The 55,491-nt window shown below is 68.9% G+C and carries 57 protein-coding genes (2 of these 57 cut by a window edge); 37 read left to right on the top strand and 20 right to left on the bottom strand.

The features are described from left to right. Together ACFVW6_RS05805 and ACFVW6_RS05800 are read left to right on the top strand one after the other, a co-directional pair. Positions 1-358, top strand: partial view of a helix-turn-helix domain-containing protein gene (locus ACFVW6_RS05805; protein WP_378823352.1) — the 3' portion only. Its footprint begins 380 nt before the window's first position; the window shows 358 of its 738 coding nt (coding positions 381-738); its start codon lies off the left edge, out of view; its stop codon occupies positions 356-358. A 64-nt stretch (positions 359-422) separates the two neighbouring features. Further along, positions 423-1,154 (top strand): helix-turn-helix domain-containing protein, encoded by a 732-nt coding sequence (locus tag ACFVW6_RS05800; protein WP_378823353.1) that lies wholly within the window; start codon positions 423-425, stop codon positions 1,152-1,154. Between the two features lie 3 nt (positions 1,155-1,157). Here the strand turns inward: ACFVW6_RS05800 and ACFVW6_RS05795 are convergent, their stop codons facing one another. Beyond that, positions 1,158-2,603, bottom strand: a complete 1,446-nt coding sequence (locus tag ACFVW6_RS05795) for an MFS transporter (RefSeq protein ID WP_378823355.1) — start codon at positions 2,601-2,603, stop codon at positions 1,158-1,160. Between the two features lie 52 nt (positions 2,604-2,655). On the opposite strand from ACFVW6_RS05795, the gene ACFVW6_RS05790 reads away from it, so the two are divergent. Both ACFVW6_RS05790 and ACFVW6_RS05785 read left to right on the top strand, forming a co-directional pair. Continuing rightward, positions 2,656-3,141, top strand: a complete 486-nt coding sequence (locus ACFVW6_RS05790; protein ID WP_357343121.1) for a MarR family winged helix-turn-helix transcriptional regulator — start codon at positions 2,656-2,658, stop codon at positions 3,139-3,141. 19 nt (positions 3,142-3,160) lie between these two features. After that, positions 3,161-3,484, top strand: coding sequence for a hypothetical protein (locus ACFVW6_RS05785; protein ID WP_355276427.1), 324 nt, complete (start codon positions 3,161-3,163; stop codon positions 3,482-3,484). A 5-nt stretch (positions 3,485-3,489) separates the two neighbouring features. Here ACFVW6_RS05785 and ACFVW6_RS05780 read toward each other — a convergent pair whose 3' ends face one another. Beyond that, the gene (locus ACFVW6_RS05780) at positions 3,490-3,780 is read right to left on the bottom strand and encodes a hypothetical protein (protein ID WP_355276429.1); all 291 of its coding nucleotides are present in this window, start codon (positions 3,778-3,780) and stop codon (positions 3,490-3,492) included. A 270-nt stretch (positions 3,781-4,050) separates the two neighbouring features. Beyond that, complete coding sequence (locus tag ACFVW6_RS05775) at positions 4,051-5,112, bottom strand: DoxX family membrane protein (RefSeq protein WP_378823358.1); 1,062 nt, start codon at positions 5,110-5,112, stop codon at positions 4,051-4,053. A 118-nt stretch (positions 5,113-5,230) separates the two neighbouring features. Here ACFVW6_RS05775 and ACFVW6_RS05770 point away from each other — a divergent pair, with 118 nt between their 5' ends. Beyond that, positions 5,231-5,842: a methyltransferase domain-containing protein gene (locus tag ACFVW6_RS05770; RefSeq protein ID WP_378823359.1), complete on the top strand. Its 612-nt coding sequence runs from the start codon at positions 5,231-5,233 to the stop codon at positions 5,840-5,842. Here ACFVW6_RS05770 and ACFVW6_RS05765 read toward each other — a convergent pair. Both ACFVW6_RS05765 and ACFVW6_RS05760 read right to left on the bottom strand, forming a co-directional pair. Next, the gene (locus ACFVW6_RS05765) at positions 5,825-6,754 is read right to left on the bottom strand and encodes an AraC family transcriptional regulator (RefSeq protein ID WP_378823361.1); all 930 of its coding nucleotides are present in this window, start codon (positions 6,752-6,754) and stop codon (positions 5,825-5,827) included. The genes ACFVW6_RS05770 and ACFVW6_RS05765 overlap by 18 nt on opposite strands. A gap of 88 nt (positions 6,755-6,842) precedes the next feature. Next, positions 6,843-6,980 (bottom strand): hypothetical protein, encoded by a 138-nt coding sequence (locus ACFVW6_RS05760; protein WP_357343111.1) that lies wholly within the window; start codon positions 6,978-6,980, stop codon positions 6,843-6,845. Positions 6,981-7,001: 21 nt separating this feature from the next. Here ACFVW6_RS05760 and ACFVW6_RS05755 point away from each other — a divergent pair, with 21 nt between their 5' ends. Next, on the top strand, positions 7,002-7,547 hold the full coding sequence (locus tag ACFVW6_RS05755) for a MarR family winged helix-turn-helix transcriptional regulator (RefSeq protein ID WP_378823363.1): 546 nt from the start codon (positions 7,002-7,004) through the stop codon (positions 7,545-7,547). Between the two features lie 18 nt (positions 7,548-7,565). Here the strand turns inward: ACFVW6_RS05755 and ACFVW6_RS05750 are convergent, their stop codons facing one another. Continuing rightward, on the bottom strand, positions 7,566-8,159 hold the full coding sequence (locus tag ACFVW6_RS05750; protein WP_378823364.1) for a TetR/AcrR family transcriptional regulator: 594 nt from the start codon (positions 8,157-8,159) through the stop codon (positions 7,566-7,568). A gap of 79 nt (positions 8,160-8,238) precedes the next feature. Between ACFVW6_RS05750 and ACFVW6_RS05745 the strand changes: the two genes are divergently transcribed. Next, complete coding sequence (locus ACFVW6_RS05745; protein ID WP_378823366.1) at positions 8,239-8,664, top strand: 4-oxalocrotonate tautomerase family protein; 426 nt, start codon at positions 8,239-8,241, stop codon at positions 8,662-8,664. A gap of 350 nt (positions 8,665-9,014) precedes the next feature. Here ACFVW6_RS05745 and ACFVW6_RS05740 read toward each other — a convergent pair whose 3' ends face one another. Together ACFVW6_RS05740 and ACFVW6_RS05735 are read right to left on the bottom strand one after the other, a co-directional pair. Then, a complete protein-coding gene (locus ACFVW6_RS05740) occupies positions 9,015-9,962 on the bottom strand; it encodes an alpha/beta hydrolase (RefSeq protein WP_355276446.1) in 948 nt (315 codons plus the stop codon). Positions 9,963-10,082: 120 nt separating this feature from the next. Then, positions 10,083-10,937, bottom strand: coding sequence for a phytanoyl-CoA dioxygenase family protein (locus tag ACFVW6_RS05735; RefSeq protein WP_378823369.1), 855 nt, complete (start codon positions 10,935-10,937; stop codon positions 10,083-10,085). 44 nt (positions 10,938-10,981) lie between these two features. Between ACFVW6_RS05735 and ACFVW6_RS05730 the strand changes: the two genes are divergently transcribed. From ACFVW6_RS05730 to ACFVW6_RS05715, 4 genes are all read left to right on the top strand, one after another. After that, positions 10,982-11,578: a TetR/AcrR family transcriptional regulator gene (locus tag ACFVW6_RS05730; RefSeq protein ID WP_378823370.1), complete on the top strand. Its 597-nt coding sequence runs from the start codon at positions 10,982-10,984 to the stop codon at positions 11,576-11,578. After that, positions 11,575-11,895 carry a hypothetical protein gene (locus tag ACFVW6_RS05725; protein ID WP_378823372.1) on the top strand — a complete coding sequence of 107 codons (321 nt, stop codon included), beginning with the start codon at positions 11,575-11,577 and terminating at the stop codon, positions 11,893-11,895. Before ACFVW6_RS05730 ends, ACFVW6_RS05725 begins: the two co-directional genes overlap by 4 nt. A gap of 132 nt (positions 11,896-12,027) precedes the next feature. After that, positions 12,028-13,011, top strand: coding sequence for a type IV toxin-antitoxin system AbiEi family antitoxin (locus ACFVW6_RS05720; RefSeq protein WP_378823374.1), 984 nt, complete (start codon positions 12,028-12,030; stop codon positions 13,009-13,011). Beyond that, positions 13,004-13,825 carry a hypothetical protein gene (locus ACFVW6_RS05715; protein WP_378823375.1) on the top strand — a complete coding sequence of 274 codons (822 nt, stop codon included), beginning with the start codon at positions 13,004-13,006 and terminating at the stop codon, positions 13,823-13,825. Before ACFVW6_RS05720 ends, ACFVW6_RS05715 begins: the two co-directional genes overlap by 8 nt. A 101-nt stretch (positions 13,826-13,926) precedes the next feature. On the opposite strand, the gene ychF is transcribed toward ACFVW6_RS05715, so the two are convergent. Then, positions 13,927-15,006 (bottom strand): redox-regulated ATPase YchF, encoded by a 1,080-nt coding sequence (gene ychF, locus ACFVW6_RS05710; protein ID WP_378823377.1) that lies wholly within the window; start codon positions 15,004-15,006, stop codon positions 13,927-13,929. Positions 15,007-15,086: 80 nt separating this feature from the next. Then, the gene (locus tag ACFVW6_RS05705; RefSeq protein WP_378823379.1) at positions 15,087-15,998 is read right to left on the bottom strand and encodes a zinc-binding alcohol dehydrogenase family protein; all 912 of its coding nucleotides are present in this window, start codon (positions 15,996-15,998) and stop codon (positions 15,087-15,089) included. A 219-nt stretch (positions 15,999-16,217) separates the two neighbouring features. On the opposite strand from ACFVW6_RS05705, the gene ACFVW6_RS05700 reads away from it, so the two are divergent. From ACFVW6_RS05700 to ACFVW6_RS05660, 9 genes are all read left to right on the top strand, one after another. After that, entirely contained in the window at positions 16,218-17,060 is an 843-nt protein-coding gene (locus ACFVW6_RS05700; protein ID WP_378823381.1) for a helix-turn-helix domain-containing protein, read from the top strand. A gap of 4 nt (positions 17,061-17,064) precedes the next feature. Then, positions 17,065-17,475 (top strand): VOC family protein, encoded by a 411-nt coding sequence (locus ACFVW6_RS05695; RefSeq protein WP_378823383.1) that lies wholly within the window; start codon positions 17,065-17,067, stop codon positions 17,473-17,475. A 124-nt stretch (positions 17,476-17,599) separates the two neighbouring features. Further along, complete coding sequence (locus ACFVW6_RS05690) at positions 17,600-19,852, top strand: carbon starvation CstA family protein (RefSeq protein WP_378823385.1); 2,253 nt, start codon at positions 17,600-17,602, stop codon at positions 19,850-19,852. 110 nt (positions 19,853-19,962) lie between these two features. Next, on the top strand, positions 19,963-20,133 hold the full coding sequence (locus tag ACFVW6_RS05685) for a YbdD/YjiX family protein (RefSeq protein WP_378825559.1): 171 nt from the start codon (positions 19,963-19,965) through the stop codon (positions 20,131-20,133). 58 nt (positions 20,134-20,191) lie between these two features. Next, the gene (locus ACFVW6_RS05680; protein WP_378823387.1) at positions 20,192-20,842 is read left to right on the top strand and encodes a DUF2975 domain-containing protein; all 651 of its coding nucleotides are present in this window, start codon (positions 20,192-20,194) and stop codon (positions 20,840-20,842) included. Next, the gene (locus ACFVW6_RS05675) at positions 20,842-21,084 is read left to right on the top strand and encodes a helix-turn-helix transcriptional regulator (protein WP_355276472.1); all 243 of its coding nucleotides are present in this window, start codon (positions 20,842-20,844) and stop codon (positions 21,082-21,084) included. The genes ACFVW6_RS05680 and ACFVW6_RS05675 overlap by 1 nt, the downstream gene beginning before the upstream one ends. Positions 21,085-21,125: 41 nt before the next feature. Then, positions 21,126-22,667, top strand: a complete 1,542-nt coding sequence (locus ACFVW6_RS05670; protein WP_378823388.1) for an Ada metal-binding domain-containing protein — start codon at positions 21,126-21,128, stop codon at positions 22,665-22,667. Next, positions 22,664-23,176 (top strand): methylated-DNA--[protein]-cysteine S-methyltransferase, encoded by a 513-nt coding sequence (locus tag ACFVW6_RS05665; RefSeq protein WP_378823389.1) that lies wholly within the window; start codon positions 22,664-22,666, stop codon positions 23,174-23,176. The genes ACFVW6_RS05670 and ACFVW6_RS05665 overlap by 4 nt, the downstream gene beginning before the upstream one ends. Before the next feature lie 67 nt (positions 23,177-23,243). Further along, complete coding sequence (locus tag ACFVW6_RS05660) at positions 23,244-23,885, top strand: YitT family protein (protein WP_378823391.1); 642 nt, start codon at positions 23,244-23,246, stop codon at positions 23,883-23,885. Between the two features lie 68 nt (positions 23,886-23,953). Here the strand turns inward: ACFVW6_RS05660 and ACFVW6_RS05655 are convergent, their stop codons facing one another. Beyond that, a complete protein-coding gene (locus tag ACFVW6_RS05655; protein WP_378823393.1) occupies positions 23,954-27,673 on the bottom strand; it encodes an AAA family ATPase in 3,720 nt (1,239 codons plus the stop codon). A gap of 22 nt (positions 27,674-27,695) precedes the next feature. Further along, positions 27,696-28,892, bottom strand: a complete 1,197-nt coding sequence (locus tag ACFVW6_RS05650) for an exonuclease SbcCD subunit D (RefSeq protein ID WP_378823395.1) — start codon at positions 28,890-28,892, stop codon at positions 27,696-27,698. Positions 28,893-29,026: 134 nt separating this feature from the next. On the opposite strand from ACFVW6_RS05650, the gene ACFVW6_RS05645 reads away from it, so the two are divergent. Continuing rightward, a complete protein-coding gene (locus ACFVW6_RS05645) occupies positions 29,027-30,175 on the top strand; it encodes a DNA recombination protein RmuC (protein ID WP_378823396.1) in 1,149 nt (382 codons plus the stop codon). Between the two features lie 51 nt (positions 30,176-30,226). Then, the gene (locus tag ACFVW6_RS05640; RefSeq protein ID WP_378823398.1) at positions 30,227-31,054 is read left to right on the top strand and encodes a DUF6542 domain-containing protein; all 828 of its coding nucleotides are present in this window, start codon (positions 30,227-30,229) and stop codon (positions 31,052-31,054) included. Positions 31,055-31,113: 59 nt separating this feature from the next. On the opposite strand, the gene ACFVW6_RS05635 is transcribed toward ACFVW6_RS05640, so the two are convergent. Then, a complete protein-coding gene (locus ACFVW6_RS05635) occupies positions 31,114-32,133 on the bottom strand; it encodes a 4-hydroxy-3-methylbut-2-enyl diphosphate reductase (protein ID WP_378823400.1) in 1,020 nt (339 codons plus the stop codon). Between the two features lie 114 nt (positions 32,134-32,247). On the opposite strand from ACFVW6_RS05635, the gene ACFVW6_RS05630 reads away from it, so the two are divergent. The 4 genes from ACFVW6_RS05630 (at position 32,248) to ACFVW6_RS05615 (ending at position 36,010) form a co-directional block, all read left to right on the top strand. Beyond that, positions 32,248-32,850 (top strand): lipid droplet-associated protein, encoded by a 603-nt coding sequence (locus ACFVW6_RS05630; RefSeq protein WP_365007795.1) that lies wholly within the window; start codon positions 32,248-32,250, stop codon positions 32,848-32,850. A 90-nt stretch (positions 32,851-32,940) separates the two neighbouring features. Continuing rightward, positions 32,941-34,242 (top strand): exodeoxyribonuclease VII large subunit, encoded by a 1,302-nt coding sequence (gene xseA, locus ACFVW6_RS05625; RefSeq protein WP_355276492.1) that lies wholly within the window; start codon positions 32,941-32,943, stop codon positions 34,240-34,242. A gap of 2 nt (positions 34,243-34,244) precedes the next feature. After that, positions 34,245-34,490, top strand: a complete 246-nt coding sequence (locus ACFVW6_RS05620) for an exodeoxyribonuclease VII small subunit (RefSeq protein ID WP_378823402.1) — start codon at positions 34,245-34,247, stop codon at positions 34,488-34,490. 83 nt (positions 34,491-34,573) lie between these two features. Then, positions 34,574-36,010: an FAD-binding oxidoreductase gene (locus tag ACFVW6_RS05615; RefSeq protein ID WP_378823403.1), complete on the top strand. Its 1,437-nt coding sequence runs from the start codon at positions 34,574-34,576 to the stop codon at positions 36,008-36,010. A gap of 1 nt (position 36,011) precedes the next feature. Here ACFVW6_RS05615 and ACFVW6_RS05610 read toward each other — a convergent pair whose 3' ends face one another. Next, a complete protein-coding gene (locus ACFVW6_RS05610; RefSeq protein ID WP_357343062.1) occupies positions 36,012-36,578 on the bottom strand; it encodes a DUF4245 domain-containing protein in 567 nt (188 codons plus the stop codon). A gap of 124 nt (positions 36,579-36,702) precedes the next feature. On the opposite strand from ACFVW6_RS05610, the gene glpX reads away from it, so the two are divergent. The 5 genes from glpX to ACFVW6_RS05585 all read left to right on the top strand — a co-directional run bounded on the left by glpX (position 36,703) and on the right by ACFVW6_RS05585 (position 44,750). Continuing rightward, positions 36,703-37,746 (top strand): class II fructose-bisphosphatase, encoded by a 1,044-nt coding sequence (gene glpX, locus ACFVW6_RS05605; protein WP_019048976.1) that lies wholly within the window; start codon positions 36,703-36,705, stop codon positions 37,744-37,746. 41 nt (positions 37,747-37,787) lie between these two features. Continuing rightward, positions 37,788-38,255: a hypothetical protein gene (locus ACFVW6_RS05600; RefSeq protein ID WP_378823405.1), complete on the top strand. Its 468-nt coding sequence runs from the start codon at positions 37,788-37,790 to the stop codon at positions 38,253-38,255. Then, a complete protein-coding gene (locus ACFVW6_RS05595; protein ID WP_378823408.1) occupies positions 38,255-38,854 on the top strand; it encodes a hypothetical protein in 600 nt (199 codons plus the stop codon). Before ACFVW6_RS05600 ends, ACFVW6_RS05595 begins: the two co-directional genes overlap by 1 nt. A gap of 3 nt (positions 38,855-38,857) precedes the next feature. Next, the gene (locus ACFVW6_RS05590) at positions 38,858-44,287 is read left to right on the top strand and encodes a putative T7SS-secreted protein (RefSeq protein ID WP_378823410.1); all 5,430 of its coding nucleotides are present in this window, start codon (positions 38,858-38,860) and stop codon (positions 44,285-44,287) included. Positions 44,288-44,393: 106 nt separating this feature from the next. Further along, positions 44,394-44,750 carry a hypothetical protein gene (locus ACFVW6_RS05585; RefSeq protein WP_378823411.1) on the top strand — a complete coding sequence of 119 codons (357 nt, stop codon included), beginning with the start codon at positions 44,394-44,396 and terminating at the stop codon, positions 44,748-44,750. 459 nt (positions 44,751-45,209) lie between these two features. Here the strand turns inward: ACFVW6_RS05585 and ACFVW6_RS05580 are convergent, their stop codons facing one another. After that, positions 45,210-46,346 carry a Fic family protein gene (locus tag ACFVW6_RS05580; RefSeq protein WP_378823413.1) on the bottom strand — a complete coding sequence of 379 codons (1,137 nt, stop codon included), beginning with the start codon at positions 46,344-46,346 and terminating at the stop codon, positions 45,210-45,212. Between the two features lie 115 nt (positions 46,347-46,461). Here ACFVW6_RS05580 and ACFVW6_RS05575 point away from each other — a divergent pair, with 115 nt between their 5' ends. The 3 genes from ACFVW6_RS05575 (at position 46,462) to ACFVW6_RS05565 (ending at position 48,605) form a co-directional block, all read left to right on the top strand. Continuing rightward, positions 46,462-46,728: a type II toxin-antitoxin system prevent-host-death family antitoxin gene (locus ACFVW6_RS05575; RefSeq protein WP_355276509.1), complete on the top strand. Its 267-nt coding sequence runs from the start codon at positions 46,462-46,464 to the stop codon at positions 46,726-46,728. Then, positions 46,716-47,120 carry a type II toxin-antitoxin system VapC family toxin gene (locus tag ACFVW6_RS05570; RefSeq protein ID WP_355276511.1) on the top strand — a complete coding sequence of 135 codons (405 nt, stop codon included), beginning with the start codon at positions 46,716-46,718 and terminating at the stop codon, positions 47,118-47,120. Before ACFVW6_RS05575 ends, ACFVW6_RS05570 begins: the two co-directional genes overlap by 13 nt. An 81-nt stretch (positions 47,121-47,201) precedes the next feature. Next, the gene (locus ACFVW6_RS05565; RefSeq protein ID WP_378823416.1) at positions 47,202-48,605 is read left to right on the top strand and encodes a class II fumarate hydratase; all 1,404 of its coding nucleotides are present in this window, start codon (positions 47,202-47,204) and stop codon (positions 48,603-48,605) included. A 50-nt stretch (positions 48,606-48,655) separates the two neighbouring features. Here the strand turns inward: ACFVW6_RS05565 and ACFVW6_RS05560 are convergent, their stop codons facing one another. The 3 genes from ACFVW6_RS05560 to ACFVW6_RS05550 form a co-directional block, all read right to left on the bottom strand. Continuing rightward, positions 48,656-49,510: an acyl-ACP desaturase gene (locus tag ACFVW6_RS05560; RefSeq protein ID WP_357343046.1), complete on the bottom strand. Its 855-nt coding sequence runs from the start codon at positions 49,508-49,510 to the stop codon at positions 48,656-48,658. A gap of 78 nt (positions 49,511-49,588) precedes the next feature. Beyond that, entirely contained in the window at positions 49,589-50,212 is a 624-nt protein-coding gene (locus tag ACFVW6_RS05555) for an LGFP repeat-containing protein (protein WP_378823418.1), read from the bottom strand. 185 nt (positions 50,213-50,397) lie between these two features. Next, the gene (locus ACFVW6_RS05550; RefSeq protein ID WP_355276519.1) at positions 50,398-51,771 is read right to left on the bottom strand and encodes a PhoH family protein; all 1,374 of its coding nucleotides are present in this window, start codon (positions 51,769-51,771) and stop codon (positions 50,398-50,400) included. A 306-nt stretch (positions 51,772-52,077) separates the two neighbouring features. Between ACFVW6_RS05550 and ACFVW6_RS05545 the strand changes: the two genes are divergently transcribed. Then, entirely contained in the window at positions 52,078-52,350 is a 273-nt protein-coding gene (locus ACFVW6_RS05545; RefSeq protein WP_355276521.1) for a hypothetical protein, read from the top strand. Between the two features lie 12 nt (positions 52,351-52,362). Here the strand turns inward: ACFVW6_RS05545 and ACFVW6_RS05540 are convergent, their stop codons facing one another. Both ACFVW6_RS05540 and ACFVW6_RS05535 read right to left on the bottom strand, forming a co-directional pair. Beyond that, entirely contained in the window at positions 52,363-52,782 is a 420-nt protein-coding gene (locus ACFVW6_RS05540; RefSeq protein WP_357343042.1) for a limonene-1,2-epoxide hydrolase family protein, read from the bottom strand. 45 nt (positions 52,783-52,827) lie between these two features. Beyond that, entirely contained in the window at positions 52,828-53,553 is a 726-nt protein-coding gene (locus ACFVW6_RS05535) for a TetR/AcrR family transcriptional regulator (protein ID WP_378823421.1), read from the bottom strand. 114 nt (positions 53,554-53,667) lie between these two features. Between ACFVW6_RS05535 and ACFVW6_RS05530 the strand changes: the two genes are divergently transcribed. Further along, positions 53,668-54,858, top strand: a complete 1,191-nt coding sequence (locus ACFVW6_RS05530) for an FAD-dependent monooxygenase (RefSeq protein ID WP_378823423.1) — start codon at positions 53,668-53,670, stop codon at positions 54,856-54,858. Positions 54,859-54,903: 45 nt separating this feature from the next. Continuing rightward, a protein-coding gene (locus ACFVW6_RS05525) for an LLM class F420-dependent oxidoreductase (RefSeq protein WP_378823425.1) crosses the window boundary here: on the top strand, positions 54,904-55,491 show its 5' portion. It continues 396 nt past the right edge of the window; the window shows 588 of its 984 coding nt (coding positions 1-588); its start codon is at positions 54,904-54,906; the stop codon falls past the right edge of the window.

The following is a 55,491-nucleotide window of genomic DNA, read 5'->3' as shown; positions in this document are numbered from 1 at the left end:
GCTGGAGCCGGGCACGACCCTGCTGGAGTGGATGCTGCTGCACCCGGCGGCGCGGACGGTGGTCCTGCACTGGGAGCGGCAGATCCACATGAGCGTCTACAGCTTCCGGGTGATCAGCCCCGGCGTGGTGCCGCAGGCGCGGATCGACGAGCTCATCGCGTCGTGTGCGCGGGCGCCGGAGTGGCAGGCGCTGTGGTCGACGGAACCGCCGCCGCCCTACGGCATCGAGTCGCCGGAGCTGGTGGTCCGGCACGTCGACACCGGCGAGCCCACCGCGATGGCGATGCACAACCTCGATTTCACGTTGCCACACCGCACCTGGTCGCTGGTGGTCATGGTGCCGAAGGGGACCACCTAGTCTCTTTCCATGGCCACACCGGCCGCCCGCCCGAGTCCACCGGCCCGAAAGAGGAACTGCGACGTTGGAGAATCCGCATCCGCCGATCGCCCGGTACCTGCGCGAACGTCGCGAGTCGGCGGGCCTGACCCGCGCGGCGCTCGGCGCCGTCGCCGGGATCTCGCCCGCGCTCATCCAGAAGATCGAGCAGGGCACCCGGCCGCCGACCCTCGAGGCGCTGACCGCGCTGTTCGACGCCCTGACCGTCCCCGATGTGATGCGCGATCACCTGATCTCGCTCGCGATCGCGGCCCGCTACGAATCCGTGCCGCTGCCCCTGGTGCGCCCGGCCGACCTGGTGCTGCTCGACGGGATCACCCATCCGGCCAGCTTGCAGATGCACCCGACATTCGACGTGGTGGCCACCAACACGGCGTGGCGGCAGTGGTTTCCCGGCCTGGAGGCGGGCGCCTCGATGCTCGAGTGGATGCTGCTCGACCCGCGTGCCAAGACCGCGCTCGTGGACTGGGACGAGCAGACCCACATGTGTATCTATGGTTTCCGGCTCATGGGACCCGGCCTTGCCCCGGAGCGCCGGATCGCCGAGATCGTCGAGACCTGCGCGCAGGCGCCCGAGTGGACGAAGTTCTGGACCACCGACCCGGCCGGGGCACACAGTCTCGATGGACCGGTCATGTACCTGCGCGACCCGGCGACCGGCGCGACCACCGCGATGACCGTGCATTCGCTCGGCTCGTCGCTGGTGCCGCGCCGGGACTGGTCGCTGGTCGTCTACGCGCCGATCCCGGCCGGCTGAGCGTCAGTCGGTCTTGCGGACCGGGATGCAGGCGGTCAGCACGATCGCGACCGCCGCGCCCGCCATCGCGATGAAGAAGGCGGTGTGGAAACCCTCGCGCGAGGGCAGCACGTGCGGGCCGAGCTGCATGGTCATGTGCGCGAGCACCACGCTCATCACCGCCGCCGAGGTGGAGGTACCGATCGAGCGCATCAGCGAGTTCAGGCCGTTGGCCGCGGCCGTCTCGCTGATCGGCACCGCGCCCATGATCAGCGCGGGCATCGCGGCGTAGGCCAGGCCGACGCCACCGGCGACGATCACCGCCGACAGCACGATCTGCCAGACGCTGTCCATCATCACCAGCGCGCACAGGTAGCCGATGCCGATCACCGCCGAGCCGAGGGCCAGCGTCAGCTTGGGGCCCTTCTTCGCCGACAGCCGCGCCGAGACCGGCGAGAGCAGCATCATGACCAGCCCGGTCGGCGCCATCGCCAGACCGGCGACGACCATCGACAGGCCGAAGCCGTAGCCGGTCGCCTCGGGTGCCATCAGCAGCTGCGGGAAGGTCAGCGACATGCCGTAGAGCGCGAACCCGACCGCGATCGAGGCCAGGTTGGTGAACAGCACCCGCGGCCGCGCGGAGACCCGCAGATCGACCAGCGGCGCGGACTGACGCAGTTCGTACAGACCCCAGAGCAGGAAGCTCGCCAGCGAGACGGCGAACAGCGACAGGATGGACGCGCTGGCCCAGCCCCAGTCGGCGCCCTTGGTGATGCCGATCAGCAGCGTGAGCAGCGCGATCGACAGACCGACCGCACCACCGAAGTCGAAGCGCGCCGGCGTGCGCACCGGCGACTCCGGCACGAAGACGAACACCAGCACCGCGCACAGCGCGCCGAGCCCGGCGGCGGTCCAGAACAGCACGTGCCAGTTCGCGTTCTGCGCGATGACGGCCGCGAACGGCAGCCCGATCGCGCCGCCCACGCCGAGGGTCGCGCTCATCACGGCCATCGCGCCGCCGACCTTCTCGGCGGGCAGTTCGTCGCGCATGATGCTGATGCCCAGCGGGATCGCGCCCACCGCGGCGCCCTGCAGCGAGCGGCCGACGATCTCGGGCAGCAGCGAGGAGAAGCTCGCGCAGATCACCGAGCCGACGATCATGAAACCGAGATTGACGACGAGCACCAGCCGCTTGCCGAACATGTCGCCGAGCTTGCCCGCGATGGGCGTGGAGACCGCGCCCGCCAGCAGGGTCGCGGTGACCACCCAGGAGGCGTTGGACGCCGAGGTGTTCAGCAGGCCGGGCAGCGACGGGATGATCGGGATGACGAGCGTCTGCATGAGCGAGACGACGACACCGACGGTACTGAGCACCGCGATGAGCACGGCCGGCGTGACGCCGCGGGTTTCGGGAGAGGCCGGCGAGACGTCGGCTGCGGTAACAGACACGTTATGCACCGTACATAGCATGTGTATAGTACACAATTTGGATTCGCGGTGATCCACGCGACATAGTTGGCACATGTCCGATTCCGGCCCCGCCGACGACACCCCGTTCACCCGCCTGGTGTTCGAGCTGAACCTGATCTCGCGCCACTTCCCCACCACGACGCGCCGCCGCCCCGGCTTCGCGCTCGACCGCTCCGCGTTCCTCATCCTCACCCGCCTCGACCTGGGCGAACCGCTGAGCCTGCGCGAACTGTCGGAGGCGTTCCAGCTGGATATCTCCACCATCAACCGGCAGGTCGGCGCGATGCTGAAGCAGGATTTGGTCGAGCGGGTGCCCGATCCGGAGGGCGGCGTCGCCAGGAAGGTGCGCGCGACCGCCGAGGGCAAGGCCGCGCTGGCCGCCGATCAGAAACACCGGGCCGCGGGGATCGGCGTGGTCGTCGCCGACTGGGACGCCGAGGACGTCGCCGAATTGAGCAGGCTCATGCAGAAGTTCAACCACTCGGTCGAGCGGATCGAGGAAAACCCGTGGCCGAGACCGCCGCGCGCGCACGACTGAGCGCGCTAAGCTCCGCCGCGTGGTCACTCAACGGTCTACCCGCCCGAGCTGGCTCGCCTGGGACAACTACTTCGTCGGCGTCGGCGGACTGGTCCTCGGCCTGTGCTTCGGCACCTGCGCCGCGCTGATCGCCGGCCCCGGCCGCAATCTCGCGGCCGTCGTCCTCGTCGTGCTCGCGGTGATCTGTGTCCTGCCCGCGCTGCTGCGCGCCGTCGCCGAACTCAGCGTCTGGGTCCGGCTGGCCGTGCTGATCATCGGCTTCGCGCTGCTGCTGCCCGCGATCGCGCTCAGCCCCGACGTGCGGGACTGGGCGGCGGAACGCTGGGAACGGGCCTGGAAGTAGCTGTCCTACAGCTGATTACGCGGCACCGCGAGCAGCATCTGGATCGCCTTCTGGATGAACTGCGACGACTGCCAGGTCAGGTAGGCGCCCGCGGCGCCCGCCGCGGCCGCGCCGCCCGAGGATCCGGTGGCCGAGCCAGAGGCCAGATCCGCCGAGCCCGTGGCCGAACCGGTCGCCGAGCCCGAGCCGGGCAGCGCCGAGGCGGGCGCGGCCGCGCCGAGCAGCCCGATCGTCATGGCGACGCCCACCAGGGCGGCGCGCGCTGCGTACTTGGACGTTTCCCGACCGGACACCATCAGCTGAATCCCACTCTCCGAAAAGCACTGCGAACATGCAGTATTCACGCCGAATACACCCGCCAAACCCGATTCGCGTGGATTGACCATTTCGCACGGTTCTCGGCGGGCATTTTTCGGCGATACGGCCCGACCCGTGTTCATTCTCCGCCGGGCCGGGCATCGTCGACAGACCACGGATCTCGGGGCAGGCGCCATCGCGCCGCGACGGACTGAATACCGGTGCGGGTCAGCGCCTCCCGAGGTGAGCCGAGGTCGTCGGCTCCCTGGTCAGCGGGCGGCCGCCCGGCGTTCCCGCGCCGCTTCCTCGAATCGCTCCGCCCGCTCACGGACGAGGTCGGCCGCCTGCGCGCTCCGCGCCCACGCGACATCGAGCAGGTGCGCGCCCCGCTCCCGCGCGGCCTCGGCCAGCACCGGCCCACGTTCCCTGGCCACCTCGGCAAGATGCGCGCCCTGCGCCCTGGCCACCTCCGCCAGCGCCGGACCACGCTCCTTGGCCACCACGGCCAAATGCGCACCCCGCTCCCGCGCGGTCTCGGCCAGCTCGGGGCCACGCTCCCTGGCCACCTCGGCCAGCTGCACGCCCCGTTCCCTGGCGGCCTCGGCCAGCTCAGGACCACGCTCCCTGGCGACCTCGGCCAGCTGAACGCTCCGTTCCCGCGCGGCCTCGGCCAGCTCCGGGCCGCGTTCCTTGGCGACCTCGGCCAGCTGCGCACCGCGCTCCCGGGCCGCCTCGGCGAGCTGCGGGCCACGATCGCGCGCGATCTCGGCGAGTTGCGTGCCCCGCTCGTCGGCGACTTCGGCGAAGTGCGCGCCCCTGACCTTGGCCGCGCCGACGATGGCCGCGCTCTCGGCCGCCACCCGCGATTCCCGGCTCGACAGCGCCTGTCTGGCCCGCCAGCCCAGCGACGGCTTGCCCGCCGTATCGGACGCGGTGATCAGCAAGCCGCCGAGCAGCCCGAGATCCTTGAGGAACCCGGCGCGCTTGGCCGCCCGGCGATCCGGGTCCGGCTCGGCCCAGAAGTCCTGCTCGGTGACGGTGCCGGGGATCACCGTCGCGGCCAGCACCAGCGCGGCCGGACGCGGTGCGCGGCCGCTGGCCAGCAGTACGCCGCCCGCGATCTGGGTGACGGCATTGACCTTGACCAGGCGGCCCGGGTCGTCGGGTATCCGCGCGGCCAGCGCATCGGGCAGACTCCCCCGGCTCTGGTCGGCGAGCGCGGCCGCGGCCGCGGCCCGCGGTTTCGGATGCAGCAACGCGTTGACACCACCGGCGACGAACGTCGCCGCCAACAGGGTGCGGGCAACACGGCGGACTGGCTTGATCGGCATCGTCTGATCCCTTCGTCTACGACTGGGGAGTACGGCTCCTCCCCATTCGACTACCCGGGACCCCGCACCACAAACGATCCACACAACGATCCGATCACACCGCGCTAGCGTCGATGCCGTGTCCGACACCACCGTCCGCACGGCCTACGCCGCGATCCACAAGCTCTACATCGACCTGTTCGGCAGCCCCGCCGACCTGCATCCCGACGACGCCGACCTGGCATTACGCCATCTCACCGACGCCCCCGGCCCGGTCCTCGACCTGGGGTGCGGTCCCGGCCACTTCACCCAGTTCCTGCACGCGGCCGGCATCGCCGTCACCGGCGTCGATCTGGTCCCCGAGTTCATCGCGCACGCCCGCTCGCGCTACCCGGACGTGCCGTTCCGCGTCGATTCCCTGCGCACCGTCGACGCACCCACTGCCTCGATCGGCGGTGTGCTCGCGTGGTACTCGCTGATCCACTTCACCCCGGCCGAACTGCCGGCGATCCTGGCGGAATTCGCCCGGGTCCTCGTGCCCGGCGGTCGCCTGGTGCTCGGCTTCTTCGACAGCACCGAGCAGGTCGAGGTGTTCCCGCACAAGGTGACCGCGGCCTATCGCTGGCCGGTCGACGAGCTGGCCGAGGTGCTGCGCGCGGCCGGTTTCATCGAACGGGAACGGCGGCAGCGCCCGGCCGAGGGTGCTGTCCGCCCGCTGGCCGCGCTGGCCTGCTCACGCGCTCATCGGTAGTTCGGGCTGGGCGGGCAGCCGCACCGAGGTCGCCCTGACCACGCGGAACTGTCCCGGCGTCATGCCGGTCTCGAGCTGGAAGGCACGGTAGAACTGCCGCGCCGAGGAGAATCCGCTGGCCTCGGCGATCCTGGCCACCGCCCGCGCCCGGTCGCGCAGCAGCAGCTGGCGGGCGTGGCGCACCCGCATCCGGCGCAGCATGGCGGCCGGGCTGGTGCCCAGCGACGCGAAGGCGCGGTGCAGGGTCCGGCGCGAGACCAGGCAGCCGCGCGCGATGCCGTCGACGGTGAGCAGCGGATCGGTGAAGTGCCTGCGCAGGAACACCAGCAGCTGACCGCGCGAGAGGACCCGCGCCTGCCGCACCACCGTCCGGCGCGCGGAGGCGGCGACGATCGAGCGCACCAGATCCAGCCCGCCCGCCGCCAGCGGCCCGGCCTGCTCGGGCTGCGGCAGCGCCACGACACCGGCGAAGAACCGGGCGATCACCTCGCCCGCGCCGGCGGCCGGGATGTGCAGCGGCAGCGCCGCGCGGAACGCCGGGCTCTCGGCGAGCACCTCGGCGGGCAGCCGCAGCACGACCTGGGCCCACTCGCCGTGCATGGCCCACCGGAAGGGCTCGCTCGCGCGGTACACGATCAGGTCGCCGGGACCGACCTGGAAGGTCCGCCCGGCGTGCGCGAGCTCCCCGGTCCCTTCGAGCTGGATGCTCACCAGCAATTCGTCGCCGCGCGGCGCCGGCTCGCGCGGCGCGCGCCGCAGCGTCTGCCGCCCGGCTCGCAGGATCGTCAGATCGAAGCCGGGGAACCGGTGTGATTCGATCCGTCCCGTGCAGCTCGGCTCCGCGCCGGACTCCACCAGGACCGGGACGACGGCCTGCGAAACCCGGCGTGCCCAGTCCTCTCCAATGCACATCTCAGATGCCCCCTGACCCAACACATTTCGTGATTCGGACGGTTATCCGGTGGTTTCTCTCTCGAGATCACCTCTGCGCCAAAGGTTTTCAGATGGCAGTGACCCACACCAACCGAGCGGCCGGAATCCCCGCCACGGCGATAGTGAAATCTTCAACAAATAGCGCGCGGACATCGCTGTTCGTGGTGCCGACAAATAGCTTCGGCGCGTCGGGTGTGATCGACATCAAGGCGGTAATATCCGCTCCATGGTGGACGAGCGTTCCCGCTCGGCGCACGAGAGCGACAACGAGCTGACGCCACGGGAGCGACTGGCGTGGCGCACCTACCTCGCCGGAAAGTCCAATCTCGACGAGGTCGTCAACCGCCAATTGGAACAGGGCCACAACCTGAGCTTTCCCGAATTCCGGATTCTGCTCGCCCTACACCGCGCACCCCAGCAGGCCCTGCGCATGAGCGTGCTCGCCGACCGGGTCCACGTCTCCCGCGGCCAGCTCACCCACCTGGTCCGCGCCCTGGAAGCCCGCGATCTGGTCCTGCGCAGGCCCGACCCGCACGACCGCCGCGGCGTCGTCGCCCACCTCACCCCGACCGGCAGCCGGACCGTGGAAGCCGCCCTCCCCGGCCACGAGAGAATAGTTCGGGACCACTTCGTCGAACCCGTCACCGACATCGCGCTCGATACCGTCGCCGACGCCTTCGGGCGCATCGCGCGAAATACGACGGAATTGTCGGCGGGTACCGGAAAAGGCTCCGGAAAAGTCCGCCGGGAACCGACTGATTCGAATAAATGAATAGGAACTCGGCCGAGTTCAGTTCGGCTGGTCCGCGGTAGCGCCGAGGACGCCGCGCACCACACTTTCCAGCGCCTCGGCGGTCTGGTCGAGCGGGCGGATGCTGCGCTGCGCCCGGCACAGCGCGACAGTGCCCTCGATGGCGGCGACGATCAGGGTGGCGGTCCGCTCGGCGGCGTCCGCGGTCGCGCCGTGCTCGCGCAGCGCGTCGGCGAGCAGGACGGTCCAGTGACCGAATGCCTCGGCCGCGGCGCGGCGCGGTTCGTCGTCATCGTCGGGCTGGTCTTCCACCGACACCGCCAGCACCGGGCACCCGGCCTGGAAATCACTGTCCACCACGATCTTTCGCCACATGGCCACGAATGCGCGCAGACCGTCGACCGGACCGGCGGGCAGCTCCGCCGTCAGTTTGCGCACCGTCAGCGCGTCCGCCAGCCGCACCGCCTCGGCCGCCAGCTGCGACTTGCCGCCGGGAAAGTAGTGATACGTCGAGCCGAGCGGCGCGCCGGAGTGCTTGGCCAGCTCGCGCACGCTGGTCGCGTTCAAGCCGCGACGCCGCAGCATGTCGGCAGCACCGGCCACCAAGCGATCGCGCGCATCCGACTGCGCCATCCCACACCTCCTTGACCATAACGACCGTCATAGCGTACCGTCCGAGACTTATAACAGTCGTTATAACGGAGGTGTTCCCATGCCGATGATCCAGCTCACGCTGCCCGCGGACGTCCTGTCCGGCGCTGCCCGGCAGCAGTTGCAGAAGACGCTCGCCACCACGCTGCTCACCTGGGAAGGCGCCCCCGACACCGCGTTCTTCCGGGCCCAGGCGTGGTGCCTGATCCACGAGGTGCCCACCGGCGCCTTCGGCACCGCCGAGGACGACCTGCCCCGCTTCCGGGTCGACGCCACCGTCCCCGCGGGCGCCCTCTCCGACCGCCGCAAGGCCGGTCTGGTGCGGCAGGTGACCGACGACGTCCTCGCCGCCGCAGGCCTCACCGAGGCCGACGCCCTCCGGGTCTGGGTCCTCATCCACGAACAGCCCGAAGGTACCTGGGGCGCGGCGGGCAACATCATCCGCTTCGCCGAACTGAAAGCGCTCGCGGCCCAGGCCCGCGGCTGATGCGGGAACTGCACCTCGTCCGCGCCCACCACCTGGCCTGGCGCGAACGACCCGACCCGGTCCCGGGCTGGCGGTCGCGCACGGCGCCGAGGTCGTCGACTACGTCGATCACCGGCCCGAACGCCTCTCGATCGCCGAAAAGCTAGGCGCCAGAGCGCATCCGGTCGCCAAGGGCAAGCTGCGCCGGGCCGATCTCCCGCCCCGGCGGTACGACATCGCCGTCGAGGGCACATCCACCGCCGCCGGGGTCGACGCGGCCCTGCGCGCGCTGCGACCGGGCGCCTGCCGCGCCCACACCACCAAGCTGGTCCTGCATCGGGCGCCGCTGGGAGTGTCGGCGTAGCGGCGGATCAGGCCGCCAGGGCCAGACTCTCGACGTCGAACCGGTCGGCGCTCGCGCGGGCGACCAGTCGCGCGACGGCGTCGGTGACCTGCGCGGGCTGCTCGAGGATCACCGAGTGGCCCGCGCCATCGATCTGCACGAAGTCCGCGTAGTCGACGGCGGCGGCCATGGCGATCGAGTGCGACGGCGGCGTCATCAGATCGGCGGAGCCGCACAGGATCAGCGTCGGGATCGTCGACAGCGTCGGCAGCGCGTCGGTGCGATCGAAGATCTTGAAAGAGCTCAGGAAGGTCGCCATCGTGACGATCGAGGTGGCGTTGTGCATCGCCTCGGCCAGCGCCAGCACCCGCGCGCTGACCTGGCGATCACCGAACTCGGCGGTCCGCACCACCGGCGCGAAGACCTTGCACGCCAGCAGCTTCGCGCGCTGCATCAGCCGCGGCGCGCGCCGGACGGCGGCCTGGAAGACGCCGATGATCGGGTTGCGCAGCAGCCGCCCGAAGCCCGCGTCGGCGAGCCCGTTCGCGGCGGTCGCGACCAGCCCGACGCCGACGATGCGGGTGCCGATCTCTTCCCGGTACTGGCTGACGTAGGTCAGCACGGTCATCCCGCCCATCGAATGGCCCACCAGCACGACCGGTCCGGTCGGGGCGACAGCGTCGAGCACATCGTGCAGGTCGCGGCCGAGCTGTTCGAGGGTGTAGGTCTGGCGCGGCGCCATCGCCGAGTCGCCGTGGCCGCGGTGGTCGTAGCAGACGACCCGCGCGCCGGGGTGCTCGCGCAGCAGCGTGTCACGCACATCGGTCCAGGACTCGGTGCGCAGGCAGTGCCCGTGCAGGAGGACCACGGTGAGGTCCGCGTAGCGCTGTCCGTATTCGCGGACCGCGAGCTCGACCCCGTCACCGGTGGTGACCGTGAACCGGCGCTCCGCGTTGGCGGTGATGCTGATCGACATCGGGACCTCCGGATCGGCTGACGGTGACAGGATCAACTCTCCGCCGAATCCGCCCCCGTCATCAGGGCCCCGAGTGCTGGCGCCGAACCACCGAGGGTGCGCAGAACCCCACCTTGGTGCCTACCGCGGCGTCGCCCCCGGTTCGAGCAGCCGCTTCGGGTGCATGCCGTCGACCTGGCCGACGAACGGCGGGTGGATGCTGTAGCCGAGCATGCGCCGGATGTCCTCCGAGACCCGGCGCACGGTGTCGCGGGTCATCGACAGGGTGAACGCCTCCTGCGGCCGCAACCACGGCTCGCAGTACTGGGCGGTGACCGCCAGGCGCGGGCGATCGGTGCGGTTGGCGCCGCCGCCGTGCCACAGGGTGCCTGGAAAGAACACGCACGACCCGGCGCGCATCACCACGGGTTCGCGGGCCTCGCCCGCGGGGAGCCGATCGCCCCACCGATGGCTGCCCGGGATGATGTCGGTCGCGCCGTTGTCGGCGGTGAAGTCGTCGATGGCCCAGATCGTGGCGGCACCGAGCGCGGCGCGGGGGCGCGGCAGCGGGTAGAAGCCGTCGTCGGTGTGCAGCATCTGCGCCTGCTCGCCGGGCAGGATATTGATCACCTGCAGCATCGACAGCAGGTAGTTCGGCTGGAACAGCCGGTCGAGCAGCGCCAGCACGCGCGGATGATCGGCGATGCGGTCGCAGCTCGCCGTCTTGTTCAGCACGCTGTACACCCGCTGGGTGGTGTGGCCCTCGAACTGGTTGCGCCCGGGCCGATCCAGCAGCGGCGCCACCGCGGCCCGGATCTCGTCGAGCTGATCCGGTGTGAGCAGGTCCGGCAGGATGACGTACCCGTCGCGCAGCACCGCCGCCAGGTCCGCCTCGGCGACGGCCGGATCGACCGCGGCCCCGCTGCTCGCGGTCCGGCGATAGGTCCCGGCCAGGTCGCCACCCAGGTCCGTCAACGAGGAAACTTCGCCGGTCATCGGCCACTCCCTTGAACATAACTGAGTTCTGTTATGTTTCGAATATGGCACGCGCCCCGATCGGACGTCAACAACTGCTCACCGCCGCCCGCGAGGAACTGGTCCGCGGCAACGGCGTCCTGGAACTGAGCGCGCTCACCCGCCGCGCCAAGCTCAGCACCGGCGCGCTCTACCACCACTTCGGCTCCAAGAGCGGTCTGCTCGCCGCCATCTACGACGGCTTCTACGACGGCCTCCGCCACGCCATCGCCGACGCCCACCTCCCCGCCGACGCCGATTGGGCCACCCGCGAACGCGAACGCACCCACCTCTTCGTCGCCTACCACTACGCCGACCCCCTGGCCCCCATCCTCCTCACCCGCGCCGCCCTCGACCCCGACCTCGCCGAACTCGAAGCCGTCCACATCGAAACCATGAGCGCCATGGCCGCCGACAACATCCGCCACGGCCAATCCCTCGGCCAACTCCCCCTCGACCTCGACCCCGACAGCGCGGGCGCCTACGTCATCGGCGGCCTACGCCACGGCATCGCCCAGCAACTGCGCGCCACACCCCCGACCGACGAGCACCGAGCAACCGCCCGCCTCTGGCACCTGACCGCCGCTACCCTCGGAATCACCAGGAGCCAGGGGGGCACATGAAAGACAGCCGCGCAGCCATGCGTCAACGTTCACGCGGATTCCGAATCGCCACGGGCACCGCACAAGTCGCACTCGGCTGCGCCGCCGGCTACCTGATCAACTGGGCAACCCTCCTCGCCACCCTCGACCTCCAGATCGCCACCGGGTGGAACCTGCCGTGGCTCATCGACATCTGGCTGATTCCCCTCACGGTGACACTCGTCCTCATCACCGCCCTCTGGTCCACCCGCCCGAAGATCAGAATCGCCCTGACAGCGGCAACGACGAGTTCCCTCCTGACCTCAGCGTTCTTCGTCTGGATCTTCGCGACCTGGTAGCGCCACACCATCCGGAATCCTTGCGACCCAGGGTGTCCAGCCGACCGCTCGTAGCGACCCTGAACGAGGCGGTCGGTGAAGGCGACAGATTGCTTGTTCAATATTCACTCATGTTCAACTAAACTGAACAGCATGGAAGACCGAACAGGCCATCGTGACATAGCGAACCTGGTGTCCCAGGCCATGTCGGCGATCCCAATCGAGCTCGAGCTTCAGCACTGGACATCGGAAACCACAGCGATCGTCGGCGTGAGCCACAAGGGATTCGGCGCGAAATACCAGATGGCGTGGCTACCCAACGTCACTCTGTCAGCGCTCTCGAAGCTCGACCGGCGAGACGATCCACACCGGCTGCTCGTCACGGGACCACTGATCAGCAGTAGAACCGCAGAGGCCCTTCGCGACGCGGGCATCGACTACATCGACAGCGCCGGAAACGCGCATCTGAACTTCGATCCGGTCCTGATCGACATTCGCGGACGCCGCGGTCCCACTTCCGAGCAGAATCGACCACACCCGGAAGCCAATCTTTTCAGCGTCCGGCGGATGCAGGTCCTCTTCGTGTTGCTGGCCTGGCCGGACCTTGTGAACAAACCGGTTCGCATGATCGCTGACAGCGCTGGCACATCGGTCGGGATCACGCAATCGACACTGGAGATCATGAAGCAGTCCGACTATGTGATCGGAAGATCACTCCATCGCCGCGACGAGCTCATCGATCTCTGGTCCGCCGCATATCGAGGCACCCTGATGCCGAAAATTCAGGAGTCCTTCTTCGCAGGGGACGTAGCACACTGGTCCCCACCTCCGGGATATCTGGTAAGCGGCGAATCCGCCATCGAATCGATACGGCAGCCACAGACTCTCACGATCTATGTCAGGAACTTCGACCCGATCGAGGCCATCCGAAACGGCTGGCAAAAATCCGGGGACCCCAACATCGAGATCCGACGAAAGTTCTGGGCCGAGCCCCCGTGGTCCGTCGAGCCTGATCCACACGGCGCCTTCACCGAATCAGCGGCCCCGCCCCTGCTGGTGTATGCGGACCTCTTGGCATCGAGAGAACCACGGCAGTCCGAAGTGGCAAGCGCGCTGAGGCGGGACCACCTTGTTTGACCTCCAACTCATCGGCACCCGGTCGCTGAACCCGGTCGACACAGTGATCGACACCTTGGTGACGAACTCGGGAGTGAGCGACACATCGATCATGGTCATCGGCGCACACTGTCGCGACTTGCTGCATGCGTCGTGCGGACGCACCGATCTACTGCGTGCCACCAGCGATCTGGATATCGGCGTTGCGGTCGATGGCGATTCCGAATATCGACGCATAGTCTCGACCTTTCCCCGATCGGGGTCCACCGAAATCCGCTACTCGATCGCAGGAATTTCGGTGGACGTCGTGCCGTTCGGCGAAATCGAAGATCCGACCGGAACGACCAACTTGCCGAGCCGAAACGACTCGCTCGACGTCTTCGGATTTCAGGAAGTTTTCGCCAGATCACAGGAACTACCCTTGCCGAGCGGAAACCGAGTTCGAATCCCCACAGCGGCCGGATATACCGCACTCAAATTGAAGGCTTGGTGCGACCGATCAATTAATGGCGAATACAAGAACGCTGGTGATATCGCGACTGCGTGCAGCTGGTATCAGGAGGACGTCGACGTCCGCACATCACTGTATGAACATCGCACCGATCTCCTCCTGAGAGCCGAGATCGATGTCGATGTCGCGTCGTTGCATCTCCTGGGCGAGGAGATATCCGACGTCCTCGGAAGCAGCCGGGTAGCAGAACTGGCCGAAGCTTGGCAGCGAACCGATCGCGAGCTACTCGCCGAGTATTTCGCTCGGCAACGGTCGAGAACATGTCCCGACCGCGCGAAGGCGCGACGTGCGATCACCGGCCTGACAGCGTTCCTCTCGGACTGATCTGCCCGCTGACAACCAGTGAGCTACCTGGTCGGGGAACGCCTTGGATCGGTCTCGACACTACTCCGGCCTGGGGCTCAATTCACCCCAGGCACAACGGATTACACGTTGAAGCGGAATTCGACGACGTCGCCGTCGGCCATGATGTAGTCCTTGCCTTCCATGCGGACCTTGCCCGCGGCCTTGGCGGCGGACATGGAGCCGGCCTCGACGAGGTCGGTGAAGGCGACGAGTTCGGCCTTGATGAAGCCGCGTTCGAAGTCGGTGTGGATGACGCCGGCGGCCTTGGGGGCCGTGTCGCCCTGGTGGATGGTCCAGGCTCGGGCTTCCTTGGGGCCTGCGGTGAGGTAGGTCTGCAGGCCGAGGGTGTGGAAGCCGGCGCGGGCCAGGGCGTGCAGGCCGGGCTCGGTCTGGCCGATGGACTCGAGCAGTTCGAGGGCGGACTCGTCGTCGAGTTCGAGGAGTTCGGCTTCGACCTTGGCGTCGAGGAAGACGGCGTCGGCGGGGGCGACGGCGCCTTTGAGCTCGGCGACCTTGGCCTCGTCGGTGAGCACCGATTCGTCGGCGTTGAAGACGTAGAGGAACGGCTTGATGGTGAGCAGCGAGAGTTCGCGCAGCAGTTCGCCGTCGACCTTCTTGCCGGCGGCGAACAGGGTGGTGCCCTCGTTGAGGAACTCCTGGGCGACCTTGGCGGCGTCGAGCAGCGGCTTGCGGTCCTTCTTGACCTTGGCTTCCTTCTCGAGGCGCGGGATGGCCTTCTCGAGGGTCTGCAGGTCGGCCAGGATCAGCTCGGTCTCGATGACCTCGATGTCGGCGGTGGGATCGACGCGACCGTCGACGTGCACCACGTCGTCGTCGGCGAACACGCGCACCACCTGGCAGATGGCGTCGGCCTCACGGATGTTGGCCAGGAACTTGTTGCCCAGGCCCGCGCCCTCGGAGGCGCCCTTGACGATGCCCGCGATGTCGACGAAGGACACCACGGCGGGCACGATCTTCTCGGAACCGAAGATCTCGGCCAGCTTGTCCAGCCGCGGGTCCGGCAGCGGGACCACGCCGACGTTGGGCTCGATGGTCGCGAACGGGTAGTTCGCGGCCAGCACGTCGTTCTTGGTCAGCGCGTTGAACAGCGTCGACTTTCCGACGTTGGGCAGGCCGACGATTCCGAGGGTGAGGCTCACGAGGAGCAGAGTCTACGCGGTGCGGCCGGTCACCGAACCACCGGAACCCGCCCCGCGCGGGCGGGGCGGGCCGAGGGTGATCACGGAACCAGGACGACCTTGCCCAGGTTGGCGCGCTGCTCGATGACCGCGTGCGCGGCGGCGGCCTCGTCGAGGGCGAACTCGGCGTGCACGACCGGATGCAGCAGGCCGGAGGCGTAGAACTGCCAGACCTCCTGGCGCAGGTCCTCGTAGCGGGCCGGGTCGCGCTGGGCGAGGCGGCCGATCCGGAAGCCGGACAGCGTCTTGCCGCCGGCCAGCAGGTCCTCGGTGTCGATGAGGCCGCCGCCGGTGCCGTAGGTGACGACCCGGCCGCCCTCGGCGAGCGCGCCGAGCGCGGCGCCGAGGCCGGTGCCGCCGACGCCGTCGAGGGCGAAATCGGCCTGCTTGGCGGCCTGGAGCTGGTCGTAGGTGACCACCTCGTCCGCACCGAGCCCGCGCACGAAGTCGGTCTTGGCCTCGTCGGACACCGCCGCGACGACCCAGCCCGCGCCACGGACGCGGGCCAGCTGCACGGCGAGGTGGCCGACGCCGCCGGCGGCGGCGGTGATCAGGGCGGTCTCGCCCTCGCGCGGCGTCGCGGTGTCGAGCGCGCCCAGCGCGACCAGACCGCTGCGCATCAGCGCGACGGCGTCGACCGCGGACGCGCCGTCGGGAATGGCCGAGGCCTGATCGGCGGGCAGCACGACGTACTCGGCGTAGGCGTCGGCGCACAGGCCGACGACGCGGTACCCCTCCGCGTAGTCGTCCACCCCGTCACCGACCGCGACGACCTCACCGGCCACCTCGGCCCGCAACTCCTGCGGACCGTTGATGCGCCGGATGGCCGAGAGGGTGACCCCGATGGCCTCGACCTTGACCAGCAGCTCACCGGGACCGGCCACCGGCACCTCGGCCGCGACGACCTCGAGCACCTCCGGACCACCGCTGCGCTCGTACCGAACTCGCCGCATGACACCTCCTGAGATTGGGCGAAGGCGCAACGGTAACCGCCTGAGTGCGCGTAACCACAGCTCACGGACCTGTGAGTGCGAAATCTCACCGCCGCGCGCCGGGCGCGGCGAGCACCTTCACAGAAGGGTTACCCCGCACGGGAGCACGGGACGCGTGCGCCGCACCACATCGCTCACGACCCTGGTCGCTGCCACTGTTTCCGGCGTAGCGTGACGCGTATGGAGTCGACCACGGAGGTGGTGACCGCGGCCCCAGCGCCGATCCTGGCGGCCTTCATCGACCGCTACATCGGCTACCGGCTCGCGGGGTTCGAACCCGGCCTGCACCGGGGCCTGCCCTCGCGGCACATGACCTTCATCGTCGCCATCGGCCCGACCATCGACGTGGTCGAGCACACCGATCCGCACCAGGCGCCCGGCAGCTACCGCTGCGTACTCAGCGGCCTGCAGGCGACCCCGGCGATGATCTCGCACACCGGTTTCCAGGAGGGCATCGCGATCGAGCTGACCCCGCTGGGCAGCCGGGTCCTGTTCGGCATGCCCGCGAGCGAGCTGTGGGATGTCTCGATCGAATGTTCCGACGCCGGTGGACCGCTGGGCGATCAGCTCGCCGATGCCGTGCAGTCACACCCGGATTGGCCCGGCCGCTTCGCCGCCTGCGATCGGGCGCTGACCGCGGCGGCGCGCACCGAAACCCTCGCCGGACCCGAACTGTCCTGGGCCTGGCGCACTCTCGTCGGCACCGGCGGCACCTGCGAGATCACCCCGCTGGCGCAGCGGATCGGCTGGAGCCGCCAGCATCTGACGCGCAAGTTCACCGCCGAGTTCGGCGCGAGCCCGAAGCTGGCCGCGCGGATCATCCGGTTCGAGCGGGCGCGGCGGATGCTGGCGAACACCCCGTCCTATGTCTCCATCGCCCAGGTCGCCGCCGCCTGCGGCTACTACGACCAGGCTCATCTGAACCGCGACTTCGCCGAGCTGGCCGGCTGCGCCCCGACGACCTGGCTGGCCGAGGAGATTCCATCCGTCCAAGACCCGAACGCCCCCGAGGCGAGAGGCTGAACACATGGACACTTCCACCAACACCCAGACCGCGGTCTGGCCCTGCCTCGCCTTCGACGACGCTCGCGCCATGATCGAATTCCTCACCACCGCCTTCGGTTTCGACGAAGTCGCCGTCTACGCCAGGGAGGACGACGCGTCGGTCGTCGAACACGGCGAACTGCGCTGGCCCGCGGGCGGCGGCATCATGTTCGGCTCCACCGGTCGCGACGACAGCCCCTTCGGCACCCGCCCCGCGGGCGTCGCCTCGCTCTACCTGGTCACCGACGAGCCCGACGCGCTGCACGCGCGGGCCACCGCGGCGGGCGCCCGCCTCATCCGCGACCTGCGCGACGAGGACTACGGCTCGCGCGGGTTCACCGTCGCCGACCCCGAAGGCAACCTCTGGAGCTTCGGCACCTACCGCGGCGAATGACCCGCTGAACAAAATTTCATCTTGGCCGCGACGGTGGGTGATCCTGTCCGGCGCGCTGGGCCGATCGGCTACGTTGTCGATGTTTCACCCGAGGCTCTGCGCGTTATACCAGGAGAGTTGGCACATGGCGACCATCGAATATCTGCGGACCGACCCGGACTTGCCTCCGGTCGGTGTCGTCGATCGCACCCCGATCACGCCCGCCAAGAAGGCCGTGTTCGCGGGGATCGCCGTGCTCGGCGCGATCGCCTGGGCGATCATCGCGTTCGTCCGCGGTGAGTCGGTCAACGCGGTGTGGATCGTCATCGCGGCGGTCTGTACCTACATCATCGCGTACCGGTTCTACGCGCGGTTCATCGAATGGAAGATCACCAAGCCGCGCGACGACGTCGCCACCCCCGCCGAGATCTACGACAACGGCAAAGACTTCATGCCGATGGACCGGCGGGTGCTCTACGGTCACCACTTCGCCGCCATCGCGGGCGCCGGGCCGCTGGTCGGCCCGGTGCTCGCCGCGCAGATGGGGTACCTGCCCGGCACGATCTGGATCATCGTCGGCGTGGTCTTCGCCGGCGCGGTGCAGGACTACCTGGTGCTGTGGGCCTCGACGCGCAGGCGCGGCCGCAGCCTCGGGCAGATGGCGCGCGACGAACTCGGCACGGTCGGTGGTGTCGCCGCGATCGTGGCGATCCTGGCCATCATGACGATCCTGCTCGCGGTGCTGGCGCTGGTCGTCGTCAACGCGCTCGGGGAGAGCCCGTGGGGCGTGTTCTCCATCGCGATGACCATCCCGATCGCCCTGTTCATGGGCGTGTACCTGCGGTTCCTGCGGCCGGGCCAGGTCGGCGAGGTCTCCGCGATCGGCATCGTGCTGCTGCTGGCGGCGATCGTCGGCGGCGGCTGGGTATCGGAAACCGAGTGGGGCGCCGACTGGTTCACCCTCTCGCGCACCACCATCGCCTGGTGCCTGATCGCCTACGGCTTCTTCGCCTCGGTGCTGCCGGTGTGGCTGCTGCTCGCCCCGCGCGACTACCTGTCGACGTTCATGAAAGTCGGCACCATCGTGCTGCTGGCGGCGGGCATCCTGATCACGATGCCGGTGCTGAAGGCGCCCGCGGTCTCCGAATTCGCGCACACCGGAACGGGTCCCGCGTTCGCGGGCAGCCTGTTCCCGTTCCTGTTCATCACCATCGCCTGTGGCGCGCTGTCGGGTTTCCACGCGCTGGTCTCCTCGGGCACCACCCCCAAGCTGCTGGCCAAGGAATCCAACGCCAGGATGATCGGCTACGGCGGCATGCTGATGGAGTCGTTCGTCGCGGTGATGGCCATCATCACGGCCTCGATCATCGATCAGCACCTGTACTTCGGCATGAACGCGCCGCTCGGGCTCACCGGCGGCACGCCGGAAAAGGCCGCGGCCTACACGAATACGCTCGGCCTGTCGGGTCCGCCCGCGACGCCGGAACTGTTCGCCGACGCGGCCGCCGACGTGGGTGAGAAATCGATCATCTCGCGCACCGGTGGCGCGCCGACGCTGGCGGTCGGCATCTCCGAGGTCTTCCACAAGTTCCTCGGTGGCGAATCGATGAAGGCGTTCTGGTACCACTTCGCGATCATGTTCGAGGCGCTGTTCATCCTCACCACGATCGACGCGGGCACCCGGGTGGCCCGGTTCCTGGTCTCCGACGCGCTGGGCAACTTCGGCGGCGGGTTCACGAAGTTCCGCGATCCGTCCTGGCGGATCGGCGCGTGGCTGTGCTCGCTGCTGGTCGTCGCCGGCTGGGGTGGCGTGCTGCTGATGGGCGTCAACGATCCGTTCGGCGGCATCAACGCGCTCTACCCGCTGTTCGGCATCGCCAACCAGCTGCTCGCCGCGATCGCGCTGACGATCGTGCTGACCATCATCATCAAGCGCGGCCTGCTGAAGTGGGCCTGGATCCCCGGCGTCCCGCTGGTCTGGGATCTGCTGGTCACGATGACCGCGTCCTGGCAGAAGATCTTCTCCGCCGATCCCAAGCTCGGCTACTGGAAGCAGCACAGCCTGTGCCAGGCCGCCAAGGAGGCGGGCACGGGCTGCCTGACCGCGAAGACGCCCGAGCAGGTCGACATCGCCATCCGCAACACCTTCATCCAGGGCACGCTCTCGATCGTGTTCGCGGTGCTGGTGCTGATCGTCACCGTGGTCGGCGCGATCGTGTGCGCGCGGGCGATCCGGTCGGGCACGGTGTCGAGCACCGAGTCCGAGGAGCAGCCGTCGAAGATCTTCGCGCCCAGCGGTTTCGTCTCGACCGCCGCGGAGAAGGACGTGCAGAAGGAGTGGGATGTGCTGATCGCCGAGGGCAAGGTGACCGCACCCGGATCGGCGCACGTGTCGTGAGTGTGTCGCGGGACGGGAGCGGCCGGTTCACCGGATCGGCCGCCCCCGCCCCTGCGGCCACGGCGCCGCGCCCGGCCGCGCCGGCGCTGCTGGCGCGGGTGTGGGCGGGCGTGCGCGGGGTCGCCCGGTGGTACAGCGCGATCAACGGCGGCCAGGACTACCAGCGCTACGTCGAGCACTTGCGGCGCACCCACCCCGGCTGCCCCGTCCCCAGCGAACGCCAGTACTGGCGCGACCGCTACGCCGAAGCCGAGCGGAACCCGACCACCCGCTGCTGCTGACATCGGCCTCCATATCGTTTATCGTTAATATCGAAAAACGATAAACGGGGGGCCGATCATGCCTACGTCATCCGCATTCCGCTGGTCCGGTACCGACAATGCCGTGCTCCGGACCGTGCTTCTCCTCGCGATCGGGATCACCGGTCTCGTCGCGGTCTATCAACTGCTGTGGATCGCCGCGCTGGTGCCCGCGCGCGGTGGCGGCCATCCGACAACGATCGTCGTCGACCGGCCGGGTGACATCGCCGCGCCGGTCGTCGACGCGAGGACTGCGGGAGATGTCGGCGTCGCCGTCGACGGGAACCTGACGATCACCTTCCACCAGCCCGATGCCGTGGAGCGACTGCTGCTCGCGACGCCCGGACTGCTGCTCGCCATGGCCGTCCTGGTCGCGCTGATCGCGGTCCTGCGGATCGTCGGGAGCCTGGCGCAGGGCGACCCGTTCGTCGCGCCGAATGTCCGCCGGATCTACACCGTCGCGGGCACGGTCCTCGGCGGCGCGCTGCTGGTTCCGACGGTCGCGGCGTTCACCAGGGCCGAACTCCAGTCCCGGGCGCTCGACGGCCACGATCTGGTGCTGCTGCGGTTCACGCTCGACGCCGGATCGCCCACCCTCGCAGCGCTTCTCGTCGGGATGGTGCTCGTCGCGCTGGCCGAAGTATTCCGGCGCGGCACCGCGCTGCGCGACGACACCGCGGGCCTGATCTGATGCCGCCGGAAGAAGCCACGGGCGTGCGCGTGCACCTCGACCACCTGCTCGCCGAGCGCGGGCTGACCCTCACCGAACTCGCGGAGCGGGTCGGGATCACCGTGGTCAACATGTCGGTGCTCAAGAACGGGCACGCGAAGGCCATCAGGTTCTCCACCCTCGCCGCGCTGTGCCGGGAGCTGCAATGCCAACCGGGTGACCTCATCAGCTACGAATTACCGTCATCGGGTCACCGGGGATAGTGGCCGATTTCCGCTAGCGACCCGCTCGCTTCGCGGGCATTGTGGAACCCGTGACGATCACGGCTTTGGACTTCGAGCGCTGCTACCGGGCGGTCTCGACCCGGGACTCCCGCTTCGACGGGCAGTTCTTCACCGCGGTGCGCACGACCGGTATCTACTGCAGGCCCTCCTGCCCCGCGATCACGCCCAAGCGGGCCAATGTCTCCTTCCTGCCCACCGCCGCGGCGGCGCAGCAGGCCGGGTATCGCGCCTGCCGACGGTGCCTCCCCGATGCCGCGCCGGGCTCGCCGCTGTGGAATGTCCGGGCCGATCTGGCCGCGCGGGCCATGCGGCTGATCGGCGACGGGGTGATCGAACGCGGCGGCGTGCCCGCGCTCGCCTCGACCCTCGGCTACTCCCAGCGACAGCTCACCCGGGTACTCACCACCGAACTCGGCGCCGGACCGCTGGCCCTGGCCAGGGCGCATCGCGCGCACACCGCGCGGCTGCTGATCCAGACCACCGAGATGCCGATGTCCGACATCGCCTTCGCGGCCGGGTTCGCCAGCATCCGCCAGTTCAACGACACCGTGCGCGAGGTGTTCGCGGTCAGCCCGACGACCATGCGCACGGAGTCACGGCGCTCGCCGCGCTCCGATGCCGTCGCACCCGCCGCGCCGGGCCTGCTCACGCTGCGCCTGCCGTACCGGGAGCCGCTCGACACCGGGTGGCTGGCGTGGTTCCTGTCCGCGCACACCGTGCCCGGCATGGAGCTGTGGGAGGACGGCGTCTATACCCGCGGGCTGCGAACTCCGCACGGGCACGCCACCGTCCGGCTGTCGTTCCAGCCCGGCCACGTGCGGGCCGAACTGGCGCTGCGCGACATGCGCGACCTGGCGCCGACGGTGGCGCGCGTGCGGCACCTGCTCGACCTGGACGCCGATCCGCAGGGCATCGACGAGGGTCTCGGCCTCGCCGTCCCGGACAGCGGACTTCCCGTCGTCGCGACGGCGGTTCCCGGCCACGGGTTCGGACCGGGCATTCGCGTGCCCGGCTGCCTCGACGGCCCGGAGTTGTTGCTGCGCACCATGATCGGTCAGCAGATCTCGGTCCAGGCCGCGGCGACCCACACCGCGCGCCTGGTCGGCGCCCTCGGCGATCGGATCGACGGCCCGGCGCCCCGGCTGTTCCCCACCCCCGACGTGGTCGCCGAGCGCGGCGCGGAGGTACTCACCGGACCGGCCCGCCGGGTGTCGGCCGTCGTGGCGGCAGCCCGGGCGATCGCCGAGGGCGAGCTGGTCCTGCACTCCGGCCGCACGGCCGCCGAACTGCGCCGCGACCTGCTCGCGCTGGCCGGCGTCGGGCCGTGGACGGCCGACTACGTCACCATGCGCCTGCTCGCCGATCCGGACATCCTGCTCGGCACCGACCTGGTCGTCCGCCAGGGCGCGACGCTGGCCGGCGTCGACCTCGACCACACCACCCGCTGGGCGCCGTGGCGCTCCTACCTGTCCATGCACCTGTGGAAGACGGCACTCGAACATCGCGGCGTCATCGCCGCGCCCCGCCCTTCCCGCCCCGTCAACGGAAGCGAAGCATCATGACCGACACCAGCATTCGACGCGCCGACGTCGCCACCGTCGCCACCCCGATCGGACCGTTCACCGCCATCGTCGACGCCGACGGCGCGGTCCTCGCCTCGGGCTGGACCGCCGACCCGGCCGAGCTCACCAGCGTCATCCACGCCACCCTGCGTCCCGCCGAGCTGCGGCGGCGGGACGCGCTCGGCGAGGTCACCCGGGCGGTGACCGCCTACCACGCGGGCGAGCTCACCGCGATCGACGCGATCACCGTGCGCCAGCGCTCCGGCGAGTTCCTCACCCACGCGTGGGAGGTGCTGCGCAAGGTGCCCGCGGGCGAGCCGGTCACCTACACCGAGTTCGCCGGGCTGTCCGGTCGGCCGGCGGCGACCAGGGCCGCCGCGAACGCGTGCGCGCGCAATGCCGCGGCGCTGTTCGTGCCGTGTCATCGGGTGCTGCGGATCGGTGGTGCGCTGGGTGGGTTCCGCTGGGGACTCGACGCCAAGCGGTGGTTGCTCGCGCACGAGGCCTGAGATAGTAAGGCCAGTAACTCACGATTGGCTCTTTCATGAGGTCCAGTCGGCCCGGATGCTGATACCCATGCTCACTCGTCGCCTGATCGCGCTCTACACCGGTCTGTGGTTGTACGGGACGTCGATGGCGGTGATGATCCGGGCCGGGCTCGGGCTCGATCCGTGGGACGTCTTCCACCAGGGCGTCGCCGCGCACGTGCCGCTGAGTTTCGGCGCCGTCACCGCGGTGACCGGGGTCGTCGTGCTGCTCGCGTGGATTCCGCTTCGGCAGAAGCCGGGGCTGGGCACGGTCAGCAATGTGATCGTGATCGGGGTATCCGTGGACGTCGGGCTGTGGCTGATCCCCGCGGCCGAGGCGCTGTGGGTGCGGGTGGCGGCGATGGTGCTCGCCGTCGTCGTCAACGCCGCGGCGACCGTGCTCTACATCGGCGCGGGGATGGGTCCAGGACCCCGTGATGGACTGATGACTGGACTGGTCGCCCGGACCGGGTGGCCGGTGTGGTCGGTCCGCACCGGCATCGAGGCGACGGTGTTGATCACCGGCTGGCTACTCGGGGGCAGCGTCGGCATCGGCACGCTGGTCTATGCCTTCGGCATCGGGCCGCTGATCCAGGTGATGATCCCGTATGTCGACGGGTGGTTGCCGGGGTTCGCGCCGAAGTCCGGGGGTGCGGTTCGGGCCGATCCGGTGCCCGAACCGACGGCCTGATCTGGGGGCTCCGGGTCGGAGCTACTCCCTGAGCGACGACAGACCGAGGAGAAACCCGGCCCCCGTCGTCAGGCGACAGTTGCTTGGAGCTGCGAGCCCGTTCGGCCGCGTAGGACGTGCAGTCGGCTGGGAATCCGCTGGCGCATCTCGTCGACGTGACTGACCACGCCGACCACGCGGCCGCCCGCCCGCAGTTCGTCCAGGACGCCCATGACCGCGTCGAGGGTGTCGGCGTCGAGACTGCCGAAGCCCTCGTCGATGAACAGGGTGTCCAGGACCAGGCCGCCCGCTTCGGCGGCGACCACATCCGCCAGGCCGAGCGCCAAAGCCAGGGAGGCCATGAAGGTCTCACCGCCGGAGAGGGTCTTCGCGGAGCGGACGGCGCCGGTGTAGTCGTCGCGGACATCGAGGCCGAGGCCACCGCGCCTGCCACGCGGACCCGCCTTGTCGGAGTGCACGAATTCGTAGCGGCCACCCGACATCCGGCGCAGCCGCAGCGAACCCGCGACCGCGACCTCCTCGAGGCGCGCGGCGAGCACGTACGAGCGCAACGACATCCGGCGATTGTTCTCGCCACGCCCCGCGACCACGTCGGCCAGCGTGGCCAGCTCGTCGAAATCACGCTGCCTCGGCGCGATCCGCTCGACCTCACCCCACAGCTGGGTCCCCAGCTGCTCCAGCTGCGCGACCCGCTCGGCGGCGGCCGACTGGGTCGCCACCGCCGCGGTGAACGCGGTCTGGGCATCGGCGAAACGCTGTTCCAGCGCGGCCAGATCGGCAGGCACCTGCTCGGCCACCGCCTGGATCTGCGGCTCGGCGAGGACCGCGTCGGCGTGGGCACGGGCCCGATCGGCAGCGGTGAGCTCGGATTCGATCGCCGACTGCTGGGCCGCGGTGCGGGCGAGCACGGTGACGAGCTGGGCGTACGCCGTGAGCAGGGCGATATCGTCGCGCCGCGGCGCCGGTTCGGGCTCCGGTTCCGGTTCGTCCTCGACCGACTCGTCGTCGAAAAGGTCGAACAGCGTGGGCATCTCGGGCTCGGCGCGCACCGACCGCGCGGCTCGCTTGGAACGCGATCGCGCCCCATCCCCAGTGCCAGCGGCCTCGCCGTCGCTGCCCGAGGCCTGCCCGTCGACACCATCGGCCGTCGCCTCCACACCAGCCCCGCCGTCGATCGGCGAAGACCCCGTGCCGTCGCCAGCGACATCGGCCGGTGCTCCCGGGCCGTTCGCTGGCACCGAATCCCCCACACCATCGCCGGACATCGAAGACTGAGGTTTGCTGGGAGCCAACGACTTCAACGGCGCACCTGCGATGTCGACCGGAGTCGTTGTCGCGGGGTCACCATCGGCAGGCGCGACAGTGGCAACGTCGCCGGTAAGCGCACCGGCGGTGCCATCAACCGACGCCTCGTGCGGCACGGGGGCCGGGGTGGTGGGGATCCTTTCGTAGCCCTCGGGGACGAAACCGGCTGACTGGGCGAGGTTTTCGATGCGGGTGGCGATGTGGCGGACGGTGTCGCGGGCGGCGGATTCCTCGGTGCGGGCGGTGCGGAGGGTGGTGGCGGCGGTGATGAGGGATTCGAGGCGGGTGGTGCGGGCGTCGACCGAGTCGTCGGCGCCGGCGGCGGTGCGCAGGCGGAGGGTGAGTTCGTCGAGGCGGGTGCGGGTGGCGGTGATGGTCGCGGTGGCGGTGCCGAGGCGGGCGTCGAGGTCGCGGGACTGCTCGTGCAGGGTGGTTTCCTCGGCGCGCAGGGTGTCGAGGCGGGTGGTGAGGGTTTTGACGCGGGCGGCGCTGTCGGCGGCGTCGTCGAAGCGGTGGGTGGCGGTGCGCACGGCATCGGCCAGGGTGACCGGGTCGGCGTCGCCGCCGCGCGCGGTCAGCGCCTCGATCTCGCGTTCGATGACGCCGATGCGCTCGGCGATCCGGTCGCGTGCGGCTTCGGCCGCCTGCTCGGCCGCGGTGGCCGCGTCCTCGGCGTCCTTGGACACCGCGTCGTCGGTGGGGCGGGCGGGGTCGGGATGCTCGGCCGAACCGCACACCGCGCACGGTGCGCCTGCCGACAGGGCACCCGCGAGTTCGGCCGCCATGCCCGCCAACCGACGCGTGCGCAGATCGAGCACGCGCTCCCTGGCGTCGAGATGGGTCCGGCGCGCCGTGTCGAACTCGGTCTGCGCCCGGTCCAGCGCGGGCCGCTGCTTGGCCAATTCGACGGCGGCCGCGGCGGATTCCTGCCACTTGCCGAGCTCGGTCCGCAGTCCGGGCAGCGCGGCCGCGGCATCGGTGGCCTCGCGCAGCTGCTCCCCCGCTCCCGCGAGCACGGCGGGCAATTCGGTACGGCGCTGCGCGAGTTCGCCGGCGCGCGCGGTCAGGCGCGTCACCTCGGCCTCGTGCGCGGTGAGATCCACGGCGAGCTGACGTGCGGTCTCGGCGTCGGCCCGCACCTCACCGAGCACACCGAGCTGGGCGTTCCACTGACTCACCACGGCATCGAGATCGCCCTCGACATCGCGGACTCGGCCGAGATCCTCCGGCCGCGCGCCACGTGAACCGGAGGGGCGGCGGCCCGCCCAGGTGCCCTGTTCACTATCTGGTCCGGGTGACCCGCCGTCAGATCGCACGCCGCCGACGCGTCGCGTATCACCGAGTCCACCAGTGGAATCCACTCGCTCAACCGGCGTATCAGCGTCGTCGAAGACCACCGTCAGCAGATCCAGCCCCGCGATATCCGCAGCCGCCTCGGCACCCAACTGGACGGCCAATTCACCGGCGACCGTCCGGGTAGATCCCTCCGCGCGGCGCAGCGCACGCACAGCCGACCGCGCCTCGTCGATGGCGTGCACCACCGGCTCGGCCCGGCGGGCCTGTTCGAGTTCGCGTTCCAGCTCGGCCCGGCGCGGGGCGTCGGCGGTGTACGCGGCCAGTTCCGCGCGGGCCGCCGCCATCCGGGCGTGCAGCCCGGCGACGCGGCGCTGCTCCTCGGCCTCGGCGCGGGCTTCGCCCGACTCCTTCTGACGGAGTTCGGCGTTCGCGTTCGCCTCGGCCAGCTCGGTGCGCGCGGTGGCGAGCAGATCCTGGGACCAGGTCACCGCGTCGGGCAGGCCGACCGATTCCGCGCCGCCATAGCCCGCGGCCATGCCGACCTTGGTGATCAGTCGGTCGATGCCCTGGGTTCGGGCGGTGAGGTCGGCCTCGGCGGCGCGCCGGCGGTCCGCCAGCCACGTCTCGGCGGTGCCGAATCGCTGGGTGTCGAAGAGCTTTTCGAGCAGCTTCTCGCGATCCTCGTTCTCGGCGCGCAGGAACTTCGCGAAATCGCCCTGGGGCAACAGCACGACCTGGAAGAACTGGTCGGCGCTCATGCCGAGCAGGCGCACGACCTCGTCGCCGATATCGGTGAGCCTGGACAGATTCTCGCCCGACCCGTCCAGCCATTCCAGCGTGCCCTTGGCCTGCACCTCCGTGAACCGGGTGCTGTCGCGACTGCTCGGCCGCTCGAACGCCGGGCTGCGGGTGAGTCGCAGCCGACGACCACCGAGGGTGGCCTCGAGGGTGACCTTCGGCGGCGTCTGCGGGTCGGCGTGATCGGAATGCAGTCGCTTGCCCTCCCCGCGCGCGCCGGGCACCCGCCCGTACAGCGCGAAGGCGATGGCGTCGAGGATGCTGGTCTTGCCCGCGCCGGTGTGACCGTGCAGCAGGAACAGACCGTCCGCGCCGAGCACGTCGAAGTCCACGACGGTGGACTCGGCGAAGGGACCGAACGCGACCATCTCCAGTCGATGCAGCCTCACGCGGCACCGCCCAGCGCAGCCCTCACGCGGTCACGTCCATGGCCTCGAATTCGTCCGCAGCGCGACGGGTTTCGGCGCGACCCGCGTCGGGTTCGCGCACGGCGGCGGCCAGCGCACGCTCCACCCATCGCATCTCGCCTCCGGTCGGCGCACCGCGCACATCGGTCAGGAAACTCGCCGCGACCTCGACATCGCGGCGGCCGTGCACCCGCTCGCGGTAGCGCAGCTCCGGATTGCCCTCGGGGCGTACCCATTCCACGTGCACCGCGTGCGGGAATCGCTCGCGCAGTTTACGCATCGGGTCGACCGGGCGGGTGCTGTCGGTGAGCGTCGCGGAGACGTAATGCGGCTCGGCGTCGGCGAATCCGGCATCGGTGAGCAGCTCGTCGAGGGTGCCGGTGAGCTTGCTGAGCCCGCGCACCAGCGGTAGGTCGTGGCGGTGCACCGCGGCCAGTCCGTCGGCGTCGAGATCGACGATCCAGACCGCCTTGCGGTGGGAATTCTCGGCGAACGAGTACGGCAGCGGAGAACCGCTGTAGCGCACCGACTCCGACAGGGTCTGCGGCGAATGCAGGTGTCCCAGCGCCACATAGTCGATCCCGTCGAACGCCGACATCGACACCGTCTCGACCCCGCCCACCGAGATCGATCGCTCCGACCCCGTCGCCTCCCCGCCGACGACGAACGCGTGCGCGAGCACCACGGTGCGCGTGCCCGGCCGACCGGCGAGATCGGCGCGGATGCGGCCCATCGCGGCGTCGAGGATCTCCGCGTGCGAGCGGGCCTGCGGCACACCGAGTTCGGCGCGGGTGATCTCCGGCTCCAGATACGGGATCCCGTAGAAGGCCACCTCGCCGTGACTGTCGGCGAGCAGCACCGGCCGGTCGGCGTCGGCGACCCTGGTGCACAGATGCAGCCCGCCCGCCGCCGCGAAGCTGGCACCCGCGCCGAGGCGGGCGGGCGAATCGTGGTTGCCCGAGGTCGCGACGATCACCGCGCCCGCGGCCCGGATCGCCTCGAACCCGCGGTTGCAGACCGCGATCGCGTCGGCGTTCGGGATGGACCGGTCGTAGACGTCGCCCGGCACGACGACCACGTCGACGGACTCCGCCGCGACCAGGTCCGCGATCGACGCCAGCACCGCCGCCTGATCGGCTAACAGGTCGACACCGTGGAAGGTGCGCCCGATGTGCCAGTCGGAGGTGTGCAGGATCCGCATGCCGCGAAACTTAGGCCACACCCCCGACAGAATTCAATCGACGCACCCCTCGGGTGTGCCGCACCGGCGCGTCACCACGCCCGGGTTGCCCGGTGATTGCGAGTTTGTCGGTGGCTTCCGGCACTATCGCCGCTATGACCGCCTCGATGCTCGTCGCGCTCGTCTTGGTATTCGCTGCCGGGTTCGGTCTCGGCTGGTTGGGGCATTCCGCCCGGGGCGGGCAACGCGCCGCCGCGGCGGAGGCCAGGCTGGCGGCGGCCGGGGACAATCAACGGTTGCTGCAGCAATCGCTGCACGCGGCGAACGAGGATGCGGCGCGCAGGCATTCGGCCGCGATCGGCGCGATGGTCGATCCGCTGCGCGATGCCGTCGGCGCGCTCGAGCAGCAGATCCGCCAGGTCGAGCACCACCGGATCGACGCCTACTCGGGGCTGCGGGAGCAGGTCGCCGGGATGCAGCGCACCTCGCACCGGCTCTCCGACCAGACCGGGCAGCTGGTCGCGGCGCTGCGCGCGCCGCAGGTCCGCGGCCGCTGGGGGGAGATCCAGCTGGAGCGTGTCGTCGAGCTGGCGGGCATGACCAGGCACTGCGATTTCGATACCCAGGTGCACCGGGCCGGCGGCGGCGATCGCGGCGGGGTGCGGCCGGACCTGGTGGTCCGGCTGGCGGGCGGCAGGCACATCGTCGTCGACGCGAAGGTCCCCTTCACCGCCTACCTCGACGCCGCGACCACCGACGACCCCACCGCCCGCGACCAGCTGCTGGCCCGGCACGCCAAGCATCTGCGCGCCCATGTCGACCAGCTGGCGGACAAGGAGTATTGGGCGGCGTTCGATCCGGCGCCGGAGTTCGTCGTCCTGTTCGTGCCGGGCGATCCGTTCCTCGACGCCGCGCTCACCACCGACGCGGGGCTGCTGGAGTACGCGTTCGGGCGGAACGTGATCCTGGCGACCCCCACGACGCTCATCGCGCTGCTGCGGACGGTCGCGTTCAGCTGGCGCCAGGAAGCGCTGTCCCGCGATATGGCAACGGTGCAGCAATTGGGCAAGGAGCTCTACACCCGGGTCGGCAAGGTGGCCGACCACCTGGACAATCTCGGGGTGAATCTCGGTAAGGCAGTAGCGGCTTTCAACGCCACCGTCGGCTCGGTCGAGTCACGGGTAATGGTCACCGCGCGCCGGATGCACGATCTCGGGATCGCCGATCAGGAGCTGCCGGCAATCCGGTTGACCGAGGCCAGGCCGCGGGCCGTGGCCTTCGCCGAGGCCGAGGATCGCCGCTGAGATCCCCGTGCCGCAGCGCCTGACGGCGCGTTGTGCGGTTAGTGTCATAGTGTGGCTGCTTCCCAACGTGCGCGACCCCGGGTGCCCGCGCCGCAACGTTCGATCCTGCCCTCGGTGCCCGGCATCCCCGCCTGGGGCGCGATTCTGCTTGCCGCGGGCATGACGATGGTGGGGTTCGCGATCGACGCGATCGGGGGCGAGACCTACCCGACGGGTACCTTCTCGGCGCTGTATGTGCTCGGCTGCGTGCTGGCCGTGTGCGCCGTGCGGTTCCGCGGGCTGTTCTCCACCATGGTCATGCCGCCGCTGCTGCTGTTCGTCGCGGTGCCGGTGGCCTGCCAGCTGCTGGGTGGGCGCGCCACCACCTCCATCAAAGACGTGCTGATGAACCTTGTCATCCCGCTGGTGGAGCGCTTCCCGACGATGATGCTGGCCACGGTCCTCGTCCTCGCCATCGGCGGTGCCCGGATCGCGATCGCCAAGCGCACCCCCGCCACCGCCCGCCCGCTCTCCGACGAACGCCGGGCCGAACGCAAGACCGAGCGCAAGCCGGTCAAGCGCCGCCGTCCCGAGGCCGCGGGCGACACCGGCCGCCAGCGCACCCGCCGCGCCACCGCCGTCCTGGACGACCCGGTCACCGAGGTCGACATGGCCGGCCCGGCCCGCCGTGCGCCGCGCGCGACCGATCCCAAGCGCGCGCCCGCCGCGGCCAGGACCAGGGAGCCGCGCGCCGCCCGCAACGCCGCCCCGCGCGAGGCCGACGCCGCGCGCACCCCGCGCCGCAGGCCCGACCCGCAGCCGCATCCCCAGCCGACGGTGCGCTACCGCGATCGCGCCGACACCGGTCGCACCGAACGGCGCAGGCCCGACAACGTGTGAGAACCAGGAAGCCCCGCCGCGAACTTCGCGACGGGGCTTCCTTTATATGTCGGTCTGTGTCAGCCCTGGGCGGGGGCGTCGCGCCGCGCGGCGCGCAGCTCACGCGGCAGCGAGAACACCAGGGTCTCGTTGGCCGTGGTCACCGGCTGCACCTCGCCGAAGCCGTGCTCGGCGAGCAGGTCGAGCACACCGGTCACCAGGATCTCCGGCACCGACGCGCCCGAGGTGATACCGATCGTGCGCACCCCGTCGAGCCAGGCGAGGTCGACCTCGCGGGCGTAGTCGACCAGGTACGCGGCCCGCGCGCCCGCGCCGAGGGCGACCTCGACCAGCCGCACGGAGTTGGAGGAGTTGCGCGAGCCGACCACGATCACCAGATCGCATTCGGGTGCCATCGCCTTCACCGCGGTCTGCCGGTTGGAGGTGGCGTAGCAGATGTCGTCGCTGGGCGGATCCTGCAGCGTCGGGAACCGCTCGCGCAGCCGCTGCACCGTCTCCATGGTCTCGTCGACCGACAGCGTGGTCTGCGACAGCCAGATCACCTTCGACGGATCACGCACGGTGACCTTGTCCACCGAGTCGGGGCCGTCGACCAGCTGGACGTGCTCGGGCGCCTCACCGGCGGTGCCCTCGACCTCCTCGTGGCCCTCGTGGCCGATCAGCAGGATGTCGTAGTCGTCGCGGGCGAAGCGCTTGGCTTCCTGGTGCACCTTGGTGACCAGCGGACAGGTCGCGTCGATGGTGCGCAGGTTCCGCTCGGCGGCGGTCTCGTGCACGATCGGCGCCACGCCGTGGGCGGAGAACACGACCAGCGCGCCCTCGGGCACCTCGTCGGTCTCGTCGACGAACACGACACCGCGCTCACGTAGCGTCTCCACCACGTGCCGGTTGTGCACGATCTCCTTGCGGACGTAGATCGGGGCGCCGTGCTTCTCCAGCGCCTTCTCCACGGTCTCGACGGCGCGGTCGACGCCTGCGCAGTAGCCGCGCGGCTCGGCCAGCAGCACGCGCTTGCCACCGGCAGCGGACGCGCCCGCGGAGCGCGTGATACCGACGTTCAAGGGAATTGCCGAGGTCATAGTCCACAGCTTACGTGCGCCGCGCGGGCGGGATCAGGGCGGATCGAGGGGCGAAAGTCACATCGGGGTGGTCTGGACCTTTGCATCACAGGCGGTTTGCGGCAGGCTGGGACCATGTTCCGTCCTCCGTACCTGGCCCGGGTCGCCGCCGGTGCCGCCGTCTACGCCTTAGAAGAGACCCGGCGGCTGCCCGTCGCCGCGGTCAACTTCCCGATCACCGCGCTGAGCCGCGTGCTGCAGACCACCATGCACGTGCAGCAGTTCGTCACCAGCCTCGCGCTCAAGGGCGACGGCCTGTTCGAACGTCTGGGTTCGGCCCCGCAGGAGCAGCCCGCCTGGGCCACCTTCGACGAGGACGTCGCCCCGGAGCCCGCCGTCGCCACCAACGGCCATGCCAGCCGCTTCGACCTGTTCACCGAGGAGATCCCGGCCGAGCAGACCAACGGCAAGGCCGCGCCCGCGTCGCTGCTGCTGCTCGAGTCCGAGCAGGCCGCCGAGGAGCCCGCCGCCGAGCCGGAGCCCGAGGAGGTGCAGGCCCCCGAGGTCGCCATCCGCTACGACTACCCGGCGATGACGCTGGCCCAGCTGCGCGCCCGGCTGCGCATGCTGACCGTCGAGGAGCTGGCCCAGCTGCTGGCCTTCGAGCAGCAGACCCGGGCCCGCGCGCCGTTCGTCACCATGCTGACCAACCGGATCGCGACGGTCCAGGCGCAGTAGCCTCCCCCCTTCGCAGCGACCGCGACCGGGGCCAACGCGCCGGTCGCGGTCGCTTTTGTTTGTGTCGGCAGCGCCGCGTATACCTGACGTATGACTGAGGACGGCTCCGGCGCTTCCGCCCCGGCGGACACCGCCGCGGGCGCACCGGGCAGTTCCGCGGAGCAGCCGTGGCCGGTGCGCTCGATCGCGGTGAAGGTCGCGCAGTGGATCGACCGGCTCGGCAGCGTGTGGGTGGAGGGCCAGGTCACCCAGATCAGTCTGCGGCCCGGCACCCGCACCGCCTTCCTGGTGCTGCGCGATACCTCGGCGGACATGTCGCTGTCGGTGACCTGCGATCCGGAGTTGTTGCGGCGCAGTCCCGTTCCGCTCACCGAGGGCAGCCGGGTGGTCGTCTACGGCAAGCTGCAGTTCTTCACCGGACGGGGCACGCTGTCGCTGCGGGTCACCGAGATCCGGCCGGTCGGCATCGGCGAACTGCTCGCCCGGATCGAGCGGCTCAAGGCGCTGCTGTCGGCGGAGGGGCTGTTCGATCCACGGCTCAAGCGGCCGTTGCCCTTTCTGCCCGGCACGGTCGGGCTGATCACCGGGCGGGCGAGCGCGGCCGAACGCGACGTGCTGACCGTCGCCCAGAATCGCTGGCCCGCGGTGCGTTTCGTCGTCAAGAATACGGCGGTGCAGGGCCCGACGGCGGTGCCGCAGATGCTGGAGGCGCTGGCCGCCCTCGATCGCGATCCGGCCGTCGACGTGATCGTGCTCGCTCGCGGCGGCGGCAGCACCGAGGACCTGCTGCCGTTCTCCGACGAGGCGCTGTGCCGGGCCATCGCCGCCGCGACCACCCCGATCGTCAGCGCGATCGGGCACGAACCCGACGCGCCACTGAGCGATCTCGTCGCCGACGTGCGCGCCGCCACCCCCACCGACGCCGCCAAACGGATCGTCCCCGATGCCGCCGCCGAACTCGCCGGCGTGCGCGAGATGCGGGCCCGCTCGGCCGCCGCGCTGCGCGGCTGGGTGCAGCGCGAGACCCACATCATCGCCCAATTGCGCTCGCGCCCTGTGCTCGCCGATCCGCTGCGCGAGCTGCGGCACCGCCACGACGAGGTGGAGCGATTGCGGCTGGCGGCCCGGCGCACCGTCGAGCAGACGCTGCGCACCGAGTCGACCGCCGCGGCGCACCTGCGTGAGAAGCTCACCGCCGTCGGCCCGGCCGCGACGCTGGCCCGTGGCTACGCTGTCGTGCAGCGCGTCGCCGGGAAGGACCGGCACGTGGTCCGCGCGATCGAGGACGCCCCCGCGGGCAGCCAGCTCCGCATCCGCGTCGCCGACGGCGCCGTCACCGCCGCCGCGCTCGGCACCCAGCGCCTGACACCCACCAACGACAAGGGGAACTGACCGTGCCCGACGCCGGAACCGAGCCCGCCGACACCCTCGCCGAGATCGCCGCCTTCGGCTACGAACGCGCCCGCGACGAACTCGTCAACGTCGTCAAGATGCTGGAGCAGGGCGGTCTCGATCTCGACGACTCGCTCGCCCTCTGGGAGCGCGGCGAGGCCCTGGCCACCCGCTGCGAGCAGCACCTGGCCGGTGCCCGCCAGCGCGTGGAAGACGCCATCTCACACGCCGACGACGCGAGCGAGTAGCCGGGCAACGCCGCCTTTACGGCGACGAAACACGGTGCGGGCACCCTGGTGCGCACGTCTCGACGGCACTGGGAGGCACCGCGATGTCACGCACCGAAGCGCTGGCCCGACTGCGCACCGAACTCGGCGCGGTCGACCATTCCGTCGACACGCGCAGGCTGCGCACCAAGAGCCGGGACCGGTTCGCTCAGAGCCCGGTCCTGCGTGATCTGCTGCGCGGCCGCAATGCCGAGATCTTCATCGCCCCGCGCACCAAGGAGGAACTGCGCGTCGCCGTCGCGGCGTGCGCCCGGCATCGGGTTCCGATCACGGTGCGCGGCGCGGGGTCCGGCCAGTTCGGCCAGGGCGTTCCACTTTCCGGCGGCGCGGTGATCGATGTCACCGCCATCGCCGGGGTCGTCGGCTGGCACGGTGACCGAGCCCGACAGCCACCGCGCTCGGTGCGCGCGCTGACCGGCACCGTGGTCGCCGACATCGACGCGACGATCCGCCCGTCCGGCTGGGAGCTGCGGATGCACCCCTCCACCGCGCACCAGGCCACGATCGGCGGCTACATCGCCGGTGGGCACGCGGGGGTCGGCAGCTGCCAGTGGGGCATCCTGCGCGACGCGGGCAATATCACCGCGCTGGAGGTGATGACAGTCGAGGAACAGCCGCGCCTGGTCGAGCTACGCGGCAGCGACGTCACCACCGTGCACCACGCCTACGGCGCCAACGGCATCATCACGGAGGTCGAGCTGCCCGTCGCGCCCGCCTGGGAGTGGCACGAGCTGGTGATCGCGTTCCCGGAATTCGAGCAGGCCGCCCGGTTCTCGGTCGACCTCGGCACCAGCGACGGGGTGCTCAAGAAGGTGGTCTCGCCCCACGCGCATCCGCTCCCGCAGTACTTCCCCGGCCTGGCCGGGCTGATCCCCGACGGTGCGGCGATGGTGCTGGTGCTGGCCGCGGTGCAGTCGGTGCCGAACGTGGAGGATCTGGCGCACGCGTGCGGCGGGCAGGTCCGCTACCGCTGCCTCGAGGGCAAGGGCGTCTACGGCGTGCCGCTCTACGAGTTCACCTGGGGCCATTCGATGCTGCACTACCAGCGCCGCGACGAGCGCCTCACCGGGTTGATGGCGCTGTTCCCGCCCGCCGACCTGTACGCGTCGATCGTGCGGGTGCACCGGGAGTTCGCCGACCTCGGGCCGCTGCACGTGGAGATGAAGCGGATCGACGGCAGCCTGTCCGCCCAGGGCTCGCCGGTGTTCGCCTACGAGAGCCGAGCCCAGCTCGCCGCGATCACCGAGCGCTTGCAGCGGGCCGGGCTCTCCATCGCCAATCCGCACACACCGGTCCTCGGCGCGGGCGGCATGAAACCGTGGGGACCGCGGGAGATCGCGACCAAACGCGCCTTCGACCCGCATGGTCTGCTCGCGCAGGGCAAGGTCGACGACCTGCTCGCCACCGACGTCATCACGACCTCGACGGCCCTGCCCACCTCCGGCTGGACCTACCGGCTCAGTGACACGGCAGGCCGCTGAGCTACTTCGACAGCGGCTGCGCGGTGGTGACCGCCTGCGCCAGCGTGGTGAACGCGGCCTCGTTGCCCGCGCCGGTGATCAGGATCCGGACGCCGCCCAGATCGGTGATCCAGGCGGTCTCCTCGGTCGGTTCGGTGTAGACGACCCACTTCTGCCCGGCGATGTCCTGGGTGCCGGTGGCGTACCGCGAGCCGAGCACGTGGCGGGCGAGGGCTTCCTCGGAGGCGGAGGTCTGCGAATACCGCATGTAGGTGCCCTGCGGAGTCAGGTAGCCGACGGTGCTGACCGGGCCGCCGCCCGAGCTGACGATCGTGTCGCGGCTGCCCGAGTTAGACACCCAGTCCTGCGGCAGCTCCGGCTTGCGGATCGCGAACGGCAGGGTCTTGGCGTCGGATTTCAAGGCCGCGTCGGCGTCGAAATGCGGGATCTGACCTTGGGTCGGACCGTTCGTCGCGACGGTGCACTGGCTCGCCGCGCCCGCCAGCACGATGGCGATCAGCACCAGCGGAATCAGCGACCAGAACAGGTCGCGATAGTCGTTGAAGATCCGGTGCTTCTGCTGGGCCACGGCTACCAGTATCCACTCGGGCTCTGACCAGGCCACCGACGGGGCATCGCAGGTCGTGCACGGGCGTGCCGATCCTAATGCGACAATTGCCCCCGTACACCAACGCCCAAGGAGGCACTTCGCAATGACGGCATCATCGCCCGCCCCCAGCCGCCGCGAGGCACCCGACCGTAACCTCGCACTCGAGCTGGTCCGAGTCACCGAGGCAGGCGCGATGGCAGCGGGCCGCTGGGTCGGCCGCGGCGACAAGGAAGGCGGCGACGGTGCGGCCGTCGACGCCATGCGTCAGCTCGTCAGCTCCGTCTCCATGCAGGGCGTCGTCGTCATCGGCGAGGGCGAGAAGGACGAAGCGCCGATGCTGTACAACGGCGAGGCGGTCGGTGACGGCACCGGTCCCGAGGTCGACTTCGCGGTCGACCCGATCGACGGCACGACGCTGATGTCGAAGGGCTCCCCCGGCGCCATCTCGGTGCTCGCGGTCGCCGAGCGCGGCGCCATGTTCGACCCGTCGGCCGTGTTCTACATGCACAAGATCGCCGTCGGCCCGGACGCCGCGGGCTCGATCGACATCACCGCCCCGATCGGCGAGAACATCCGCCGCGTCGCCAAGGCCAAGAAGTCCTCGGTGTCCGACCTCACCGTCTGCATCCTGGACCGCCCCCGGCACGCCGAGATCATCCAGCAGACCCGCGACGCGGGCGCCCGGATCCGCCTGATCTCCGACGGTGACGTCGCCGGCGCCATCGCCGCCGCGCGCCCCGAGTCCGGCGTCGACATCCTGGTCGGCATCGGCGGCACCCCCGAGGGCATCATCGCCGCCGCCGCGCTGCGCTGCCTCGGCGGTGAACTCCAGGGCATGCTCGCGCCCAAGGACGACGAGGAGCGCCAGAAGGCCATCGACGCGGGCCACGACCTGGACCGCGTCCTGTCCACCACCGACCTGGTCGCCGGCGAGAACGTCTTCTTCTGCGCCACCGGCGTCACCGACGGCGACCTCCTGCGCGGCGTCCGCTACTTCGGCGGCGGCGCCTCCACCCAGTCGATCGTCATGCGCTCCAAGTCCGGCACCGTCCGCATGATCGACGCCTACCACCGCCTCACCAAGCTCCGCGAATACTCCTCCGTCGACTTCGACGGCGACGACAGCGCCAACCCGCCCCTCCCCTGATCCCGTGACGGGCCGCGCACCCGGGGTGCGCGGCCCTGTCCTTGATCGATCCCCGCACAGTTCACTACGGTGGCCTGCAGGGGTACCAGGGGATGGGGGGGGGAACCGACATGAGTGTCATCGACGTGGATTCCGGGCGGTTGCGCTCGGAGATCGCCGCGTTCTACGCCGGGTTCGGCGCTCCGACCGAGCTGTCGGCAGCCTTCGAATCCTCAGCCCTGCTCGTGCCGTTGATCGGCCCCGAAGATCGGGTGTACACACTCGAATCCGGTGCGGTGCAGTGGTTATGCGCGTTCACCGGCGTCGCCGAGTACGCGCATTTCATGACGACACGCGGAGTCGTCGCCGAGCAGGAATATCGATTCCACACCTTCCTCGGCATCCGCCTCCGTGAGTTCGCCGCCGCACAGACGGACCCGACCGGCGTAGCGATCGACATGCTGTCCGCGGCACCCATGGTCTTCCCTCCGGTGATGACGGAAGAACCGACCCGCCACGGACACGGCTGATGTCGGACCTGAATGTCGACCCGGCCCTGCTGAACCAGGCCGCGACCGGTATCACGAGCATCATCAGCGAGCTCTCGGAACTGGGTGTCGGCGAGACCGGCGCGGTGGGTCGGGGATTCTCACAATTGACGATGTCGGCGATGGAAGCGGGAAAGGCGAACGTGCAAGCCACGTTCGAGACCTTCACCGAGCGCTGGTCGTGGGGTGTGCGCGCGCTGGTGCAATCCGGCAACGAGATCGCCGAGGTTCTCGACCTGTCCGCCGGCCGCTACTACCTCATGGACCAGCAGGCCTCGAACACGCTCAAAGAGATGTTCACCCACCTCGCCGGTAACCCGCATCTCACCGACGAGGAAATCGACAAGAAGTCCTGGGACCAGGTCCTCAGCGAGAACACGTGGAACCTCGCCGCCGATCCCAACTACAGCGGAGCTTCATTCTCCGAAGCGTTTTCCCATATGGGCGACAACGTGTCGACGCTGGGCCAGGTCGGGCAGTACCTCGCGACCAATCCGGACAAGGCGTACTCGCTGGACACCGGCGTGGCGGCCAAGGTCACCCAGATCAACGAGGACAGGCAGAAGGCCGGGGGGCAATAGTTCATGGGTATCGGGGATTTCCTCAACGACCTCGGTGACAAGATCGAAGACGGGCTGGAGAGCGCCACCGAGAAGGTCGGCCAGGTCTACAACACCGTCCTCGATGCCGAGTCCAAGGTCGCGAAAGCCGTCGGTGCCGACGGATTGTCGAACTTCCTCGACGATCTGGGCGACAAGATCGTCGACGCCACCGGCGGCTCGGTGCCGGAGAAAGAACTCGGCGAAACCACCGATCCCAAAGAACTGATCCGCGGTGACGTAGCCAAGATCAACGAGGTCGCCGAGCACCTGGGCACCATCGGAACCGCGATCGATCAGACCGGTGACGCACTGCGCAAGATCGATGTCGCCGATTGGTCGGGTTCTGCGGCCTCCGCCTTCCACGACGAATACTCCAAGCAGCCCAAGCTGTGGTGGGACGGCGCGGACGCGATGGGCAAGGCCAAGACCGCGTTGGCCGCGTGGTCGGCCGAAGTCACCGCCGCGCAAGCCAAAGCTTCCGACGCCATCGCGAAGTGGGAAGCCGCCGACCGCGAGGAACGCGACCGCAAGAACGAGTGGAACGCGAAATCCGACGAGGACCGCAAGGGCAAGAACCTCACCGACACCTGGACCGATATCCGCAACGAGGCCAGGGCGATCCTGACCGGCGCCCGCACCCAACGCGACAACGCCGCGAACTCCGCCGTCGCCGCGATCGCCGCGGCAACCGAGACCGCGCCCACCGAACCACCATTCCTGTCCCGGTGGGGCAGCAACTTCGAAGACCTCAGCGCGGCGCTGGACCAGGCAAAACTCAACTTCTCGTCCGGCCTGCTGACCTCACTGACCGGAATGGTCCAGTTCGTGCGATCGATCTCACCGATCGACGCCTACAACGCCACCCATCCCGCCGAGTACCTGTCGAAGATGTCGGATCTCGGCACCGGCATGGTGCTGGCCGCCGCCGATCCCAAAGCGACCGCGTCGGCCATGCTGTCCGGCTTCAAGACCAACCCTTCCGAAGCGCTCGGCGCGCTGACCGGTGACGCCTTGATGACCGTGGCGACCGGTGGTGCCGGTGGTGCCGCCAAAGCCGGCGCGAATGTGGTCGACAAGGCTTCCGAGGCCGCGCGCCTCGGCAATGCCGGGCGCAATGTCATCGACGACACCGCCGGTGCTGCGTCCCGAAACGCGCCGCACGACGTCCCCGAGGCACCCAAGACCCAGCCCGCGGCCCATGCGCCGGAGAACCCCGCGGCTCCTGCGAACGACGCCCCGGCGGCGAACCCCAGCCCGGAAGCACCGACCAACCCCGCCGGGCACGGCGGTGACCCGGATGTGCCTGCACCGGACAACCTTCGCGCCAACGATCCGGAATCCCCGAAGCTCGACGACAACGCACCCGCACCCCGCGACGGCTCCCCCGAATCGCCCGCACCCGCGACCACACCGGAAAGCCCGGGAGCCGGCACAAACCCCGATGCCCCGCCGGTTCGCGAGGACGGAGCTCCACACAACGGCGATGCGGACAACGGTCCCGAGCCCGACCCGGAGGTCCCCAACGATCGGGGCGACGGGAAGCCCGAATCGGATTCGCCGGGAGCGGCATCCCCGGATCCCGACAACGCGCCGCCCACAAACCCCGACAACGCGGCTCCCCACACCGACGACGCGGGAAACCACCAGGGTGACACCGACGGCGACACCCAGCCTGGCGCGCACAACGGTCCCGACAGCGGCGCCCCGAACAATTCCGACAACCTGATCGACCGGGACGGCAACGACCGAGGCGGAGATGGAAAGCCGAGCGTGGGCGACGACGCCCAGACCGACGGACCCGCGAAGACCGCCACCGACGACCAAACGCCCAAGGCCGGTGATCCGGTCAAGATCGCCACCGGCGATTTCCTCCTCCCCCTGACAGACATCGATCTCCCCGGTGTCCTGCGCCTGGCCCTCAAGCGAGCTCACCACTCCAACTACCGGTTCGGCCGCTGGTTCGGTCCTTCGTGGTCCGCCACGCTGGACATGCGCGTCGTTGTCGACGACGACTGTGTCACGGTCGTTTTCGAAGACGGGATGCTGCTCGCCTATCCGCACGCGGAAGTCGGCGTCGGCGTCGAACCGATCACCGGCGGACAACGCTGGAAGCTCACCCGCACCGACACCGGCGGGTACCGGCTCTGGGACCCGGATCGCGAACTGGTCTGGCATTTCGCACCCGAACCCACACTCGACGGCCTCGACACGCTGCTCGGCAATTTCGCGATCTCCGCGATCACCGACCGCCACCACAACCGGATCCGCTTCCACTACAACGACAATGGCGATCCGATCGAAGTCACCCACTCCGGCGGCTATCGCGTCGTCCTCGACTCCGCCGATGGCAGGGTCACCGCGATCTCCGTGGCAGGCGAACTCGATGGCGTCGAAACCTCTACTCCGGTACGCGAATTCGGCTACGAGAACGGCGACCTGACCACCGTCACGAACGGCGTCGGGGGCGTCACGCGCTTCGACTACGACGACGAGCACCGCATGCTGTCGTGGACCGATTCCAATGGCAGTTGGGTCACCAACACCTATGACGAGTCCGGCCGGGTGGTCTCCCAGCGCGGCACCAACGGCGTCTTCGACGCCGAATACGAATACCTGGAATTCGGCAACGGCACCGGTCGCCTGACCCGCATGACCGACTCCCGGGGCGCAGTCACCGGCTATGGATTCGACAGCGACCTACGTCTGCGCGATCTCCGCGCACCCGACGGCGGCCACCGGCACATCGACTACAACGCGGCCCGGAAGCCGCTCTCGGTGAGCGAACCAGACGGCGCGACAACCACTTACAACTACACCGCTGACGGCGATGTCGCCGTCATCACCCGACCCGACGGTCGCCAGATCACCATCGACTACGCCTACCCGAACCGCCCGTCGACCGTCACCAATGCCGACGGCACCACGCAGCACCGTGAGTGGGACAAGGCAGGCAACCTCGTCGCGGTCATCGACCCCGCCGGCGCGCGAACCGAGTACCGCCACCACGAAGGCGGCGCGGTCGCCGAAATCCGCGACCCCGACGGCGCCCGAACCCAGATCGACGTCGACCTCGCGGGTCTGCCGGTCAAGGTGACAGACCCCTACGGCGCATCCACCGAAATCCGACGCGACACCTTCGGCCGCCCCATCCAGGTCACCAACCAACTCGGCGCCGTCACCTCCTACGAGTGGACACCCGAAGGCCGACCCGCCCGCCGCGTCGACCCCGACGGCTACGCGGAATCCTGGACCTACGACGGCGAGAACAACCTCCTCACCCACACCAACCGAGCCGGCCACATCACGTCATACGCCTACGGCGGCTTCGACAAGGTCTCCACCCGCACCGACCCCGACGGCTCGGTCCACCGCTACCTCTACAACACCGAACGCGCCCTCACCGCCGTCATCAATCCCCTCGGCCAACGCTGGACCTACGAATACGACCTCGCAGGCCGCCTCGAAGCCGAAACCGACTACACCGGCGCCACGACCCGCTACACGTACACCTCCACGGGCCGGGTCGCGACGGTCACCCCGGCCACCGGCGTCACCCGCCACCACACCTACGACAACCTCGGCAACCTCCTCGATATCACCGCCGACACCGGCGAATACATCCGCAACACCTACGACCCCGCAGGCCGCGTCCTCACCGCCGTCAACGGCACCGCCGAAGCGATCACCCACACCCTCCGCTTCACCTACACCCCCACCGGCCAGGTCGCCACCGAACAACTAGACGACCAGCCCCCGATGCGCAACGACTACGACCACCGCAGCCGCCGCATCCGCCGAACCACCCCCAGCGGCGCCGTCACCACCTGGAACCACGACACGCTCAACCGCGTCGCCAGCCTCGACGCCGACGGCGAACGCATCACCTTCAACTACGACCCTGCAAGCCGTCTGACCGGCTGGCGTATCGGCGAAGTACAGATCGACCGCACCTTCACCCCGACCAACCAACTCGCCTCCCAAACCGTCACCGGCTTCCCCTCCATGGGCCTGAACCTCGATTTCGGAGACACCCCGCCCCGCCCAGATCCCTTTGTCATTCGCCACGACGAATACACCTACTGCACCGACGGTTTCCTCGCCGCCCACACCACGACCCGGTCCGACACTGCCCCCACTCACCGCAGGTACGACCTCGACTCCATCGGCCGAGTCACCGCTATCGCCGACAACGGCACCCTTTCCGAGACGTATTCCTACGACGCGCTCTCCAACATCACGTCTGCTCTCACACCCAACACCCCAACCTCATCCCGCGACCGCCGCGAATACCGTAACAATCTCCTCGTCCGTGATGGCCGCACCCAATTCCACTATGACTCCGCTGGCCGCCTGATCCGCAAAGTCACCCGGGACTCCTACAAACCAATAATTTGGCACTATCGCTACAATGCGTTCGGCCAACTGACAGATATTTACACGCCAGAAAAGGAATGGTGGCATTACTCCTACGATCCGGTCGGTAGGCGCACCGAGAAGCAAAACATTGGACGGGATAATCAAAACATCTCGTCCACGACCTCCTACCATTGGGACGGGACAAAAATTGTCTCAGAGAGCGCACCGGATTCAAGGTCCACCACCCTTTGGACATACCAACCTGGAACTTTCAGACCGATCCTCCAGTTATGTCGAGCCGAAGAACGAAACCTCTCTCTAGACACTATGCTAGAGGGCCACCCTGGGACGTTGTCGGAGTTGGTCGATCCCAACACCTGCACGATCACTGCCCGAGGGCAGAGCGATTTCTGGGGACAAACAATTTGGAGTGGCAGCCGCACTACAAGAATACGATTTCCCGGCCAGTATCACGATATCGAGTCCGGGTTGCACTACAGCCTATTCAGAACCTACGATCCGTCTTCCGGCCGGTTCTTAACATCCGATCCTCTCGGCCTAATACCCGCGGATAACCCGAACTCCTATCCGAGAAATACTTCACGATGGGCAGACCCGCTGGGACTTACTCCCGATGTTTACAGCGGCAATACGAATGGTGGCTCATGGAGCCCGGAACAGGAGCCATATTTGTACCGTGGCGTCCCTCATCAGGGACCACTTGACCCGGAAGAATTCCAGCGAATGTATCAGAATGCCCTCGACGGTATTGCGGAACCCCGCGGCGGACCCAACTCTGCACAAGGCCACGTAGGTGGCCAAACCGAAAGCCCCTACACTTCGTGGACTACCGACTACGATGACGTCGCACTCGATGCAGCAACCGAGTTGCCCGGCCCTGGCGTGGTCATGCGCATCCCGAACGCAGACGGTCCCGACTACCATCGCGTAGGCGGAATAAATTACCCGTACGCCGAGTCGGAAGTTACGATCATGGGCACCGTCACAGGCGCCGATGTCAGAGTCCTTGGTGGCCCTTGGCGATCCACCAGATAGCACAAAGAGAAGCCCGACAGACAGCCAGCGATATCGGGCCATACATGGCCAGACGCCCGGTGGTGTGGATACCGCTAACAACATGCCCAGGAAGGCTTGATAGAGCATGGACCGAGAGGCATTGGAGCACCTGGTAGCGGACGCCATCCCAAGAGGAATTGCCGATCCGAACCTACTCGCCCGAATACGTCAGGCATCGGAAATAGGTGCGCACCCCGCGTCCAGACCGAGCTTGCTTCGAATCTACAAGCGGAGATTAAAACACACTCGCGGCGACGCCACGCTCACGAGACTGACCGAGGATCTTGTCGATTTCTTGACGACCTATCCGCACGACGATTTATTGATGATAGAGGTTGCCAACGAGGACGGCTACTACACTTTTCTACTAGCCGACCTCGAAGCGTCACAACTTCTTCACTGGATGCAGATGTTCGGTGCGGGCAAAACCACGCCAGATTAGACCTATCGCAATCGAGCAGCAGTCCAGATGCGACCGAAAGGCGCATTTTCCCAACCAAGCCCGCAGCGAAAAATCATAGCGTAGGCAAGTAACGGGCACCGAAATAGCCCGGTTCTTGGCAGTGCTCGCGTGCGACCTGCACATCCACCATACTACTACGAAATTCGAGTCATCGACGATGAATTACCTCTCCGAGGCACGGAAGCTTCCACGATCATAGAAGGATTGCCGCTCTATGTGTTCGCCACCCCAAATGCAGTCAATCGACTGACGAAATCGGCGGCTATCCCGCTGCCGGTTGCGTGAACGCACCATGAGAGCCAATTCCAATGTCATCGCGCACACTGATCTGATTTCTCAGCATTCACACTCAGTAACCAACTTGGCAAGATCAATGTTTGCCCGACATTCTCATAGTCGAATCGGCCTTCTCCACCAAAGCCGATCGCAGGACCGCAGCTACAACCGATACGGGTCCACCAGACTGATCGGGGTTCGGGCCGTCTCCAGTACATTCTGCGGAAAGCTTTCCCCAGCAACGTAATAGCGTGCCCGCGTTCGCCCGACCGGCCGCAAGATGTCGCGCTGTACCAGTACCTTCAGATCTCGCTGGGCCTGCTGCACGCTCAGCCCTTCGCTCATTCCGTACCGTGACCTACGAACTCGGCCGGCCATCGCCACGTCATGCAACGCGGACAGGGTCCGTTCGTCGATTCCGGTTTTCACCGCGAACTCCGACGATTGCTCCCACACCCGCCCCGACCGCTCGAACCTCGCGTGCACGGTCTGTGCCTGCTGGTGATAGGCGAGCAGATTGAAGGTGATCCATTCGGAGACGTCCTGATCCGGCCGATAGTGCGCACCGCGGCGGGCCAGCACCTGGTAGTACTCCCAGGTGTTTCCCGGCCGCCCGAGCCACGCCTCGATCGACGAGAACTCCGGCGCCAGTACACCTTCCCGCGCGATCAGCAAGGTTTGCAGGGACCGCGACATCCGGCCGTTGCCGTCACACCAGGGGTGAATCGACACCAGATGGAGGTGCGCCATTGCGGCGCGTACGAGGGCGTGCGTGTCGTCAGGGCTGTTCAGCCACACCACCAGCTCATCCGTAAGAACGGGTACCTCGTCTGCATCGGGAGCGGTATAGGCCGCGATACTGGGGTCCCGCGCGTCGGTGACATAGACTGGACCGGAACGCCACTGACCGGCGGGCTTGCGTGAAGTGTGCCGGTGACCCTGCAGGATCCAGTGCAGTGCGTTCAGCTGCCCCTTGCTGAAACGGAAGTCCGGGGCATCATGAAGCGTTTGCAGGTAGGTCATCATCCGCTGGTAAGCGAGCGTCTCCTCCCGATTCTCATCGGACACATCGACGTCCTGCTCACCGGCCATCAGGTCCTCTACGTCTACGGTGGAGACCTTGAATCCCTCGATCGAGTTCGAAGCCGCCACCGCGTCAGCGGTGAGGAACTTCCGCAGCCCACCGGTCCACTTCGCCGGAACGCCTTGCACCTGGCGCCGAAGTCGTTCCCGCATGCTGTCGACCTCGGCCAGCACTTTCTCGTCCTGGCCATTCAGCCGCGGCGTGGGGAACAACATCACCTAATGATGCATTGACGCGATCATTACGTCAATCAGCGCCCAGATGCGATCTATTGCCTTGCGACCTGGCGCCGAGATGGATCTGATTATCAGATTCTGATACCCTGACTAAATGAAGGAGATCAGTGCGACCGAGGCCGCGCGGGCGTTCGCGCGGGTTCTCGATGAGGCCGAGGCGGGGGAAGAGTTCGTCATTACCCGTAAGGGCGTGTGTGTGGCGCGCCTCGTTCCGGCGCCGCGGGCGAACGGTAAGAGCCTGAACAAGCTGGCAAAGCAGTGGGCGGGCCACATCGGTTTGGATGCGGAGTTCGAGGCTGCGGTCGAGTCGATCGACCGATACGCGAGCGCCGACGCGGACAGCGATCCATGGGAAGACTGATCCTCGATACCGGCATTCTGATCGCCATCGATCGTGGCACTGTCGCCCTCCCTGATGTCATCGCCGATGACGACAACGTCGCCGTCGCGGCGGTCGTCATCGCGGAGTACCTCACCGGGCTGGCTGGTCAGACGAACCCGGCCAAGCAAGCGAGCGCGCGAGCCTTCCTCACCGAGTTCCGGGCCATCGTGCCGAGCATCCCTTACGACGACTCGGTCGCCGAGCATCATGCTGAGCTACTGACTTACGTCCGGGGTACGGGGTCGCCCCGAGGTGCGCACGATCTGATCATCGCGGCGACCGCGCGGGCGACCGGGCGCACCGTCGTCACTACCGACAAACGCGCCGATTTCGGCGCACTTCCCGGAGTAGACGTCCGCCTGGTCGGGTGATGGCGTATTCCCCGCCGGAGTGTGGGATTTTGCGGGGGTGTGGGGACCCCATTCGGGGTGGGATCGTCCTAGGGTCGAGTCATGGCTGATGACGACGTGCAGTACCGCATCGAGCACGACACGATGGGGGAGGTTCGGGTTCCGGTCGACGCGTTGTGGCGGGCGCAGACGCAGCGGGCCGTGGAGAACTTTCCGATCAGTGGGCGGGGGTTGGAGCGGGCGCAGATCCGGGCGCTGGGGCTGTTGAAGGCGGCTTGCGCGCAGGTCAACAAGGATCTGGGGTTGCTGGATCCGGGGAAGGCGGACGCGATCATCGCGGCGGCGAACGAGATCGCCGAGGGGCGCCACGATGATCAGTTCCCGATCGATGTGTTCCAGACCGGGTCGGGCACCAGTTCCAATATGAACGCCAACGAGGTGATCGCCTCGATCGCGGCGCGCAACGGGGTGAGCGTGCACCCCAACGACGACGTGAACATGTCGCAGTCGTCCAACGACACCTTCCCCACCGCCACGCATCTGGCCGCCACCGAGGCCGTCATCACCGAACTGGTTCCGGCGCTGGACCATCTGCGCCTCGCGCTGCTGGACAAGTCGGAGCAGTGGCGCACGGTGGTGAAGTCGGGCCGCACGCATCTGATGGACGCGGTGCCGGTGACGCTGGGGCAGGAGTTCGGCGGCTACACCCGCCAGATCGAGGCGGGCATCGAGCGGGCGCTGGCCACGCTGCCGCGGCTGGGCGAGCTGCCGATCGGCGGCACCGCGGTCGGCACCGGGCTCAACGCGCCCGCCGGTTTCGGCACGAAGGTCGTCGCGGAACTGGTGCGCAGCACCGGAATCGACGCGCTGCGCGAGGCGAAGGATCACTTCGAGGCCCAGGCCGCGCGCGACGGGCTGGTCGAGGCCTCCGGCGCGCTGCGCACTATCGCGGTCAGCCTGACCAAGATCGCCAACGACATCCGCTGGATGGGGTCGGGCCCGCTGACCGGTCTCGGCGAGCTGCAGCTGCCGGATCTGCAGCCGGGCAGCTCGATCATGCCGGGCAAGGTGAATCCGGTTCTGCCCGAAGCGGTCACGCAGGTCGCGGTGCAGGTCGTCGGCAACGACGCGGCCATCGCGTTCGGCGGCGCGAGCGGCGCGTTCGAGCTCAATGTCTACATCCCGGTGATGGCGCGCAACCTGCTCGAGTCGATTCGGCTGCTGGCCAACGTCTCTCGGCTGTTCGCCGACAAGTGCGTCGTCGGTCTGGTCGCCAACGAGGAGCATCTGCGCACGCTGGCCGAATCGTCGCCGTCGATCGTCACCCCGCTCAACTCGGCCATCGGCTACGAGGAGGCGGCCGCTGTCGCCAAACAGGCACTGCGCGAGAAGAAGACGATCCGCCAGACGGTCATCGACCGGGGCCTGACCCCGGACAAGCTCTCGGTCGAGGAGCTCGACAGCAAGCTCGACGTGCTGGCGATGGCCAACGTGGACCGCGACTGAAACGGCGAACGGCCGTCACCTCGCGAGGTGACGGCCGTTCGCGCGAAAGCTCAGGCCAGGTGCGCCAGTTCGGCGCGGGCCTTCTCGCCTTCTTCGCTGAAGTCGGTGCGGGTGAAGATGTTCCAGCGCTGCAGCAGCGGCTTGAACACCAGCTCGCCTTCCTTGGCGGGGTCGTAGATGCCCGCCGCGGCCAGGGCTTCGTCGCTGGAACCGCCGCCGGGCAGGTCGACGTGCGGGACGCGGAAGGCGGCGACCTGGTCGGCGATGGCGCGCACGGCCTGGTCGGGGACCAGGTCGAGGGCGGCGGCGACGAGGACGGCGAAGAAGTCGGCCTGCAGTTCGTCGTCGGCGGCCAGCTTCTCGGCGATGGCGGTGACGACCGGGTTCTCCCCGAGCGCGGCGGTGTTGCGGTGCCGGATCGCGGCGGCGAGCTCTTCGAAGGCACAGGTGGCCAGCACGTCGATCAGGTGCAGCGGCGGACGGTTGAAGCCCTCGGTCATGTGCGCCATGCGGGCCCGCTCGAGCGCGACCGGATCCACCGCGCGCGTCACCATCAGGTAGTTGCGGATCAGGATCTCGTGGCGGTTCTCCTCGGCCGTCCACCGGCCGACCCAGCGCCACCACGGACCGGTGCGCAGATGCTTGCCGAGCTCCCGGTGGTAGGAGGGCAGATTGTCGGCGACCAGGACGCTCACCGTCAGCGCGAGCTCGGCGGTCGCGCTCAGCTCGGACTGCTCGGGGGTCCAGTCGGTGCCGCCGAGGAAGGCGAAGTTGCGCCCGTCGGCCCACGGCACGAACTCGTGCGGCTGCCAGCCCTCGGCCACCTCGGTGTGCCGCGCCAGGTTGGTTTCCACCACATCCGCGAGCGAATCCAGCAGCTCACGGTCGGTCAAAGTTTTCTGCACCCCGACAACATAGTGGTTCGGCCGTCGGCGCGGGGACCTACGGGGCGATCGGGTCCCCACGCCGGACCGGGGCACGAGCTACTTCGTGGTCACCGTGGTCTCGCCGTTGACCCAGACGATGGTGCCGCCGGTGAACTCGCTCTGCTTGCCACCGTTGGCGGTGTTGGTCTCGTCGCTGGTCGGGTAGCCGAGCTGGCCGTTGGCGCCGCCCTGTTCCTCCCAGGTCTCGCGGATGTCACCCCACACGATGTGGGCGCCGGAGTCGCTGCTCCAGTAGATGGTGCCGCCGGTGAAGTCCTGGTACTGGCCGCCGTTGGGGCCGCTCTCCTGGGGCTCTTCGGGGGCGCCGAGCGGGCTGCTCGCGCCGCCGACCGCGACGTACTTCTTGTAGACCTCGCCGGAGACGGTGATGTCGCCGTTCGGGGTGGAGATGGTGGTCGAGCCGCCCGCCGCGGTCGCGGTGGTGGTCATCCCGCCTTCGCCGGGGGTGGTGGTCGCCGCGCCTTCGCCGGGAGTGGTCGTCATCCCGCCGTGGTCCATGGTGGTGGTCGACCCGGCGCCGCCCATGACCGAGGTCACGGTGCCGACGGTGTCGTTGGCCTTGTCCTTGTCCTCGTCGCTGCAACCCGCGGCGAGCAACAGTCCGGCAGCGGCGAGAACCGCGGCGCCGCCTGCGGCAGTACGTCGAGCGAAGTGGTTCATATCCATCCTCTCGCGAGTGGCCCCCCGGGGGCACGCCCCCGGAATGGAGCCTGGCCGACATCCGCAACGGCCCGGCGGAACAGTGTTCGCCGAGCCGTTGCTGGATTGGTGTCGTGGCGGATAATACCCACAGTTCGCCGTAATCAAACGGATTCAGGCCGCGACGCGGCCTGATTGCCGAGCGATCAGGCGTTCGGTCCGTACTCCTCGAGCATCTCGGTCACCAGCGCCGCGATCGGCGAGCGCTCGGAACGGGTGAGCGTGATGTGCGCGAAAAGCGGGTGCCCCTTGAGCTTCTCGATCACCGCGGCTACGCCGTCGTGCCTGCCGACCCGCAGATTGTCGCGCTGGGCGACATCGTGGGTGAGCACCACGCGGGAGCCGGTGCCCAGCCGGCTCAGCACCGTCAGCAGCACATTGCGCTCGAGCGACTGCGCCTCGTCGACGATCACGAAGGAATCGTGCAGCGAGCGCCCGCGGATGTGGGTCAGCGGCAGCACTTCGAGCATGTCGCGGCTGAGCACCTCCTCCATCACCTCGCGGCTGGCCAGCCCGTCGAGCGTGTCGAAGACGGCCTGCGCCCACGGGCCCATCTTCTCGCTCTCCGAACCGGGCAGGTACCCCAGTTCCTGGCCGCCCACCGCGTACAGCGGCCGGAACACGACCACCTTGCGCTGGGTCCGCCGCTCCAGCACGGCTTCCAGCCCGGCGGTCAGCGCGAGCGCCGACTTTCCGGTGCCGGCCCGGCCACCCATCGACACGATGCCGATGCTCTCGTCGAGCAGCAGATCGAGCGCGATCCGCTGTTCGGCGGAGCGGCCGTGCAGGCCGAACGCCTCCCGCTCGCGGACCAGCTGGACCCGCTTGTCGGCGGTGACCCGGCCCAGCGCGCTGGAGCTGCTGCCCAGCAGCCGGATCCCGGTGTGGCAGGGCAGTTCCCGCGCCTCGTCCAGGTCGATCACCGAATCGGCGTAGAGCTGGTCGATCTGGGTGCCCGCGACATCGAGTTCGACCATGCCGCTCCAGCCGGAGGTGACCACGTCCTGGGCGTGGTACTCGTCGGCGGACAGGCCGACCGCGCTCGCCTTGACCCGCAGCGGGATGTCCTTGGACACCAGCACCACGTCCTCGCCCTCGGCCGAGAAGTTCAGCGCGCAGGCCAGGATGCGGGAATCGTTGGTCTCCGAACGGAATCCGGCGGGCAACACCGACGGATCGGTGTGGTTGAGCTCCACCTGCAGTGTGCCGCCCTCGGTGCCGATCGGCAGCGCCTGGTCGAGCCTGCCGTGGTTGACCCGCAGGTCGTCGAGCATCCGCAGGGCTTCCCTGGCGAACCAGCCGAGTTCGTGGTGGTGTCGCTTGGCCTCCAGTTCACTGATCACGACCAGCGGTAGAACCACCTTGTGTTCGCCGAACCTGGTGACGGCCCACGGATCCGAGAGCAGGACCGAGGTGTCGACGATGAAAGTCTTGCGACCGGAACGCGAGGGGCGGACCCCCTTCTTCGAGGCCGAGGCCGTGTGCATCGCGGGGGCGGAAACGGAGCGTGCAGCAGTCACGGTGGGCTCCTTATGTGTTCGCACGGCACCCGCGCGAACGATCTCGCTGGACCGGTCCGTCCTGGTAGGCGGTGACGCGCTGGTCAACCGCCACGAGGGCCGGGTGCCGGCCCTCTCGCACTGAGTTGCTCAGTCACGGTCAGGACCTCCCGTACGAGTCACACCGACGCGACCCGCATCACCGACGCTACCGTCCATCTCCCGGCCGCGCTGCCGGACAGCCGCACGTGTCCGTGAATTTGTCGTTAACCGGCGCCGACGCAGCGGATCCGCGCCAGGTGAGTCGCCGAGCGCTAGAGTCGAGGCATGGCCGAAGACCAGGATCTGGAGAAGCTGTCGTCGAAGGAACTGCACGATCGCGCGGTGAAGACGGCCGTGCGGCGCGGCGACGTGAAGTTCCTGTGGAACCTGCTCAAGTCGATCCCGGCGGCCCAGGCCGAAGCGGGCGAGCTCGGTGAGAGCGAGGCCGACATCAAGTACGTGCTGCCGATGATCGACGACTACATCCACGCGGGCGACGGCAAACTGGCCGATGTCCTGCGGCCCACCTACCTGGACTACCTGAGCAAGCACCGGTAGTCCGGGCCGGGCTCAGCGGCGCAGCACCGCCCGCGCCGCCCCGACGACCGTGCCGCGCAGCACATTGCCCATGCTGAAGTGGTCGTCCCACAGCACGATCCGGCCCTCGCGCAGTTCGAAGGTGCCGCTCACCCAGAACCCGATCCGGACCGGTCCGGCGCGCAGATAATCGGTGCGGTCGGTGAGCACGATGTCACCGGTGCCCGCGATGTGGTGCATGTCCGCCCCGAACCCCAGCTGCGGCCGGTCCAGCCCGCGCAACAGCGTGGCGACCCGGTCCTTGCCACGGACGGTCGGCAGTCCGGTGTTCTTCCAGACGATCGCCGGGTCGAGTAGGTCGAGCGCCTCGTCGACGGAGCCGAGTTCGAGCGCGGCGAAGAACTCGCGCACGACGGTGACGGCGTCCTCCGGCAGCTCCGGTTGGTCGGTCATGAGGCGAGCCTAGGACGTTCGCCGGGCGCAGGCCAGACCTCGGCGCTACCGATCCGCGCGTCGCGCGATCAGCACCGCGAGCCCGTCCAGGATGCGCTCGATGCCGTAGTCGAAGGCGGCGCCGGGGGCGGCTGACGGCGCGGCGGCCGCCGCGGATTCCTCGGCGAAGGCCGCGCTGACCGCGGGGAACCGGTCGCCTGCGGCGTCCATCATCGCGGTGAACTGCTCGGTGAACTGGATCGCCGAATCGCCGCCGCCGACCGATTCGACCTGCTGGGCCAGGCTGCGCGCGTGCCCGTTGAGCAGCACGATGGTGTCGAGCCGTTCGGGGCCGGTCAGGCCGGTGCCGTCGAGGGCGGTGAGCGCGGCCTCGGTCCAGCTCATCTCGTTGGGGCCGATGGGCCGGATGCCGAGGGTGAGCTCGATGACCCACGGATGGGCCCGGTAGCGCTCGAAGATGGCCTCCACCCAGGCGCGCAGGCCGTCGCGCCAGTGCGCGGGCGCGCCGCCGGTGGCGGGCGGGTCGCCCATCGCCGCGTCGAGCATCAGCGCGGTGAGCTGCTCTTTCCCCGGCACGTACCGGTACAGCGACATCTTGGTGAAGCCGAGCCGTTCGGCCAGCCGCTGCATCGATAGCGCGGACAGACCGTCGGCGTCGGCCAGCGTGATCGCCTCGGCGACGATCCCGTCCAGGGTGAGCGCGGGTTTGGGCCCGCGCTTGGGGCGTGGGGCGGTACCCCACAGCAGTTCGACGGTGGTCGGCGGCGGCATCGATCCATCCTCTCGAGAATTCCGGTTGACGCAAAACTGTGTCTACCATACTCTTATTCGTGTCCACCGGATACAGATTCCATCGGACACAGATCCCGAGCCGAGGAGCAGACCATGCGCAACCTGACCGTTCTCATTTCCGGCGCCAGCATCGCAGGCCCCGCCCTGGCCTACTGGCTGCATCGCTACGGCTGCACCGTCACCGTGGTCGAGCGCGCCGCCGGTCCGCGCCCCGGCGGCCAGGCCGTCGACTTCAAGGGCGCCACGCATCTGACCGTGCTCGAGCGGATGGGCATCCTCGACGAGGTCCGTGCCCGGCGCACCGGCACCACCGATGTCGTCTTCGTCGACGAGAACGAGCGCGAGCTGGCCTTCCTCTCCGGCGACTTCACCGGCGGCGACCTCGAGATCCTGCGCGGCGACTTGGCCGAGATCATGTACCGGCGGACCGAGCGGCACTGCGAGTACGTCTTCGGCGACACCGTCACCGCGCTCACCGACACCGCCGCCGGCGTGCGGGTGGAGTTCGAACACGGCACTCCGCGCACCTTCGATCTCGTGCTCGGCGCCGACGGAATCCACTCGCGGGTGCGGAAGCTGGCGTTCGGTCCGGAAGACGAGTTCGTGCGGCACCTCGGGCACTACTACTGCGTCGCGGGCGCGAGCCCGTGGAGCGACACCAACCGCCCGCGCGAGCGAGCGCGGGGATACGCCCACAACTCCCCCGGCAAGCTCGCGATCGACGGCGGCTCCAAGGCCCAGCAGCTGTACATGTTCGCGTCCGGGCCGCTCGACTACGCCCGCGAGGACATCGCCGCCCAGCGGCGCATCATCGAACAGACCTACGCGGGCATCGGCTGGCACCTTCCGCGCATGCTCGCCGACCTGGCCGGCTTCGACGACATCTACCTCGACTCGATCAGCCAGGTGCGAATGAAGGGCGCCTACACGCGGGGGCGCGTCGCCCTGGTCGGCGACTCCGCCTACGGCAACACCCTCGGCGGGTTCGGCACCGGCCTGGCCGTGGTCGGCGCGTACGTGCTCGCGGGCGAACTGGCCGTGGCCGACGGTGACCACGTCACCGCGTTCGCCGCCTACGACCGGATCATGAAGCGCTACGCCAAGATCGCGGGCAACAGCAACGCCGGGCCGTTCCTCGCGCCGAAGACCGCGCTCGGGATCAAGGTCCGCAACCGGTTCCTCGGCTCACGCGCCTTCTCGATGATGCTGAAGTACGGCGACAAGGCCGCCAACGACATCGACCTGATCGACTACCCGGCGCGAGTCTCCTACACCGAGGCCTGACGAGGCCTTGACTTGGAGTGCACTCCAGGTCATATCGTCGCCGGTATGAGCATTCGTCTCGGTTACCAGATGCCCAACTTCAGCAACACGTCCTCGGTGCGCGAGCTGTTCCCCACGGTGATCGCGCAGGCCAGAGCGGCGGAAGCGGCCGGTTTCGACGCCGCCTTCGTGATGGACCACTTCTACCAGCTACCCGGCATCGGCGCGCCGGACGAGCCGATGCTCGAGGCCTACACCGCGCTCGGCGCGCTGGCCACCGCGACCGAGCGAATCCAGTTGTCCGCCTTGGTCACCGGCAACACCTACCGCAATCCGGCGTTGCTCGCCAAGACCGTCACCACCCTCGACGTGGTCAGCGGCGGGCGGGCCGTGCTCGGCATCGGCGCGGGCTGGTTCGAGCTCGAGCACCAGCAGTACGGCTTCGAGTTCGGCACCTTCACCGAGCGCTTCCAGCGGCTGGAGGAGGCGCTGCGGATCATCGCCCCGATGCTGCACGGACAGCGGCCCACCGTCGACGGCGCCTGGTACCACACCGAGAACGCCATGAACGAGCCGCGCGTGCGCGACGACCTGCCGATCATGCTCGGCGGCGGCGGTGAGAAGAAGACCTTCGCGCTGGCGGCCCGCTTCGCC

This window comes from Nocardia sp. NPDC058244, assembly GCF_042882065.1.
Lineage (GTDB): Bacteria > Actinomycetota > Actinomycetes > Mycobacteriales > Mycobacteriaceae > Nocardia.
Note: the sequence above shows the minus strand (reverse complement) of the source record. Positions and strands in the feature narration are given on the sequence as shown.

Coding starts and splice junctions, on each gene's coding strand:
- ACFVW6_RS05585 (WP_378823411.1), top strand. CDS start 44,394: ATGGACCGAGAGGCATTGGAGCACCTGGTAGCGGACGCCATCCCAAGA.
- ACFVW6_RS05705 (WP_378823379.1), bottom strand. CDS start 15,998: ATGCGGCGAGTTCGGTACGAGCGCAGCGGTGGTCCGGAGGTGCTCGAG.
- ACFVW6_RS05745 (WP_378823366.1), top strand. CDS start 8,239: ATGCCGATGATCCAGCTCACGCTGCCCGCGGACGTCCTGTCCGGCGCT.
- ACFVW6_RS05665 (WP_378823389.1), top strand. CDS start 22,664: ATGACCGACACCAGCATTCGACGCGCCGACGTCGCCACCGTCGCCACC.
- ACFVW6_RS05615 (WP_378823403.1), top strand. CDS start 34,574: ATGTCACGCACCGAAGCGCTGGCCCGACTGCGCACCGAACTCGGCGCG.
- ACFVW6_RS05565 (WP_378823416.1), top strand. CDS start 47,202: ATGGCTGATGACGACGTGCAGTACCGCATCGAGCACGACACGATGGGG.
- ACFVW6_RS05570 (WP_355276511.1), top strand. CDS start 46,716: ATGGGAAGACTGATCCTCGATACCGGCATTCTGATCGCCATCGATCGT.
- ACFVW6_RS05680 (WP_378823387.1), top strand. CDS start 20,192: ATGCCTACGTCATCCGCATTCCGCTGGTCCGGTACCGACAATGCCGTG.
- ACFVW6_RS05540 (WP_357343042.1), bottom strand. CDS start 52,782: ATGACCGACCAACCGGAGCTGCCGGAGGACGCCGTCACCGTCGTGCGC.
- ACFVW6_RS05730 (WP_378823370.1), top strand. CDS start 10,982: ATGGCACGCGCCCCGATCGGACGTCAACAACTGCTCACCGCCGCCCGC.
- glpX (WP_019048976.1), top strand. CDS start 36,703: ATGACGGCATCATCGCCCGCCCCCAGCCGCCGCGAGGCACCCGACCGT.
- ACFVW6_RS05720 (WP_378823374.1), top strand. CDS start 12,028: ATGGAAGACCGAACAGGCCATCGTGACATAGCGAACCTGGTGTCCCAG.
- ACFVW6_RS05755 (WP_378823363.1), top strand. CDS start 7,002: ATGGTGGACGAGCGTTCCCGCTCGGCGCACGAGAGCGACAACGAGCTG.
- ACFVW6_RS05675 (WP_355276472.1), top strand. CDS start 20,842: ATGCCGCCGGAAGAAGCCACGGGCGTGCGCGTGCACCTCGACCACCTG.
- ACFVW6_RS05635 (WP_378823400.1), bottom strand. CDS start 32,133: ATGACCTCGGCAATTCCCTTGAACGTCGGTATCACGCGCTCCGCGGGC.
- ACFVW6_RS05750 (WP_378823364.1), bottom strand. CDS start 8,159: ATGGCGCAGTCGGATGCGCGCGATCGCTTGGTGGCCGGTGCTGCCGAC.
- ACFVW6_RS05630 (WP_365007795.1), top strand. CDS start 32,248: ATGTTCCGTCCTCCGTACCTGGCCCGGGTCGCCGCCGGTGCCGCCGTC.
- ACFVW6_RS05690 (WP_378823385.1), top strand. CDS start 17,600: ATGGCGACCATCGAATATCTGCGGACCGACCCGGACTTGCCTCCGGTC.
- ACFVW6_RS05775 (WP_378823358.1), bottom strand. CDS start 5,112: ATGCCGATCAAGCCAGTCCGCCGTGTTGCCCGCACCCTGTTGGCGGCG.
- ACFVW6_RS05590 (WP_378823410.1), top strand. CDS start 38,858: ATGGGTATCGGGGATTTCCTCAACGACCTCGGTGACAAGATCGAAGAC.
- ACFVW6_RS05645 (WP_378823396.1), top strand. CDS start 29,027: ATGACCGCCTCGATGCTCGTCGCGCTCGTCTTGGTATTCGCTGCCGGG.
- ACFVW6_RS05780 (WP_355276429.1), bottom strand. CDS start 3,780: ATGGTGTCCGGTCGGGAAACGTCCAAGTACGCAGCGCGCGCCGCCCTG.
- ACFVW6_RS05735 (WP_378823369.1), bottom strand. CDS start 10,937: ATGACCGGCGAAGTTTCCTCGTTGACGGACCTGGGTGGCGACCTGGCC.
- ACFVW6_RS05530 (WP_378823423.1), top strand. CDS start 53,668: ATGCGCAACCTGACCGTTCTCATTTCCGGCGCCAGCATCGCAGGCCCC.
- ACFVW6_RS05695 (WP_378823383.1), top strand. CDS start 17,065: ATGGACACTTCCACCAACACCCAGACCGCGGTCTGGCCCTGCCTCGCC.
- ACFVW6_RS05795 (WP_378823355.1), bottom strand. CDS start 2,603: ATGCTATGTACGGTGCATAACGTGTCTGTTACCGCAGCCGACGTCTCG.
- ACFVW6_RS05650 (WP_378823395.1), bottom strand. CDS start 28,892: ATGCGGATCCTGCACACCTCCGACTGGCACATCGGGCGCACCTTCCAC.
- ACFVW6_RS05790 (WP_357343121.1), top strand. CDS start 2,656: ATGTCCGATTCCGGCCCCGCCGACGACACCCCGTTCACCCGCCTGGTG.
- ACFVW6_RS05555 (WP_378823418.1), bottom strand. CDS start 50,212: ATGAACCACTTCGCTCGACGTACTGCCGCAGGCGGCGCCGCGGTTCTC.
- xseA (WP_355276492.1), top strand. CDS start 32,941: ATGACTGAGGACGGCTCCGGCGCTTCCGCCCCGGCGGACACCGCCGCG.
- ACFVW6_RS05580 (WP_378823413.1), bottom strand. CDS start 46,346: ATGTTGTTCCCCACGCCGCGGCTGAATGGCCAGGACGAGAAAGTGCTG.
- ACFVW6_RS05660 (WP_378823391.1), top strand. CDS start 23,244: ATGCTCACTCGTCGCCTGATCGCGCTCTACACCGGTCTGTGGTTGTAC.
- ACFVW6_RS05575 (WP_355276509.1), top strand. CDS start 46,462: ATGAAGGAGATCAGTGCGACCGAGGCCGCGCGGGCGTTCGCGCGGGTT.
- ACFVW6_RS05725 (WP_378823372.1), top strand. CDS start 11,575: ATGAAAGACAGCCGCGCAGCCATGCGTCAACGTTCACGCGGATTCCGA.
- ACFVW6_RS05545 (WP_355276521.1), top strand. CDS start 52,078: ATGGCCGAAGACCAGGATCTGGAGAAGCTGTCGTCGAAGGAACTGCAC.
- ACFVW6_RS05740 (WP_355276446.1), bottom strand. CDS start 9,962: ATGTCGATCAGCATCACCGCCAACGCGGAGCGCCGGTTCACGGTCACC.
- ACFVW6_RS05700 (WP_378823381.1), top strand. CDS start 16,218: ATGGAGTCGACCACGGAGGTGGTGACCGCGGCCCCAGCGCCGATCCTG.
- ACFVW6_RS05765 (WP_378823361.1), bottom strand. CDS start 6,754: ATGTGCATTGGAGAGGACTGGGCACGCCGGGTTTCGCAGGCCGTCGTC.
- ACFVW6_RS05595 (WP_378823408.1), top strand. CDS start 38,255: ATGTCGGACCTGAATGTCGACCCGGCCCTGCTGAACCAGGCCGCGACC.
- ACFVW6_RS05760 (WP_357343111.1), bottom strand. CDS start 6,980: ATGTCGATCACACCCGACGCGCCGAAGCTATTTGTCGGCACCACGAAC.
- ACFVW6_RS05535 (WP_378823421.1), bottom strand. CDS start 53,553: ATGCCGCCGCCGACCACCGTCGAACTGCTGTGGGGTACCGCCCCACGC.